Source organism: Pseudomonas sp. LF020, from assembly GCF_053456425.1.
The window spans coordinates 54,657-111,628 of sequence record NZ_JBRFIX010000011.1; the positions used below are offsets into that span (position 1 = coordinate 54,657).

At 61.2% G+C, this 56,972-nt stretch carries 54 protein-coding genes (2 of these 54 cut by a window edge); 28 read left to right on the forward strand and 26 right to left on the reverse strand.

The features are described from left to right. Positions 1–932: the 5' portion of a homoserine kinase gene (locus ACU680_RS23215; RefSeq protein WP_448180606.1), read on the reverse strand. It extends 22 nt beyond the left edge of the window; the window shows 932 of its 954 coding nt (coding positions 1–932); the start codon lies at positions 930–932; the stop codon falls past the left edge of the window. A gap of 61 nt (positions 933–993) precedes the next feature. Then, on the reverse strand, positions 994–1,290 hold the full coding sequence (locus ACU680_RS23220) for a DUF2782 domain-containing protein (RefSeq protein ID WP_007962757.1): 297 nt from the start codon (positions 1,288–1,290) through the stop codon (positions 994–996). 74 nt (positions 1,291–1,364) lie between these two features. On the opposite strand from ACU680_RS23220, the gene polA reads away from it, so the two are divergent. Next, positions 1,365–4,169 (forward strand): DNA polymerase I, encoded by a 2,805-nt coding sequence (gene polA, locus ACU680_RS23225; RefSeq protein ID WP_448180607.1) that lies wholly within the window; start codon positions 1,365–1,367, stop codon positions 4,167–4,169. Positions 4,170–4,579: 410 nt separating this feature from the next. Here the strand turns inward: polA and yihA are convergent, their stop codons facing one another. Next, complete coding sequence (gene yihA, locus ACU680_RS23230) at positions 4,580–5,230, reverse strand: ribosome biogenesis GTP-binding protein YihA/YsxC (RefSeq protein WP_007962753.1); 651 nt, start codon at positions 5,228–5,230, stop codon at positions 4,580–4,582. 191 nt (positions 5,231–5,421) lie between these two features. On the opposite strand from yihA, the gene ACU680_RS23235 reads away from it, so the two are divergent. From ACU680_RS23235 to ACU680_RS23265, 7 genes are all read left to right on the forward strand, one after another. Then, on the forward strand, positions 5,422–5,727 hold the full coding sequence (locus ACU680_RS23235) for a c-type cytochrome (RefSeq protein WP_329696837.1): 306 nt from the start codon (positions 5,422–5,424) through the stop codon (positions 5,725–5,727). A gap of 32 nt (positions 5,728–5,759) precedes the next feature. Then, complete coding sequence (locus ACU680_RS23240) at positions 5,760–6,377, forward strand: c-type cytochrome (RefSeq protein WP_329696838.1); 618 nt, start codon at positions 5,760–5,762, stop codon at positions 6,375–6,377. A gap of 189 nt (positions 6,378–6,566) precedes the next feature. Continuing rightward, positions 6,567–7,208 (forward strand): thiol:disulfide interchange protein DsbA/DsbL, encoded by a 642-nt coding sequence (locus ACU680_RS23245; protein WP_448180608.1) that lies wholly within the window; start codon positions 6,567–6,569, stop codon positions 7,206–7,208. Between the two features lie 14 nt (positions 7,209–7,222). Continuing rightward, positions 7,223–8,101: an endonuclease/exonuclease/phosphatase family protein gene (locus tag ACU680_RS23250; protein ID WP_448180609.1), complete on the forward strand. Its 879-nt coding sequence runs from the start codon at positions 7,223–7,225 to the stop codon at positions 8,099–8,101. Beyond that, positions 8,098–10,128 carry a diguanylate cyclase gene (locus ACU680_RS23255; RefSeq protein WP_448180610.1) on the forward strand — a complete coding sequence of 677 codons (2,031 nt, stop codon included), beginning with the start codon at positions 8,098–8,100 and terminating at the stop codon, positions 10,126–10,128. Before ACU680_RS23250 ends, ACU680_RS23255 begins: the two co-directional genes overlap by 4 nt. Positions 10,129–10,228: 100 nt before the next feature. Next, the gene (locus ACU680_RS23260; protein ID WP_367082262.1) at positions 10,229–11,008 is read left to right on the forward strand and encodes an N-acetylmuramoyl-L-alanine amidase; all 780 of its coding nucleotides are present in this window, start codon (positions 10,229–10,231) and stop codon (positions 11,006–11,008) included. 76 nt (positions 11,009–11,084) lie between these two features. Further along, complete coding sequence (locus ACU680_RS23265) at positions 11,085–12,698, forward strand: EAL domain-containing protein (RefSeq protein ID WP_448180651.1); 1,614 nt, start codon at positions 11,085–11,087, stop codon at positions 12,696–12,698. Here ACU680_RS23265 and ACU680_RS23270 read toward each other — a convergent pair. Together ACU680_RS23270 and algB are read right to left on the reverse strand one after the other, a co-directional pair. Continuing rightward, a complete protein-coding gene (locus ACU680_RS23270; RefSeq protein WP_448180611.1) occupies positions 12,695–14,485 on the reverse strand; it encodes a KinB sensor domain-containing domain in 1,791 nt (596 codons plus the stop codon). The two genes, ACU680_RS23265 and ACU680_RS23270, sit on opposite strands and share 4 nt — an antisense overlap. Positions 14,486–14,495: 10 nt before the next feature. After that, entirely contained in the window at positions 14,496–15,842 is a 1,347-nt protein-coding gene (gene algB / locus ACU680_RS23275; RefSeq protein WP_003220286.1) for a sigma-54-dependent response regulator transcription factor AlgB, read from the reverse strand. Between the two features lie 426 nt (positions 15,843–16,268). Between algB and ACU680_RS23280 the strand changes: the two genes are divergently transcribed. The 5 genes from ACU680_RS23280 to ACU680_RS23300 all read left to right on the forward strand — a co-directional run bounded on the left by ACU680_RS23280 (position 16,269) and on the right by ACU680_RS23300 (position 20,698). Beyond that, positions 16,269–16,553, forward strand: coding sequence for a hypothetical protein (locus ACU680_RS23280; RefSeq protein WP_258677587.1), 285 nt, complete (start codon positions 16,269–16,271; stop codon positions 16,551–16,553). 72 nt (positions 16,554–16,625) lie between these two features. Beyond that, a complete protein-coding gene (locus ACU680_RS23285; protein ID WP_003177151.1) occupies positions 16,626–16,790 on the forward strand; it encodes a DUF1328 domain-containing protein in 165 nt (54 codons plus the stop codon). A gap of 2 nt (positions 16,791–16,792) precedes the next feature. Further along, a complete protein-coding gene (locus ACU680_RS23290; protein WP_400762600.1) occupies positions 16,793–17,257 on the forward strand; it encodes an inhibitor of vertebrate lysozyme family protein in 465 nt (154 codons plus the stop codon). Between the two features lie 701 nt (positions 17,258–17,958). Beyond that, positions 17,959–19,290, forward strand: a complete 1,332-nt coding sequence (gene gltP / locus ACU680_RS23295) for a glutamate/aspartate:proton symporter GltP (protein ID WP_367082256.1) — start codon at positions 17,959–17,961, stop codon at positions 19,288–19,290. Between the two features lie 178 nt (positions 19,291–19,468). Then, positions 19,469–20,698, forward strand: a complete 1,230-nt coding sequence (locus ACU680_RS23300; protein ID WP_338800435.1) for a nucleoside recognition domain-containing protein — start codon at positions 19,469–19,471, stop codon at positions 20,696–20,698. A gap of 139 nt (positions 20,699–20,837) precedes the next feature. Here the strand turns inward: ACU680_RS23300 and ACU680_RS23305 are convergent, their stop codons facing one another. From ACU680_RS23305 to ACU680_RS23345, 9 genes are all read right to left on the reverse strand, one after another. After that, a complete protein-coding gene (locus ACU680_RS23305) occupies positions 20,838–21,461 on the reverse strand; it encodes an ABC-type transport auxiliary lipoprotein family protein (protein WP_367082254.1) in 624 nt (207 codons plus the stop codon). Next, on the reverse strand, positions 21,458–22,396 hold the full coding sequence (locus ACU680_RS23310) for an MlaD family protein (RefSeq protein ID WP_448180612.1): 939 nt from the start codon (positions 22,394–22,396) through the stop codon (positions 21,458–21,460). The genes ACU680_RS23305 and ACU680_RS23310 overlap by 4 nt, the downstream gene beginning before the upstream one ends. Before the next feature lies 1 nt (position 22,397). Then, positions 22,398–23,201: an ABC transporter ATP-binding protein gene (locus ACU680_RS23315; RefSeq protein WP_440973726.1), complete on the reverse strand. Its 804-nt coding sequence runs from the start codon at positions 23,199–23,201 to the stop codon at positions 22,398–22,400. After that, entirely contained in the window at positions 23,198–24,346 is a 1,149-nt protein-coding gene (locus ACU680_RS23320; RefSeq protein ID WP_329696846.1) for an ABC transporter permease, read from the reverse strand. The genes ACU680_RS23315 and ACU680_RS23320 overlap by 4 nt, the downstream gene beginning before the upstream one ends. Positions 24,347–24,401: 55 nt before the next feature. After that, positions 24,402–25,430 carry a DUF5924 family protein gene (locus ACU680_RS23325; RefSeq protein ID WP_367082248.1) on the reverse strand — a complete coding sequence of 343 codons (1,029 nt, stop codon included), beginning with the start codon at positions 25,428–25,430 and terminating at the stop codon, positions 24,402–24,404. 236 nt (positions 25,431–25,666) lie between these two features. Then, the gene (locus ACU680_RS23330) at positions 25,667–27,061 is read right to left on the reverse strand and encodes a M16 family metallopeptidase (protein ID WP_448180613.1); all 1,395 of its coding nucleotides are present in this window, start codon (positions 27,059–27,061) and stop codon (positions 25,667–25,669) included. Positions 27,062–27,237: 176 nt separating this feature from the next. After that, a complete protein-coding gene (locus ACU680_RS23335) occupies positions 27,238–28,896 on the reverse strand; it encodes a Na/Pi cotransporter family protein (RefSeq protein WP_367082246.1) in 1,659 nt (552 codons plus the stop codon). A 379-nt stretch (positions 28,897–29,275) separates the two neighbouring features. Then, positions 29,276–30,043, reverse strand: a complete 768-nt coding sequence (locus ACU680_RS23340) for a TerC family protein (RefSeq protein WP_448180614.1) — start codon at positions 30,041–30,043, stop codon at positions 29,276–29,278. 70 nt (positions 30,044–30,113) lie between these two features. Next, positions 30,114–31,421, reverse strand: a complete 1,308-nt coding sequence (locus tag ACU680_RS23345; RefSeq protein WP_007954069.1) for a CitMHS family transporter — start codon at positions 31,419–31,421, stop codon at positions 30,114–30,116. 323 nt (positions 31,422–31,744) lie between these two features. Between ACU680_RS23345 and ACU680_RS23350 the strand changes: the two genes are divergently transcribed. Next, positions 31,745–32,146 carry a GFA family protein gene (locus ACU680_RS23350; protein ID WP_448180615.1) on the forward strand — a complete coding sequence of 134 codons (402 nt, stop codon included), beginning with the start codon at positions 31,745–31,747 and terminating at the stop codon, positions 32,144–32,146. On the opposite strand, the gene ACU680_RS23355 is transcribed toward ACU680_RS23350, so the two are convergent. Further along, a complete protein-coding gene (locus ACU680_RS23355) occupies positions 32,147–32,473 on the reverse strand; it encodes a DOPA 4,5-dioxygenase family protein (RefSeq protein ID WP_448180616.1) in 327 nt (108 codons plus the stop codon). 83 nt (positions 32,474–32,556) lie between these two features. Between ACU680_RS23355 and ACU680_RS23360 the strand changes: the two genes are divergently transcribed. Beyond that, the gene (locus tag ACU680_RS23360; protein WP_448180617.1) at positions 32,557–33,222 is read left to right on the forward strand and encodes an NAD(P)-dependent oxidoreductase; all 666 of its coding nucleotides are present in this window, start codon (positions 32,557–32,559) and stop codon (positions 33,220–33,222) included. Between the two features lie 47 nt (positions 33,223–33,269). Here ACU680_RS23360 and ACU680_RS23365 read toward each other — a convergent pair whose 3' ends face one another. Beyond that, the gene (locus ACU680_RS23365) at positions 33,270–34,220 is read right to left on the reverse strand and encodes a choline sulfate utilization transcriptional regulator (protein ID WP_448180618.1); all 951 of its coding nucleotides are present in this window, start codon (positions 34,218–34,220) and stop codon (positions 33,270–33,272) included. A 114-nt stretch (positions 34,221–34,334) separates the two neighbouring features. Here ACU680_RS23365 and betC point away from each other — a divergent pair, with 114 nt between their 5' ends. The 3 genes from betC (at position 34,335) to ACU680_RS23380 (ending at position 38,608) form a co-directional block, all read left to right on the forward strand. Then, positions 34,335–35,849 (forward strand): choline-sulfatase, encoded by a 1,515-nt coding sequence (betC, locus tag ACU680_RS23370; protein ID WP_448180619.1) that lies wholly within the window; start codon positions 34,335–34,337, stop codon positions 35,847–35,849. A gap of 15 nt (positions 35,850–35,864) precedes the next feature. Next, a complete protein-coding gene (choX, locus tag ACU680_RS23375; RefSeq protein ID WP_448180620.1) occupies positions 35,865–36,785 on the forward strand; it encodes a choline ABC transporter substrate-binding protein in 921 nt (306 codons plus the stop codon). Between the two features lie 254 nt (positions 36,786–37,039). Next, on the forward strand, positions 37,040–38,608 hold the full coding sequence (locus ACU680_RS23380) for a SulP family inorganic anion transporter (protein WP_448180621.1): 1,569 nt from the start codon (positions 37,040–37,042) through the stop codon (positions 38,606–38,608). A 125-nt stretch (positions 38,609–38,733) separates the two neighbouring features. On the opposite strand, the gene aroE is transcribed toward ACU680_RS23380, so the two are convergent. Beyond that, a complete protein-coding gene (gene aroE, locus ACU680_RS23385; protein WP_448180622.1) occupies positions 38,734–39,555 on the reverse strand; it encodes a shikimate dehydrogenase in 822 nt (273 codons plus the stop codon). Positions 39,556–39,564: 9 nt separating this feature from the next. After that, the gene (gene hemF / locus ACU680_RS23390) at positions 39,565–40,479 is read right to left on the reverse strand and encodes an oxygen-dependent coproporphyrinogen oxidase (protein ID WP_367082233.1); all 915 of its coding nucleotides are present in this window, start codon (positions 40,477–40,479) and stop codon (positions 39,565–39,567) included. A 163-nt stretch (positions 40,480–40,642) separates the two neighbouring features. Here hemF and ACU680_RS23395 point away from each other — a divergent pair, with 163 nt between their 5' ends. Next, positions 40,643–41,620: a quinone oxidoreductase family protein gene (locus ACU680_RS23395; RefSeq protein ID WP_367082232.1), complete on the forward strand. Its 978-nt coding sequence runs from the start codon at positions 40,643–40,645 to the stop codon at positions 41,618–41,620. A 65-nt stretch (positions 41,621–41,685) separates the two neighbouring features. On the opposite strand, the gene ACU680_RS23400 is transcribed toward ACU680_RS23395, so the two are convergent. The 4 genes from ACU680_RS23400 to ACU680_RS23415 all read right to left on the reverse strand — a co-directional run bounded on the left by ACU680_RS23400 (position 41,686) and on the right by ACU680_RS23415 (position 45,414). Then, on the reverse strand, positions 41,686–42,357 hold the full coding sequence (locus ACU680_RS23400) for a GNAT family N-acetyltransferase (protein ID WP_448180623.1): 672 nt from the start codon (positions 42,355–42,357) through the stop codon (positions 41,686–41,688). Between the two features lie 238 nt (positions 42,358–42,595). Beyond that, positions 42,596–43,153 carry an L-threonylcarbamoyladenylate synthase type 1 TsaC gene (gene tsaC, locus ACU680_RS23405; protein WP_007962683.1) on the reverse strand — a complete coding sequence of 186 codons (558 nt, stop codon included), beginning with the start codon at positions 43,151–43,153 and terminating at the stop codon, positions 42,596–42,598. 55 nt (positions 43,154–43,208) lie between these two features. Continuing rightward, on the reverse strand, positions 43,209–44,306 hold the full coding sequence (gene dprA, locus ACU680_RS23410) for a DNA-processing protein DprA (protein WP_400762630.1): 1,098 nt from the start codon (positions 44,304–44,306) through the stop codon (positions 43,209–43,211). An 82-nt stretch (positions 44,307–44,388) separates the two neighbouring features. Further along, positions 44,389–45,414, reverse strand: coding sequence for a LysM peptidoglycan-binding domain-containing protein (locus ACU680_RS23415; RefSeq protein WP_448180624.1), 1,026 nt, complete (start codon positions 45,412–45,414; stop codon positions 44,389–44,391). A gap of 159 nt (positions 45,415–45,573) precedes the next feature. On the opposite strand from ACU680_RS23415, the gene def reads away from it, so the two are divergent. The 5 genes from def (at position 45,574) to ACU680_RS23440 (ending at position 50,285) form a co-directional block, all read left to right on the forward strand. Then, entirely contained in the window at positions 45,574–46,080 is a 507-nt protein-coding gene (def, locus tag ACU680_RS23420; protein WP_027610272.1) for a peptide deformylase, read from the forward strand. A gap of 57 nt (positions 46,081–46,137) precedes the next feature. Then, a complete protein-coding gene (fmt, locus tag ACU680_RS23425; RefSeq protein ID WP_448180625.1) occupies positions 46,138–47,097 on the forward strand; it encodes a methionyl-tRNA formyltransferase in 960 nt (319 codons plus the stop codon). Next, the gene (gene rsmB / locus ACU680_RS23430; RefSeq protein ID WP_367082224.1) at positions 47,094–48,404 is read left to right on the forward strand and encodes a 16S rRNA (cytosine(967)-C(5))-methyltransferase RsmB; all 1,311 of its coding nucleotides are present in this window, start codon (positions 47,094–47,096) and stop codon (positions 48,402–48,404) included. The genes fmt and rsmB overlap by 4 nt, the downstream gene beginning before the upstream one ends. 22 nt (positions 48,405–48,426) lie before the next feature. Further along, complete coding sequence (trkA, locus tag ACU680_RS23435; RefSeq protein ID WP_367082223.1) at positions 48,427–49,803, forward strand: Trk system potassium transporter TrkA; 1,377 nt, start codon at positions 48,427–48,429, stop codon at positions 49,801–49,803. A 167-nt stretch (positions 49,804–49,970) separates the two neighbouring features. Beyond that, complete coding sequence (locus tag ACU680_RS23440) at positions 49,971–50,285, forward strand: tetratricopeptide repeat protein (protein ID WP_448180626.1); 315 nt, start codon at positions 49,971–49,973, stop codon at positions 50,283–50,285. Between the two features lies 1 nt (position 50,286). Here ACU680_RS23440 and ACU680_RS23445 read toward each other — a convergent pair whose 3' ends face one another. From ACU680_RS23445 to ACU680_RS23455, 3 genes are all read right to left on the reverse strand, one after another. Next, positions 50,287–50,526, reverse strand: coding sequence for a PilZ domain-containing protein (locus ACU680_RS23445; protein WP_367082219.1), 240 nt, complete (start codon positions 50,524–50,526; stop codon positions 50,287–50,289). 110 nt (positions 50,527–50,636) lie between these two features. Further along, on the reverse strand, positions 50,637–51,524 hold the full coding sequence (locus ACU680_RS23450) for a lysophospholipid acyltransferase (protein ID WP_003220227.1): 888 nt from the start codon (positions 51,522–51,524) through the stop codon (positions 50,637–50,639). A gap of 40 nt (positions 51,525–51,564) precedes the next feature. Next, complete coding sequence (locus tag ACU680_RS23455) at positions 51,565–52,122, reverse strand: DNA-3-methyladenine glycosylase I (protein WP_098966431.1); 558 nt, start codon at positions 52,120–52,122, stop codon at positions 51,565–51,567. An 81-nt stretch (positions 52,123–52,203) separates the two neighbouring features. Here ACU680_RS23455 and glyQ point away from each other — a divergent pair, with 81 nt between their 5' ends. The 4 genes from glyQ (at position 52,204) to ACU680_RS23475 (ending at position 56,614) form a co-directional block, all read left to right on the forward strand. Further along, complete coding sequence (glyQ, locus tag ACU680_RS23460) at positions 52,204–53,157, forward strand: glycine--tRNA ligase subunit alpha (RefSeq protein WP_003187265.1); 954 nt, start codon at positions 52,204–52,206, stop codon at positions 53,155–53,157. After that, on the forward strand, positions 53,154–55,208 hold the full coding sequence (glyS, locus tag ACU680_RS23465; protein ID WP_448180627.1) for a glycine--tRNA ligase subunit beta: 2,055 nt from the start codon (positions 53,154–53,156) through the stop codon (positions 55,206–55,208). The genes glyQ and glyS overlap by 4 nt, the downstream gene beginning before the upstream one ends. Positions 55,209–55,212: 4 nt before the next feature. Next, the gene (gene gmhB, locus ACU680_RS23470; RefSeq protein WP_448180628.1) at positions 55,213–55,752 is read left to right on the forward strand and encodes a D-glycero-beta-D-manno-heptose 1,7-bisphosphate 7-phosphatase; all 540 of its coding nucleotides are present in this window, start codon (positions 55,213–55,215) and stop codon (positions 55,750–55,752) included. A gap of 82 nt (positions 55,753–55,834) precedes the next feature. Continuing rightward, complete coding sequence (locus tag ACU680_RS23475) at positions 55,835–56,614, forward strand: lysophospholipid acyltransferase family protein (RefSeq protein ID WP_448180629.1); 780 nt, start codon at positions 55,835–55,837, stop codon at positions 56,612–56,614. A 168-nt stretch (positions 56,615–56,782) separates the two neighbouring features. Here the strand turns inward: ACU680_RS23475 and ACU680_RS23480 are convergent, their stop codons facing one another. Then, a protein-coding gene (locus ACU680_RS23480; protein ID WP_448180630.1) for a sensor histidine kinase crosses the window boundary here: on the reverse strand, positions 56,783–56,972 show its final stretch. Its footprint extends 1,343 nt past the window's final position; only the last 190 of its 1,533 coding nucleotides appear in the window; its start codon lies off the right edge, out of view; it ends in the stop codon at positions 56,783–56,785.

Consider the following 56,972-nt stretch of genomic DNA (forward strand, 5'->3'; position numbering starts at 1 on the left):
GTGCTGACCTGCTGCCGCTGCGCCAAGCGCTGCTCGAATTCCTTCGGATCGTGAATCAGCACGTCCTGCCCGGCAAACTGCTCGGCGGCAATCAACCGCGACAGCCAGAACCGCACACAGGCCACGCGCAGCACGGTCGGCCATAGCTCCGCTTCGGCGGCAGTGAACGGACGCAGCGCCGCATAGGCACCGAGGAAAGCGCGGGCACGCGGCCCGTCAATCAAGCCTTCCTCGTCCGAACACCAATCGTTCAACGCAATCGCCACGTCATAGAGCATCGGCCCCGAGCAGGCGTTGTAGAAGTCGATCAACCCGGTCAGGTGCGTGCCTTCGAACATCGCGTTATCGCGGAACAGATCCGCATGAATGTTGGCCCGTGGCAGCGCGAGGATTCTGTCTTTCTGCGCCGTGATTTCCTCCAGCGCCTTGTGCAGCAGCGCACGCGGCTCGTCCGCCAGATGCGAGAGAAACTCGGTGCCCTCCTCCAGCATCCAGTCCAGACCGCGATCGGTCTTGCGCTTGATCATGCGCTCGCCCTGGGTCGCCAGGTGCAGATGCGCCTGCAGTTCGCCGACCTGCGCACAATGCTGGGCATTGGCAACTTTGATGTGTTTGCCGGACAGACGCGGTTGCAGCAGCGCCGGTTTCCCCTTCAGTTCACGCAGGGCCACGCCGTCGGTGGTGCGCAGCGCGTAAGGCACCGGCAGATCCGCCTCGTGCAGCACGTCGAGCAGGTCGATGAAGAACGGCATTTCCTGCACAGGGCCGCGCTCGACCAGGGTCAGGACGAATTCGCCCTGCTCCAGGCTGATGAAGAAATTGGTGTTTTCGCTGCCGGCGGCGATCCCCTGGAAATCAAGCAGACGGCCGAGCCCGTAAGGGGCGAGAAAGGTTTCCAGCTCGGGCCGAGCCAGGGGGGTGAACACAGACATGGTTAAAAACTGCTCAGTTCGGGCGCCGCTGTCGAGCGGCGCCGATTAAAAGTCGGGAATCTTACTTCCAGGTAAAGATTTCCCACGACGGAATCAGCATATCCGGCTGGTCGGAACGGATGTAGTTCACGTCCGAACCATCGGCACGCACCAGAAAATACGGTTTGCCACCCTTCGGCGTGACCTTGATCGCATAGACGAAGCCGCTGCGGCTGTATTCCTGAATGACCTTGTCGCCTTCGGTGTGCGTGTTGATGGTAACTTCCGGCTCCTTTGACGGCGCATCATCCGCCGCCATCGCGGCCAATGGTGAGGCAGCAATCAAACCGACCAGCAGCAAGCGATTTAACGTACGCATGATAACCTTGTCCCTTTGTCGTCAACGGTCCCGCTATTCTAGCGCCGGGCCCGCCGAAAAGGTTGATTCTGCTCATGAGCCAAGCCCCCCTCGTCCTGGTGGACGGTTCGTCTTACCTGTACCGCGCTTTCCATGCACTGCCACCGCTGACCACCTCCAAAGGCCTGCCGACCGGCGCGGTCAAAGGTGTGCTGAACATGCTCAAGAGTCTGCGCAAGCAGTACCCGGACAGCCCGTTCGCCGTGGTCTTCGACGCCAAGGGCGGGACGTTTCGCGATGAGATGTACGCCGAATACAAGGCCAACCGTCCAAGCATGCCCGACGACATGCGCGTGCAGATCGAGCCACTGCACCAGAGCGTGATCGCCCTCGGCTTCCCGCTGCTGTGCGTGGACGGCGTCGAGGCTGACGACGTGATCGGCACGCTGGCCCGCAGCAGCGCAGCAGCGGATCGGCCAGTGATCATCTCCACCGGTGACAAGGACATGGCGCAACTGGTCGACGGTCACATTACCTTGGTCAACACCATGTCCGGTAGCTCGATGGACGTGGAGGGCGTGAAGGAGAAATTCGGCGTCGCTCCCGAGCAGATCATCGATTATCTAGCCCTGATGGGCGATTCTTCCGACAACATCCCAGGCGTTCCCGGCATCGGTCCCAAGACCGCTTCCGGTTTGCTGGTTGGCGTCAACGGCGGCCTCACCGAGCTTTACGCGAATCTCGACATCGTGCCGACGCTGCCGATCCGCGGGGCCAAAACCCTGCCGGCCAAGCTCGAAGAGCACAAGGAGATGGCCTTCCTCTCCTATCAACTGGCAACGATCAAGGTCGACGTGCCGCTGGACATCGGCCTCGACGACCTGCAAATGGGCGCGGAAGACCCGGCCAAGCTCTACGAGCTCTACACCCTGCTGGAATTCAAGAGCTGGCTGAATGATCTGGATCGCGACGCCAAGCGCCAGGAACTGAGCGCAGCCGCCGAGCCTGCGCCGGCTGGCGATCTGTTCAGCGCACCAGCGGACGAAGCGCCTGCCGCCCCCGCTGAAGCCGCCTACGAAACCATTCTCGACCAGACGCGTTTCGACGCCTGGCTGGAGAAACTGAACGACGCCAAGCTGTTCGCCTTCGACACCGAAACCACCGGCATCGACGCGCAACAGGCGCAACTGGTCGGCCTGTCGTTCGCAGTGCAGGCCAACGAAGCGGCGTACATTCCGCTGACCCACTCCTACATCGGTGTGCCCGAGCAGCTGGATCGCGACACCGTGCTGCGCGCGCTCAAGCCGATCCTGGAAGACCCGAACAAACTCAAGGTCGGCCAGCACGCCAAGTTCGACATGAACATTCTGGCCAACTGCGCCATCGGCGGCGATCAGAGCCAGGGCATCAACGTGCGCGGGATCGCCTTCGACACCATGCTTGAGTCCTACGTGCTCAACTCTACCGCCACCCGCCACGACATGGACAGCCTCGCGCAGAAGTACCTGGATCACACCACCGTGAGCTTCCAGGACATCGCCGGCAAAGGCGCCAAGCAGCTGACCTTCGACCAGATCGCCCTGGAGCAGGCCGGCCCGTACGCCGCCGAAGACGCCGACATTACCCTGCGCCTGCACCAGACCCTGTTCGACAAACTCAGCGCGATCCCGAGCCTGGCCAGCGTCCTGACCGACATCGAGATTCCGCTGGTGCCGGTGCTGGCGCGCATCGAACGCCAAGGCGCGTTTGTCGACGCTGAGCTGCTCGGCATCCAGAGCATCGAGCTGGGCAACAAGATGGTCGCGCTGGAGCGCGAAGCGTTTGAAATCGCCGGCGAAGAATTCAACCTCGGCTCGCCCAAGCAGCTGGGCGTGATCCTCTACGAAAAGCTCGGCCTGCCGGTGCTGAAGAAAACCGCCAAGGGCCAACCATCGACCGCCGAGGAAGTCCTGGCGAAACTGGCTGAGGATGATCACCGTTTGCCGAAAGTGCTGATGGAACACCGTTCCATGAGCAAGCTGAAAAGCACCTACACCGATCGCCTGCCGGAGCAGATCAACCCGCGAACCGGGCGTATCCACACCTCGTACCACCAGGCCGTGGCGTCCACCGGGCGTTTGTCTTCCAGCGATCCGAACCTGCAGAACATCCCGGTGCGTACCGCTGAAGGCCGGCGTATCCGTCAGGCGTTCGTCGCGCCAAAGGGCTACAAACTGCTGGCGGCGGACTATTCGCAGATCGAACTGCGGATCATGGCGCACCTGTCCAAAGACGAAGGCCTGATGAACGCCTTCCGCAACAATCTGGACGTGCACACCGCGACCGCCGCTGAAGTGTTCAAGGTCGAGCTCAATGAAGTGACCTCCGACCAGCGCCGTGGCGCCAAGGCGATCAACTTCGGCCTGATCTACGGCATGGGCGCGCAGAAGCTCGGCAAGGACATCGGCGTCGATACCAAGACTGCCAAGGCTTACATCGACACCTACTTTGCCCGCTACCCGGGTGTGCGCGACTACATGGAGCGCACCCGCAAACAGGCTGCGGATCAAGGTTATGTGGAAACCTTCTTCGGTCGTCGCCTGTACCTGCCGGAAATCAACTCGAACAAGCCGCAGGAACGCGCTGCCGCCGAACGCACGGCGATCAACGCGCCGATGCAAGGCACCGCCGCCGATATCATCAAGAAAGCCATGGTGGCAGTGGATAACTGGCTGGCGTCTTCGGGGCTGGATGCCAAAGTCATCCTGCAGGTGCACGACGAACTGGTGCTGGAGGTTCGTGAGGATCTGGTCGATCAGGTGAGTCAGGAAATCCGCCTGCACATGAGCGAAGCGGCGAAACTGGACGTGCCGTTGCTGGTGGAAGTCGGCGTCGGCAACAACTGGGATGAGGCGCACTGAGGCGTCTGGAACGGGCGTTTGCCGTGACACACTGTCGCGGCAAACGCCCGAAAAGCGCTTATTTCGAAACGCGCTTGCGGTTATTCCAAAGCTTTTTGAAAAAAATCTGAACTAATCTGACAACTCACTACTCAGAGATACTGAATGGCTGGTGAAGCCCTTCGATGCTCCTATGTTGTGTTAAGTGTTGGCAGATATCTGAACCCCGCCCTAGCGGTTCGGAACTTGAACCCCGGAACTTCTCCCTCCCCATATGAAGTCCGGGGCTTTTTTTGCCCAAAAACTGCCTGTGGCGCAGCCAGACTGCGTTAAAAGCGCAGTTAAAAATGCTCATTTAGGTTCCCTAAACTCCGCTTTTTACCAGCGCTTTTGCCTTGCCTGGCAGCACCACAGACAGTTTTGAAATTCCCTTATTCTGCCTCGGTCGCCGCTTCGGCGCCCTTGTCCGCCAATTCCATCCAGCCTGCCAACACAGTGTAGGCCTCTTCCAGGCCCATGCGTTTTGGTGCGGAGAACAGCTGGATCGTCACCAGATCACCCCAACCCTTGCGGATTTCCGCCTGCACCTTGAGCAGCGTGTTCTTGGCGGCGCCGTAGGTCAGTTTGTCGGCCTTGGTCAGCAGGATGTGCATCGGCATGCCGGCGGCAACCGCCCAGTCGAGCATCAGCAGGTCGAAGTCGGTCATTGGATGACGGATGTCCATCATCAGAATCAAACCCTTCAAACTCTCGCGGCCACCGAGGTAAGCCTCGAGGTGACGCTGCCAGTGTTGCTTGAGCGGGATCGGTACTTTTGCATAACCGTAGCCCGGCAGGTCGACCAGACGCCGTTCATCGTCTAGCTTGAAGAAGTTCAACAGCTGTGTGCGACCCGGGGTTTTCGAGGTGCGCGCCAGGCTGGCGTGAGTCAGGGTGTTCAGTGCGCTGGATTTGCCGGCGTTGGAACGACCGGCGAATGCCACTTCGAAGCCTTCGTCGTCAGGGCATTGATCGACTTTGGCGGCACTGAGCATGAACGTGGACTGTTGGCACAGGCCGAGGATGGGATTCTTGAGTTGCATGGGATTTCCGATGTGGGCGGCGCCGGGATTGGGCGCGGAACGCGGTGTCGCTTCCGTTTCAGTGACGCCAGTATATAATGCCGCAGATTTTGTGTGTGCTTTGTCCCAGCGAAGGATGAAGTTCACGAGAGCCAAAGACCTTGATTGCGCATCAGAACGCAGAACGCTCTCAACCCTGAAAAGGTCGTTTTATGACGAAATGGCTGCTGGCTGCCGGAGTCCTGATACCGCTTTGCGGCGCACAGGCTACACAGGAACCGGAAGCCGTGTACAACCGTGTTTGTGGTGCCTGTCATTCCGGCCAACTACCCATGGCGCCCGAAAGAGGCGATCAGGCAGCTTGGACGCCGAGGTTGGCGAAAGGTATGGAGACGCTGGTGCAACACGTGACCCAGGGTTTCAAGGCGATGCCGCCGCGTGGTTTGTGCATGGACTGCAGTGCCGAGGATTACCGAGCCATCATCCTCTGGATGAGCAAGAGTAAGCCCGGTCCATAACTCTTAACCCTTAGCCGTAGTTGGATTAGCTGATGAACAAATTGATCGTGAGTCTGCTGTTGACCGTGGGAATTTCAGGCTTCGCCCATGCTGCCGGCGATGCCGCCGCCGGCCAGGCCAAAGCCGCCGTATGCGGGGCCTGCCATGGTCCGGATGGCAACAGCATGGCGCCAAACTTCCCGAAACTGGCCGGTCAAGGTGAACGCTACCTGACCAAGCAACTGCACGACATCAAGTCGGGCAAGCGCACCGTTCTGGAGATGACGGGCCTGCTGACCAACCTGAGCGATCAGGATCTGGCCGACATCGCCGCCTACTTCGCCAGCCAGAAAGGCAGCGTCGGCGCCGCTGATCCAAAAATCGTCGCCCGTGGTGAAGCCCTGTTCCGTGGCGGCAACCTGGAAAAAGGCCTGCCGGCCTGCACCGGCTGCCACTCGCCGAACGGTGCCGGCAACGCCGCCGCCGGTTTCCCGCACCTGGGTGGCCAGCACGCGCAATACATCGCCAAGCAACTGACCGACTTCCGCAAGGAAGACCCGGCCGCCGGCCGCAGCAACGATGGCGACGCGATGACCATGCGCACCATCGCGCGCAAACTGAGCGATGAAGACATCGCCGCAGTCGCCACCTACATTCAAGGTCTGCACTGAGACCGCACATGGCAGCGATAGAACTCGGGCAACGTTAACGCTCGATTAATCCGTCGCAGCAAGTATAAAAAGGGTGGCTTTGGCCGCCCTTTTTTGTGGCCGCTGCCGTTACACTACAGAACTCATGCCCGCCAGGATCTGTCTGAAAACAGGTCGCGCGAGGCGACCAAAATTGTCCAGGAGTAAAGCATGCGTAATCTGATCATCAGCGCCGCTCTCGTCGCTGCCAGCCTGTTCGGCGTGACCGCCCAGGCTGCCGAAGCACCCGCCGCCCCTTACGTCGAATTGGCCAACCCGGTGCCGGTGGCAGAACCAGGCAAGATCGAAGTGGTGGAGCTGTTCTGGTACGGCTGCCCGCACTGCTACGCGTTCGAGCCGGTGATCAATCCATGGGTTGAGAAATTACCATCGGACGTCAACTTCGTGCGTATTCCTGCAATGTTCGGCGGCCCGTGGGATGCTCACGGCCAGATGTTCCTGACCCTGGAAGCGATGGGTGTCGAGCACAAGGTTCACGCTGCCGTGTTTGAAGCCATCCAGAAGCAACACAAGCGCCTGACCGACCCACAGGAAATGGCCGAATTCCTGGCTACCCAAGGCGTCGACAAAGACAAGTTTCTCGCAACTTTCAACTCGTTCGCCATCAAAGGCCAGATCGTAAAAGCCAAAGAGTTGGCCAAGAAGTATGAGATCAGTGGCGTTCCGACCATGATCGTCAACGGCAAGTACCGCTTCGACATCGGCTCTGCCGGTGGTGCCGAAGAAGCCCTGAAGCTGGCTGACCAACTGGTCGCCAAAGAGCGAGCGGCCAACAAGGCAGCTGCCAACTAAGCGCGGTTACCGCCATGCGCCGCTGGGGTACCGAACAGATCGTTGGCCTGCATGATCCGCAGGTCAACGAGCATCACCTGGAGTCCACGGGCCTGCCCGCAGACCATCGTCTGCGCCTGCTCAGTTTCAATATCCAGGTCGGCATCAGCACCGAGCGCTATCGGCATTACCTGACCCGCAGCTGGCAGCACCTGCTGCCGCACACCGGGCGCTCTGGCAATCTGCAAAAGATCGGCGACCTGCTTGGCGACTTCGACCTGGTCGCGCTGCAGGAGGCCGATGGCGGCAGCCTGCGTTCAGGCTACGTCAATCAAGTCGAACACCTGGCCCATCTCGGCGCCTTCCCCTACTGGTATCAACAACTCAATCGCAACCTCGGCCGACTGGCCCAGCACAGCAATGGCGTGCTCAGTCGCCTGAAGCCGTGGGCGATCGAAGATCATCCGCTGCCCGGCCCGAAAGGTCGCGGCGCGATCCTGCTGCGTTTCGGCGAAGGTCCGGAGGCGCTCGTGGTGGTGATGATGCATCTGGCGCTTGGCGCACGGGTACGCAGCCTGCAACTGGCCTATATTCGTGACCTGATCAGTGGCTACAAGCACCAGATATTGATGGGCGACATGAACACCCATGCCAGTGATCTGCTACAACAGTCACCGTTACGCGATCTCGGCCTGCTGGCCCCGCAGATGCAAGCCACGTTTCCCAGCTGGCGGCCGCAGCGATGCCTTGATCATATTTTGCTCAGCCCGACCCTGACCCTGGAAAAGGTCGAAGTGCTGGCCCAACCCATTTCCGATCACCTGCCGGTCGCGGTAGAGATTCGTCTGCCGGGTTCGCTCACGGCCGATGCATTGCCCGCGTTGAGTCCTGCCCCTCGCGGAACCCCTGAATGAGCGATGACGCCCAGCGCTGGAAAGAGAAGTACCTCAAAAGCATCGAACAACAGGACAAGCTCGAACGCCGCTGGGCCGCCCGGCTGGACTTGCTGCGTCGTGGCCTGGTGCGCAGCACGTTGGCCGCTGAAGGCACCGACAAGGTCGTTGATCAGTGCATGAAAGAGATGCGCGAGGTGGTGCGCACCGACGACATGGACGCCGGTCTTGCCGCCTTGCTGCCGCGTCTGGAAAAAGCCGTGCTCGATTCCGAGCAGCGCCGCGAAACCCGAATCGATCAGGTCAGCACCGCACTGACCGCGCTGGTCACCCAGCTGCAAGCCTTGCCGCTGCCGCGAGAGGTCGCCCAACCGCTGAAGAAATTCGCCAAGCAACTCGACAGTCGGGTCGGCCAGGCGCGGGAAATGCCGCTGCTGCTGAGCGAACTCAGTGGTTTGCAGGGCAAGGCATTGAGCCAGCTGGAAACGCCGCCCGAGCCCGACCGGCCGGGCTTTTTGCAGCGCCTGTTTGGCAGCCGTGACAGTGAAGGGACGCCAGAGGCCACGGATCAACCTCAGGCGCCAGCGCCGAGCCATGCTGAACCTGCGTTGGAGCCGGTACCCGCGCCAACCGCAGCGGCCATCGCGCAACCACCAGAGGCCGAGCATAAGCAAACGCCAGCAGTGCAACCCCAAGCCGAATCACCTGTGTTCGCGTTCGTGCCTCCGGTCATTGCTGCCGAGCCGATCAGCGAACCCGTTGCTGCGACTGCACTGCCAGCGGCTGAACCTGAAGCCGAATGGCCGATCACCCCGATCACAGCGTCAGCGCCTGCTGCCGAGTTCAACCCCGACGAGTTGATCCACCCGGGCGACATCCCGGCGCCGTTGCTCCTCGACAGCCTGCCCCTGCCCGAACCGATTGCCCAGGCCTTGGCCGCCATCGATCCGGAGCAACCCGAGCAGGACATTCTGTATGCCCTGCCCGACTCGCCGGAGCCGTCTTACAGCTCGGTGGCCAAACACATCGAAGATACGCTGATCGGGCTACTCGATGACCTGACCCTGCCCGAACGCCATCGCCCGCAGGCCGAGGCCATGCGCGATCGCTTGAAAAATGGCCTGAACTGGTATGAATTGCTGCCGATTCTCGATGATCTTGCGACATTGATGCTGGCAATCACCGACAGCGGCCAGCACGAATTCGAAGCTTATCTGCAGCAACTCAACGAACGTCTCGAAGCCTTCCAGAGCAACCTGCAGGCCGCCAGCGAGGGCCACGCCGACAACAGCTCGGCGGCGCGGGCGATGGACACGCAAATCCGCGAACAGGTCGATGGCTTGCAGACCAGCGTGCAGGAAGCAGCCGATCTGGATGATCTCAAGCAAGTGCTGGAGAACCACCTCGAAGGCCTGCTCGGCACCATGGACCAGCACCAGAAACAACGCGATGCCCGCGAGCAGGAAGTGGCAGCGCGCCTCAAAGGCCTGGCCGAGCGTGTGGCGCACATGGAGCAGGAAGCCCTGGGTTTCCGCGAACACCTGGAAGAACAACGGCAGAAAGCCCTGATCGACCCACTCACCGGCCTGCCCAACCGCGCCGCCTGGAGCGAACGGCTGGAACACGAGATCAAACAGTGGCAGCAACACGGCAATACCTTGAGCCTGGCGATGCTCGACCTCGATCATTTCAAGCGCATCAACGACAACTACGGCCATCTGGCCGGTGACAAAGTGCTGAAGATCATCGCCACGGTGCTGCGCAAACGCCTGCGCGCTGCGGATTTCATTGCTCGCTTTGGTGGCGAGGAGTTCGTGCTGTTGTTGCCGGCCACCACGCCGGCCGTGGGCGCCAAACTGCTGGAATCCCTGCGTGCGGCCATCGAAGCCTGTCCGTTTCACTTCAAGGGTGGACGGGTGACGATCACCATTTCCATGGGCCTGGCGTCGTTCAAAACGGGAGAACACAGCGATCTGGTGCTCAAAAGAGCCGATCAGGCGCTGTACCGGGCGAAAAATGCCGGACGTAACCGGGTCGAGCTGGGCTGAGCAATTGTTCCATTTTGTTTAATTCAGCCCGCCGGCCGTCGAGATCCGAGGCAGTACGTTACACTGTTGCATTACTGTCTTGCGTGTACTGTCTCCTGCCATGAAATTTTTTAGCCTTCTCGCGTCGCTGCTCGTTCTGGCCGGTTGTGCCAGCGGCCCGCGTTACGACACCAGCCATCCTTCGGCCAATCACGACAGCCGCGTGCAGTTCGTGATCGTGCATTACACCTCGGCGTCGCTCGCGCGTTCGCTGCAACTGCTGACCCACGGCGAAGTCAGCAGCCACTACCTGATCGGCGACGACAAGAGCGCCACCATCTACAAACTGATGGATGAAAACCAGCGCGCCTGGCACGCCGGGGAAAGCCAATGGCAGGGCCGTACCTGGCTCAACTCCAGTTCGATCGGCATCGAAATCGTCAATCCAGGCTTCAAGGACACGCCGACCGGGCGCCTCTGGTACCCGTACAGCGAAGCGCAAATTCAATCGCTTATCGTCCTGCTCAAGGACATCAGCCAGCGTCAGGGCATCAGCCCCCGCCATATCATCGGCCACAGCGACATCGCGCCCCTGCGCAAACTCGACCCCGGCCCACTGTTCCCATGGAAGCGTCTGGCCGCCGAGGGTCTCGGCGTATGGCCCAACGAACAAGCGGTAGCCCGGCAACAAGTGCAATTCAACGCCGAACTGCCGAGCATTAGCTGGTTCCAGGAACAACTGGCGCGTGTCGGTTATGACACCGCGCAAACCGGCGAGCTGGATGTAGCGACGCGCCATGTGCTCGCAGCGTTCCAGATGCACTTCCGCCCTTCCCGTTTCGACGGTTTGCCGGACGCGCAAACAGCCGCGTTGTTGCTGGTACTCAATCAGACAAAATAATGACGCCCGCCCGACGGTCAGGGCGAAATCGAAATCAGCAGCTATAACTCATTGGTAATTCTTCGGATATTCCATGATGGTTGCTACCCGAGCGACGCTGCGTAGCTGGTTTTATCGCCCGTGGTTTTTGGCGATGATCGCGGCTGTCCTCAGTGCAAGCCTGCTGATCGCCGGCGGAATGTTCGTCGCCATGCGCCAGATCGAACAGAACGAGAGTCAGGAGATGAACGCTCAGGGCGAGCGTTTTCTGGCCCGCCTCGAGCAACTGTTCGGGCAATTGCGCGAAAGTCTCGATGACCTCCAGGCACAGCCGTTGCGCAGTTGCGATGAGGAAATGATCGCCACCCTGCAACAGGTCACTTTCAACTATCGCTTCGTCTATGAAGCGGCCTACATGGACGGCTCGCGGATCTGCTCCAACCGCCCCCGGCAGGAAGGGCTGTCGGTCGTCCGCGCGCCGGACATCAAGGGCCCGACTTACAGCTACTGGCTCAATACCACCACCGAACCCGATGAAAACCGCGCGGCGCTGATGCTCGGGCGCGGCAACTTCCGTGTCGCAACCTCCCGCGGACATTTGACCGACATGGTCGACCTGCCACCGGACAGCAGCCTGCTGGTGGTACTGGATCACGGCAAGCGAGCGATTCCGGTACTCGGCACCGCGCAGACCTGGCCACCGAGCGAAACCTGGCCACCCAAGAGCCGCGAAGCCCTGCAAGTCACCCAGTCACGGCTGATCTACCGCATGCCGACCAACAATCCGGAATACCAGTTGGTGCTGATCACCCCGCGCAGCGGCATGCACATTCCCACCGTCTGGTGGTGGATGGTGCCAGCCTGCCTGCTGCTGGGGGCGTTTGCCGGATTCTTCGTGTTTCTGCTGGTGCGCCAGCGCCAGTCACTGGACGCCGAGCTGCAGGGTGCGATTCGGCGTGGCGAGCTGCAAGTGCTGTATCAACCAATCTTCGACCTCGACAGCCGCAATTGCGTGGGCGCCGAAGCCCTGCTGCGCTGGCGCCGCCCGGATGGCACGCTGACCAGCCCCGACCTGTTCATTCCGTTGGCGGAAAACACCGGGCAGATTCGGCAGATGACCGATTTCGTCCTGCAACGGCTGCTGGAACAATTGGGGCCGGTGCTGCGCGCCAATCCGCAGCTGTACATCTCGGTCAACCTCGCGGCGTGCGACGTGATGGTGCCGCGCATCGGCCAGGTCATGGCCAGGCTGTTGACCCTGCACCGGGTCGCAGCGCGGCAGATTGCCTTCGAAGTCACCGAGCGCGGGCTGATCGACGTGGTGGTGGCGCGGGAGAACCTGCAAGCCTTGCGCGATGTCGGGCATCAGGTGTTGATCGACGATTTCGGCACCGGTTATTGCAGCCTCGCCTACCTGCAGACGTTGCCGGTGGATTGCCTGAAGATCGACAAGGCCTTCATCGACGCACTCGGTCACGACGCGGCCAGCAGCGGCGTTGCTCCGCACATCATTCACATGGCGCAGGCACTGGATCTGAAGGTGATTGCCGAAGGCATCGAGCACGAAGCGCAAGCCGTGTTTCTGAGCAGTGAGGGGGTCAAGTTCGGTCAGGGCTGGCTGTTCGCCCAGGCCTTGAGTGCGGTGCAGTTCATCGAACTGATCACCCGCGGACGGCGCCTCGCCGGACGCCGGCTGGATGACGAAGCCTAGACCGCCAGCGCCATGTAGAACTGCGTGCCCTGCCCCGGCCGCGAATAGACGCCCATGCGTCCGCCATGTAACTGGACGATTTCCTTGCACAGCGCCAAGCCAAGGCCGGCGCCGCCCTTCTTGCGCCCGACCTGCACGAAAGGTTCGAAAATCCTCCCTTGCTGCCCATAGGCAATGCCTTCGCCGTTGTCCTCGACGCTGATGATCACCCGCTCGCCATGCCGGCGCGCCTGCAGGCGAATCTGCCCGTCACGAGCGGTGTGGCGCAGGGCATTGTCGATCAGGTTGTCGAGCACCCGGTCGAGTTGCGCCTGATCGGCCTGCAGGCGCGGCAACGGCCCCTGCACTTCGACGTTCAAGGCAATGCCCTTGGCCGCCGCCGAATCAGCGAAGCGCGACTGCGCCTGTTCCAGCAAATCTTCAATGGAGCACGGCGCCAGGGTGAGTTTCTGCAGGCCGTTCTGATAGCGCGAGAAGTTAAGCAAGTCGTTGATCAACTGCATCAGGCGCTGCATTTCTTCATTGACCGTGTCGAGCAGGTCCGCCTCACGTGACTCCGGGGGAAACTTCGCCCGCTCGCGAAACAGCCCGAACGCCATGTGCATGCCGGTGACCGGTGTGCGCAGCTCATGGGAGGCACGCAGCACGAACTCGCTGCGTACGCGTTCGAAGGCGCGCTGCTCGGTGACGTCGTGCAGCACCATCACCGCACCAAGAATATGCCCCTGAGTGTGGCTGACCGGCGTCAGGCTGTAGGTCAGCAAGCGTGATTCGCCATCGACCTCGATGCTCAAATCTTCCGGAGCGCGCTCAAGGGTGCCGCCGCGCAGCACCAGTTGCAGCTGTGCGTCGAGCTCCGGGCGCTCAAGCGCGCTGCCGAGACCCTGGCCAAGACGGTCACTGTCCCAGCCCAACTGACGCTGGGCCACAGGATTAAGGTGCTCCAGATGCCCTTCGCGGTCGATCATCAGCAAGCCATCGTCGATGCTGTCGAGCACCGCCTGCAAGCGCTGCTGACCGGCCAGCAGTTCGTCGACGTTGGTCGCCTGATGCTCGCGCAGCGCCTCGGCCATCAGCCCGAAGCGCTTGGTCAACTGGTTCATTTCCATCGCCGAGGAAATCGGCAGCGTCACCTCGAAATTGCCCTGGCCGATGTTGTCCGCCGCTTGCGCCAGCGCCTCGATCGGCGCGCCGAAACGCCGGGCAATCGCATGCGCGGTGACAAAGCCGATGATCAACACCGCCAGCCCTACCAGTCCCAGCAGGCCGGCGACCAGCAGCGCTCGCTCCCGGGCGTGATGCTGGACCGCGTTGATGTTGTCCAGCGCATGCTTGTGCTCGGCAATCAAACCATTGCGCAAAATGTTGAAGCGTTCTCTGAGGTCACTGTTGCCGCTGAGCACATTGCCCGGATCACGCGACAGCTCGAACGCCTGGAGAAAACTCAGGTAGTCGGCCTTGGCCTGAGTAAACCCATACTGGTGACCATCGTCGTCTGCCTCCTGCGAAATGCCTTCATCGAGCAATTGCAGGTAATGCTGCTTTGACGCTTCGAACGCGGCGGGATCGGGTTTCTCGGCCAGCATCAGCACCAACTGGTCGCCGAGGGTCTGGCGCAATTTGAGCCCCAGGTCGAGGGTCACGAAGTTGCTGCGGATCGTCGCTTCCTGAGTACCGGCCATCTGCATCACGCTGACCAGCCCGAGCAACAACCCGAGCAAGGCGACCGTGATCAGCGCAGAAATGCTCAGAAACAAGCGCGTGCGCAACTTCATCGCCAGCTTCATCGTCGGGCGCTCACAGGTTGTACTGCTTGCGCTTGCGATACAGGGTCGACGCGTCGATGCCCAGGGTTTTCGCTGCCTGATCCAGAGTGCCCGCCGTCGCCAGCACCGCGCCAATGTGGGCTTTTTCCAGTTCATCGAGGCTCAGCGCGGCGCCGACTCGAGGGGCGTTGTTCGCCGGTTGCTCGGCCATGCCGAGGTGGCTGATTTCCACGCGTTCCTGCGGGCAGATGATGCTCGCCCGCTCCACCACGTTACGCAGCTCGCGAATATTGCCCGGCCAGCGATAACCCAGCAGCGCCTCTCGCGCTTCGTCACTGAAGCCTCGGGCCGGGCGCGCGTACTCTTTGACGAAGCGCGCAAGGAAGCGGTCGGCCAAGGTCAGGATGTCCTCGGCACGTTCGCGCAATGGCGGCAGATGCAGGGTGATCACGTTGAGGCGATACAGCAGGTCTTCACGGAAGCGCCCGTCGCGCACCATGTCTTCGAGATTAAGGTTGGTCGCGGCGAGAATCCGCACATCGGCACGACGGGTCACTGGGTCCCCTACCCGCTCGTATTCCTTGTCCTGAATAAAACGCAGCAACTTCGGTTGTAAAGTCAGCGGAAAATCGCCGATTTCGTCGAGAAACAGCGTGCCACCGTCCGCCTGATTGACTCGACCAAGCGTACTTTCGCTGGCGCCGGTAAACGCACCGCGACTGTGACCGAACAGCTCGCTTTCCATCAACTCTGCGGTCAACGACGGGCAGTTGATGGTCACGCAGGATTTCTTCTCGCGCTTGCTCCAACCATGAATGGCCCGGGCCAGTTCCCCTTTACCCGTGCCGGATTCGCCGAGGATGAGGATGTTGGCGTCGGTACCGGCAACCTGCCGCGCAGTTTCCAGCACCACTTTCATCGCCGGGCTGTGAGAGTCGAGGCCGTCCTTGGGTTTGCGGATCTCGCCTTCGAGGGCTTCCAGACGCGCCGAGAGCTGGCGCACTTCCAGCTGCTTGGCGGTAGCCAGACGCAACTGGTCGGGGCTGCACGGTTTGACCAGATAGTCGGCGGCGCCCGCCTGGATCGCGTCCACCGCGGTATCGACCGCCGAATGCGCGGTGACGATCACCACCCGCATCCATGGCGCCTGAACGCGCATTTGCGCCAGCACATCTAGACCGTTGTCTTCACCCAGACGTAAATCGAGGAAGCACAGGTCGAACACCTGGCGCTGCAACAATGCCTCGGCCTGAGCCGCGCTGTTGGCGGTGGCCACCGTATAACCTTCGTCTTCGAGGCAATAACGAAAGGTTCGCAGGATGGCGGACTCGTCGTCCACCAGCAGAATGCGGCCTTGATGCTCAGTGGCAGATTCCATTTTTCCTACGCTCCATAGTGATTGATCTTCGGTTAGTCCCGGAAAAATCGGGCAAGTTGCATGGTTGATTCTGAACGATGCGAGCCATAGGAGGGTAGCTCTCTCCTGCCTTGACGGCCAATCCATTGATTTTGTTGAGTTTTTAAACAATCACCGATTTGCAGAGGGTTCCCTGCGTACTTTTCTGACATCCGCGACGTGCTCTCAATTCCATAAGAATGAAATCTCCTACGAAATAATCATGCATTTCGCACGACCGTAGATGACCCATCGTGCAGGATGCTTCTATCGCTTAATTTCCATCACTTATAACTCATTGATTTTATTGATTATTTTTTAAATAAAAAACTGGCATGCAGCCTGCAATACCTCATTCAGCCCGGGCAGATTCCACTGCCCCAACCGAATAAGAGTGAGGAACCCAGGATGACTCGCCAACGTGCCGCCCAAGTGCGTATCTCGCCACTGCATATCCAGCAAGGCCTGTTTGGCGTACTTGCACTGCTCATCACCCTGATCGCCTGCCAGCAATACCTGAGCTGGGAAAACAGCCGCAAGCCTGAGCCACTGATCTCGATGCAGCACAGCACGCAGACGCACTTCAGCGCCGTCAGCAGCAGTCAGGCCGAAAGCGCCTCGATGCGCATGATGGATGTCGATCAGCCGCAGCCGCTGGATCAACTGCCACGTGAAGAGCGCTGGGTTTTCTGACGAACCGAAGAATTCAGGCGCATCGCGCCGGAACACGCAATATCCCTAAATAGAGAAGTAAGGAGAATCACCATGTTGAGCTGGGCAATTACATTCTTGATCATTGCCATCATCGCCGCCGTACTGGGCTTCGGTGGTATCGCGGGCACCGCCACGGGTATCGCCAAGATTCTCTTTGTCGTGTTCCTGGTGATGTTCATCGCTTCCTTCTTCTTTGGCCGTCGCGGCCGAGGTTAACGATGATTGCTTTAAAGACACTGGCAGCCGCCCTGCTTCTGGGCGGTAGTGCCATGGCGATGGCGGCCAATGATGGCCAGGCGCGGGTCAACGAGCTGCTCAGCTCCGACCCGCAATACCGGGAAACCTGGCAAGGCGTTGTGAAGCACGAAGAGCGCCTGCCGGAATGGGTACTGAACCTGTCCGGCACGCCAGACCAGCAGATGAATGCCGTGACTGAAGATGGCGACAAGTATCTGGTCGGCCCGCTCTGCGAATCCGCAGACAAGTGCCTGAACCACCGCTTGATCGTGGCTTTCAGCTTCGACAAGAAAGACGCATACGCCATGCTCGTCGATGTGCCCGAAGGACTGCCGGCCGACAAGTCGCCAACGCGACATGCCACCTACCGCTTCCTCGGCAAACCGGATGAGGGTATGCAGAATCTGCTGATGGAAACGCTGAAGAAAGATCCGAACTGGTATTGATTCGAACATGAGGGCAGCGCCCCGCTGCCCTTTATTGCGCCTACCCGAGGAAGGCTGGCGCATGACCAGGGGGCCGGGACGTTCTGACTGTTGCAGGGTCGGAGTGACCTACGGGTACAGGGAGTGCCTGCGTGAGGGCCGGGTCAGGGTAAAAGCTGCGACGCAGGTTCGCCGACCCTCAGTGGCTCGACGGACTTGCGCTGAGCTTTATCCAATGCAAAAACATTGATCCAGAGCGTCCTGCTCGTCTTTGAATGCCTCACACTGCGCGCGAAAACATTTCGCGGTGTTTCATGGCGACCGTATATCGAGAAAGAATCCCTTTGAACAGTGGGACATCTAGTCTGCAAACGTAGGCTTTTTCTTAAAATTTCCGTCGAAATTTCTCGTTAAAAAAACCACCCATCTACGCTGTGATGGCCGGTTCACGGCACTTATGCCGGCTGAAATGTCGTAATCGAACCGGTTGGGACGCCAGTTTCAATTAAAAAAGTTCATGCCGATTCGGCATAGGGTAGGCGTTTACGGCATTAGACGGCGCAACCTTGCATCGGAATAGTTGCGCCTTTTTTCGCCTGCCGAAGAGCCGTAAACACGCGCTTCGGGGCACCTTATACGGAGGCAGATGCACAGACTTTTCCGCTAAAGAGCGTTCCAGTTGCTGCATGTGCCTGAGTCAAACGCAAGTAAGGGTAAAGATAATGAAGAAGGCAAAACTCAGCCTCGCCTGGCAGATCCTCATCGGTCTGGTTTTAGGGATTGCAATTGGCGCGTTGCTCAACCACTTCAGTGCCGAGAAGGCCTGGTGGATCAGCAACGTCCTGCAACCGGCAGGCGATATCTTTATCCGTCTGATCAAGATGATCGTGATCCCGATCGTCATCTCCTCGCTGATCGTCGGTATTGCCGGCGTGGGCGACGCCAAGAAGCTCGGGCGTATCGGCCTGAAGACCATCATCTACTTCGAAGTCGTCACCACCATCGCGATCATCGTCGGCCTGCTGCTGGCCAACCTGTTCCATCCGGGCGCTGGCATCGACATGAGCACCCTGGGCACGGTGGATATCTCCAAGTACCAGGCGACCGCCGCCGAAGTACAGCATGAACACGCGTTCATCGAGACCATCCTCAACCTGATCCCGTCGAACATCTTCGCGGCCATGGCCCGCGGCGAAATGCTGCCGATCATCTTCTTCTCCGTGCTGTTCGGCCTCGGTCTGTCGAGCCTGCAGTCGGACCTGCGCGAGCCGCTGGTGAAGATGTTCCAGGGCGTCTCGGAAAGCATGTTCAAAGTCACCCACATGATCATGAACTACGCGCCGATCGGTGTGTTCGCCCTGATCGCGGTGACCGTGGCCAACTTCGGCTTCGCCTCGCTGCTGCCGCTGGCCAAGCTGGTGATCCTGGTTTACGTCGCCATCGCCTTCTTCGCCTTCGTGGTGCTGGGCCTGATCGCCAAGCTGTTCGGCTTCTCGGTGATCAAGCTGATGCGCATCTTCAAGGATGAGCTGGTGCTGGCTTACTCCACCGCCTCCTCGGAAACCGTGCTGCCGCGCGTGATCGAGAAGATGGAAGCCTACGGCGCACCGAAAGCCATCTGCAGCTTCGTGGTCCCGACCGGTTACTCGTTCAACCTCGACGGTTCGACCCTGTACCAGTCGATCGCCGCGATCTTCATTGCCCAGCTGTACGGCATCGACCTGTCGATCAGCCAGCAACTGCTGCTGGTGCTGACCCTGATGGTCACCTCCAAAGGCATCGCCGGCGTACCGGGCGTGTCCTTCGTGGTGCTGCTGGCGACCCTGGGCAGTGTGGGCATCCCGCTGGAAGGCCTGGCGTTCATCGCCGGTGTCGACCGCATCATGGACATGGCGCGTACCGCGCTGAACGTGATCGGCAACGCCTTGGCGGTGCTGGTGATCGCGCGTTGGGAAGGCATGTACGACGACGCCAAGGGCGAGCGCTACTGGAACTCCCTGCCGCACTGGCGCAGCAAGGAAAAACTGCCGGCTGGCGAGATTTCCAAGAACTGATAGCTGAACCTCTGTAGGAGCTGCCGCAGGCTGCGATCTTTTGATCTTGCTTTTAAAGATCGCAGCCTGCGGCAGCTCCTACAGGTGATTGAGGCCAGACAAACCCCGGAGCAATCCGGGGTTTGTCGTTTCTGGCGACCCCGCTATCATTCGCCGCATCTTCCGGGGGATTTGACTGATGCTTAATGGCCTGTGGCTTGGCTTCTTCGTCGTGGCAGCAATATCTGCGCTGGTGCAGTGGCTGGTCGGCGGCAACGCCGGGATTTTCGCGGCGATGGTGGAAAGCATTTTCGCCATGGCCAAACTCTCGGTCGAGGTCATGGTGCTGCTGTTCGGCACGCTGACTCTGTGGCTGGGCTTTCTGCGCATCGCCGAGAAGGCCGGGATCGTCGAATGGCTGGCCAAAGTCCTCGGACCGCTGTTCCTGCGGCTGATGCCGGAAGTCCCGGCCGGGCACCCGGCGCTGGGCCTGATCACCCTGAACTTCGCCGCCAACGGTCTGGGCCTGGACAACGCCGCCACACCGATCGGCCTCAAGGCCATGAAAGCGCTGCAGGAGCTCAACCCCAGCGCGACCATCGCCAGCAATGCGCAGATCCTGTTTCTGGTGCTCAACGCCTCTTCCCTGACCCTGCTGCCGGTGACGATCTTCATGTACCGCGCCCAGCAAGGCGCGCCGGACCCGACCCTGGTGTTTTTGCCGATTCTGTTGGCGACCAGTTGCTCGACCATCGTCGGTTTTCTCTCGGTTGCGTTCATGCAACGCCTGCGCATCTGGGACCCGGTGGTGCTGGCCTATCTGATTCCCGGCGCGCTGATCCTCGGCGGCTTCATGGCGCTGCTGGCAACGATGTCGGCCACGGCACTGGCCGGGCTGTCGTCGATCCTTGGCAACCTGACGCTGTTCGGCCTGATCATGCTGTTCCTGGTGATCGGCGCGTTACGCAAGGTCAAGGTCTACGAAGCGTTCGTCGAGGGCGCGAAGGAGGGCTTCGACGTCGCCAAGAACCTGCTGCCGTATCTGGTGGCGATGCTCTGCGCAATCGGCGTGCTGCGTGCTTCGGGGGCACTGGACTTTGGTCTGGACGGCATTCGGCACCTGGTGCAGTGGGCCGGTTGGGATACGCGTTTTGTCGATGCGTTGCCGACGGCGATGGTCAAACCGTTTTCCGGCAGCGCCGCACGGGCGATGCTGATCGAAACCATGAAGACTTCCGGCGTCGACAGCTTCCCGGCGCTGGTGGCGGCGACGATTCAGGGCAGTACCGAGACCACGTTCTATGTGCTGGCGGTGTATTTCGGCGCGGTGGGGATTCAGCGGGCAAGGCATGCGGTGGGCTGTGCGCTGCTGGCAGAACTGGCCGGGGTGCTCGGCGCGATTGGCGTGTGCTACTGGTTCTTTGGTTAACCACAAGAGCTTCGGGCAACCACTTTCTCTGTGGCGAGGGAGCTTGCTCCCGCTGGGGCGCGAAGCGGCCCTGAAAGAGGGGGCTGCTACGCAGCCCAGCGGGAGCAAGCTCCCTCGCCACAAAAGCAATTTTGATCGATCAGGGTCTCTGAGGGGCGAGTTTCTGGCCTTGGTCGACGGCCCAAGCAACAACCTTGGCCGTCAGCCGATCACTGGCCTGTCCAAACCCTGCCACCACTGCTGGCACCTGCACATCATTCAGAGGCTGACGCTCTTCAAAGCGGCGGCTGGCGAGGATCTTCTGGTCATAGCCGCGCACCAGCAGCGCATCGACGCGCACCACGACGCTGGCCTGATTGCCCTGATACTCGGTCTGAAACGCCTGCAAACTGCCGCCCAGTTCCAGATCCGCAGCGAAGTTACTGTCATCGGTGCTGAGCAGCGTCACCCGACCATCCCGGGCGAAACCATCCAGCAGCCGATTACGCACCAGCACCGGCGCCGGATCGCTCCAGCGCGAGGCCTTGTAGCTGCTGATCACATCACCCTGGGGAATCACTGCGATGTTCGGCCGGTTCAGCGCTTCGCTGGCTTGCAACTTGTTCAGGCGCAGCGACCAGTGCTGGGTCGCCGCCGAACTGGACGAGGCGGGCGCCTGTGCGGCGGGCAGGCGATAGACGTCCGAAGGCTCGGCCTTGGGCAGAATCGAGCAGGCACTGGTCAAGGCGAGGCTGGCGAGGAGGGCGAAGTGAGTCAGCTTCATGGGGTGAACTCCTTGTTCTTGTCACTGCCCAGCAGGTAGCCGCTGGGGTTGGCCTCAAGCCGTTGGGAAATGCCGCGCAGTGAGGTCAGCGTCTCGCGCAGTTCGCGGATCGCCGGGGCCAGGCCATTTAGGCCCTGCATACCGTTGTCGAGGGAGTTCTGGTTCTTGCTCAGCAGGCCGTTGATGGTGGCGCTGCTCTGTTCCAGCGATTTCATTGCCTGCTCGGCACTGCCCAGCGCCTGCTTGCCCTGATCGTTGAGCAGGCCGTTGGCGTTGCGCATCAGCGCCGAGGTCTGCTCGAGCATGCTGCCGGCCTGTTTGCCGACGCTCGCCAGTTGCTGCATGGCCTGACGCAGGTCGCCGCGCTGATCGTTGATCGAACCGGTGGTCTGCTCCAGATGCGCCAGCGTGTTGCTGACGCGCTCGACGTTCTCCGGGGAGAACATCTGGTTGGCGTTGTTCATCAGGGCGGTGATGCCGGTCATCAAGTCGTTACTGTCGTTGAGCAGGCGGGAAATGGGCGAGGGCGCCGCGACGATGGTCGGCAGTTCGCCGTCATGCCCGCGCAGCTTCGGACTTTCTGGAGTGCCACCGCTGAGCTGGATGATCGAGGTGCCGGTGATCCCGGCCAGTGCCAATTTGGCCTGGGTGTCTTCCTTGACCGGCGTATCGCCGCCCAGGCGAATCCGCGCCAGCACCCGGCGCGGGTCTTTCGGGTCGAGACGCAGGTTGACCACATCGCCGACCTTGATCCCGCTGTACTGCACCGGGCTGCCCTTGGACAGGCCGCTGACCGCCTCGTTGAACACTACTTCGTAATCCTTGAACTCGGAATCGACGCTGGACTTGGCCAGCCACAGGCCGAAGAGCAGGGCGCCTGCCACCACTATCACCGAGAACAGGCCGATCAACACATGATGGGCTCGGGTTTCCATGTCAGACCTCGTTAAGCAATTTGGCGGCGTCCAGCGCCGAGCGGCCACGCGGGCCGTGGAAATATTCGTGAATCCACGCGTCGTTGGTTTCCGAGACTACGTCGATCGGGCCGGCAACCAGCACCTTCTTCTGCGCCAGCACCGCCACCCGGTCGGTGATGGTGTAGAGCGTGTCGAGGTCGTGGGTCACCAGAAACACGCTCAGGCCCAGCGCATCGCGCAGGGTCAGGATCAATTGATCGAACGCCGCTGCGCCAATCGGATCGAGGCCGGCAGTGGGTTCGTCGAGAAACAGGATGTCCGGATCCAGCGCAAGGGCCCGCGCCAGCGCAGCGCGCTTGATCATCCCGCCGGACAGTGAGGCCGGGTATTTGTCCGCCGCCGACAGCGGCAGCCCGGCCAGCGCCAGCTTCACCGCCGCCAGGTGCTCGGCGTCGTTACGGCTCAGACCGGCGTGCTCGATCAGCGGCAGGGCGACGTTTTCGGTCACCGTCAGCGAAGAGAACAACGCGCCTTTCTGGAACAACACGCCAAAGCGCCGCTCGACCAGCGAGCGCTCATGCTCGGACAGGCTCGGCAGGTTCTGCCCGAACACTTTCACGCTGCCTTCGCTGGGCCGCCGCAAACCGACAATGCTGCGCAGCAGCACCGATTTACCGCTGCCGGAACCGCCGACCACGGCGAGGATTTCGCCCTTGTACAAATCCAGATCAAGGTTCTCGTGCACGCTCTGGCTGCCAAAGCGATTGCACAGGCCACGGACTTCGATCACCGCCTCCGAGGGCGCGCGGGGTAGACGACTCACCAGCCCATCTCCATGAAGAACAGCGCAGCCACCGCATCGAGCACGATCACCACGAAAATCGACTGCACCACGGCAGAGGTGGTGTGCGCGCCGACCGATTCGGCGCTGCCGCTGACCTTGAAACCTTCCAGGCAACCGATCGTGGCAATCAGGAAGGCAAAGACCGGCGCCTTCACCAGGCCGACCAGAAAATGCTGAATGCCGATGTCGCTCTGTAGCAGCGAGAGGAACATTGCCGGCGAGATCCCCAGCGACACCGCGCACACCACACCGCCGCCAATGATTCCGCAGAGCATCGCCAGAAACGTCAGCATCGGCAGCGCCACCAGCATCGCCAACACGCGCGGCACCACCAGCAGCTCCATCGGGTCGAGGCCGAGGGTGCGGATCGCGTCGATCTCCTCGTTGGCCTTCATCGAACCGATCTGCGCGGTGAACGCACTGGCGGTGCGCCCGGCCATCAGGATTGCCGTGAGCAACACGCCGAACTCGCGCAGAAAGGAGAAGCCCACCAGATCGACGGTGAAGATCGTTGCACCAAAACTGGCCAGCACCGTGGCGCCGAGAAACGCCACCACCGCACCGACCAGAAAGGTCAGCAGCGCCACGATCGGCGCGGCGTCGAGGCCAGTCTGTTCGATGTGGGCGACGACGGGGGTGATGCGCCAGCGCTTGGGGCGCAACAGGTTGCGGGCGATGGTTTCGAGGATCAGGCCGATGAAACCCAGCACTTGCAGGGTGTCTTGCCAGACCGTTTCCACGGCGCGCCCGATGCGGGTCAGCAGTTGCACGCTGACACTGACTTCCGGCTCCTTGATCGGCACACAGAAGTCGGTCAGCGAGCGATACACCGTTTGCAACAGCGCGCGGTCAGCCTGGGAAATCGTGCAGTCGGGGTGTTCGGCGGATTTGCCCAAGCGCTCGGAACCGAGCAGCTCCACCAGCAGGGAAGCGCCAGCGGTGTCGAGGGCGCCGAGGCTGTTGAGGTCAACCACGGTATTGGCGTCGTACTGGCCGTGGAGCTTTTCGGTCAGGTGCTTGAGGTCGGCGTAATGGGCAAGCGTCCAGTCCCCGGACACCCGCAGGCGGGCAGGGCTGATCGAGGTGTCCAGCTGGGCATTACCGCTCGTTGAGCTGCTGATCATAAGCTCCGTGCTTGTTCGGCTGATGACGCTGGCATACGTAATAGCACGAACCGGATTACTTTTCTTTGATCGCTGTGCTGTCCGTCACTTCGAAACGCAGGACGCCGATCACCTGACCATCTTCAGTCAGCACCCGCACCTGCCACTTGCCCGCCGGATTGCCGGGGAAGTTCTGCTTGTGCGTCCACGCCCGGTAACCTTCCTTGCGCCCGCCATGGATATCGAGGGCGATACGGTCGACCTCTTTGCCGTCGAACTGCCACACATGGTAGATCCGCTCATCCAACCCGCGCGGCGCATTGATCGCGGTGTAGGCGTAGAGACCGCCGTTGCGGATCTGCTCGGCGCTGACCTGTTCAAGGCTGTCGCCCGGGGTGCGATCCTGCAACTGGGTGCTGATCGCCACGTCGGTCATCCACAACGTCGCCGGCGGCACCCACGAGCGCAGGGTCCAGCCGACCGCGCCGATGCCGAAGGTGATGCACAGAATGGCCAGCGCGTTGCGCACGGTGCGAATCGGAAAGATCGACGCCAGACTGGGGAACGACAACACCACCGCCGTACCCAGCGCCCATTTGAAACTTTGCGCGGTGGTCAGGTGCATGATCACCGGCAGCGCGGTGAGCAGGGCGGCGAACAGGGTCAGGGTGTGCAACGCGAGAAACGCCCAGCGCCGTGGCGCCAGCCATTTGTAATAGAGCGGATCGACAATCGAGATCAGCGCGGCGATGCACAGCAGGCCGGTGAAGATCAGTTGGCCGCTGTTCCAGGTGGTGGTGATGAAGAAGAACGGCAGGACGAAAAACAGGCTTTCCTGGTGGATCATCTGCGTCGCGTAACGCAGCAGCGGCTGGGGAATTTCGCGCTTGAAGATGCGCGTGAACAGCCCGGTCAGGGTGTTTTCCAGCATCAGCCAGATCCAGCTGAGCAGCATGATGACGGTGATCCAGCTCGCCAGCCCCTGCTGGCGATCGACCAGAATGAAACTGCCGACCCCGGAGATGAAACCGCCAAGCGCAATCACCCCGGGGTAGCGCTTCATCAGTTCGAGAATGCGCTGGATCAGCTGGGGTATTTTCGGCATGTGGGCGGTTCACGACTGAATGGGAAAAAACCTCGACAGAGTACCGCCCGCCGGGCGACGTGGCGAGGCTCCCGGTCAGCAAAGCCTTTTATTTCTGTGGCGAGGGAGCTTACTCCCGCTCGACTGCGCAGCAGTCGCAAAACCTGGGTGCACGGTGTTCCTGAATTAACTCAGCCGTCGGTTTTGGGGCTGCTTCGCAGCCCAGCGGGAGCAAGCTCCCTCGCCACAGGATTTCCTCATCCTTTGGCTTTGTGTTTTTCCCGGCGATGCAAGCGCCAGCCAATCAGCACCAGCAACACCACGCCCAGGCCACCGGCAATCAGCCACAACACCTCATCATCACTGAGCAGCGGTTTCTCGATCCGCAGATACCCCGGCTGCAACAGCAACTCGCGCATGGCCTTGTTTGCCGTTTCCAGGGTCACGCCTTGCAGCTCGCGGGCCGGGTTGGCAAAGCGCCCGTCCTCGTAATCGCCCAGCGCGCTCCAGTAGTAGTCGGCCATCGCGCTGTTGCCCTGTACCGCCCAGGCCTGGTGGGCGATGGCGGCCTGTTTGATCCGGGCGAAGGTGTCGGGGTCTAGGCCGTTTTTCAGCAAGTCAGCCTTGAGGTCTTCCAGCACCTGTTTGGCTTCGGCGAGGTCGTCGCGATCCACGTCAGCGTTGAGGCTCATGAAACCCACTCCGCCAAACACTTCACGCTCGGCCCACGGCCCGTAGGACAAACCGTGGTTCAGACGAATCTGCCGGTACAGCGCCCAGTCGAGGTAGTCCTTGAGGATGTCGAAGGTCTCGTCGTACTGATCGTCGAGCATCGGCTCCGGCACCAGCCAGTGCAACTTGGCGCTGTCGCCGATGAAGCCGCGGGTGAGGGTGCGCTCATGGGCGGCGCTGGTGCGGATGTCCGGCAGCTCACGGTGCTCGGCCGGGTCCACCGCTTCGAGCGCGCCCCAGGTGCGCTCCAGATAGGCCGGCAGCAGTTTGTCGAGCTCGCCGACGACGATCAGGGTCATGTTGTTCGGCGCGTACCAGGTCTTGCGCACCTGCTCCAGTTGCTTCTGGGTCAGGTGACCGACCTCGGCCCGTTGCGGGCACTTCAGGCCCAGCTCTACCGCCAGTTGATTGCTCGCGGTGTGGCCCAGATCCTGGCGGTCAAGAAAGCGTTGCAGGCGCGTGTAATGGCCGCCGTCCTCACGCTCGACCACGCGTTTGGCGGCGTTGATCGCGTTGTCGTCGATGCGGGTCTGGGTCAGCAGGCCCAGCAGCAGGTCGAGGACCTTGCGCTGGTTCTTCGCCGGGGCTTCGATAACGAACGTGGTGTCGGCGTTGCTGGTGAAGGCATTCCACTCGCCGCCCAATGCCTGCATGCGCTCCTCGAGGCCGCCTTCGCCAGTGGCGTCGACGCCGCTGAACAGCAGGTGCTCGAGCAGGTGCGGCAGCTCTTTTTCATCGCAATCGAAATCGTCGAGACCGACGCCCACCACCAGACGAATCGCCACATGCCCACGCTCGGTGCCGGGCTTGAGCAACAGCTGCAAACCGTTGGGCAGCGCATAGCCTTCGACCTGAAAGCGATCAACGGCAAAGGCGGGCAGGGAACCGAGCAACAGACAGGCGAACAACAGGCAACGCATAACAGGCTTCCATACGGCTGATTTGGAGATCCGTGTCGTCAGTCAGGCCCTCATCGCTGGCAAGCCAGCTCCCACAAGGATTGGCGGCATTCACAAAACCCTGTGGGAGCTGGCTTGCCAGCGATGGGGCCCTGAGGCTGAACTCTGAGTTACTGACTGACCCCAGCCTCAGACGTTCAAGGCGAATGCGTAATGTCGGCAATATCATCCGCTTCCAGCGCCCCGGTATCCGCCGTTTCCAGCACCACATAAGCACTGCTGCAGAACAGCGAATTCAAGCGTTTCATATCGGCAATCAGCTCCAGATGCAGCGAACTGGTTTCCAGACTCTGCACGATCTTACGTTGCAAACGGCTGACATGGGCATGGGCCAGACGCCGTTCCTGTGCGCGGAAGCGACGTTTTTCGCGCAACAACTGACGGGCGCTTTCCTTGTCGCCGCTGAGGAATACCGACAGGCCCAGGCGCAGGTTGGCGATCAGTTGCTGATGCAGCCCGGCCAGCTCCTCCAGACCATCCTCGGAGAACGAGCGCCGTTGCGAAGTTTTCTGCTGCTGCACCTTGCGCAGCATGCGTTCGATCAGGTCGCTGGCCAGTTTCAGGTTGATCGCCAGTTCGATGGTCTCCGCCCAGCGCCGACTGTCCTGTTCGCCGAGATCTTCGCGGGGCATTTGCGCCAGATACAGCTTGATCGCGCTGTACAGCGCTTCGACGTCATCGGTGAGTCGGCGCATTTCCTGGGTAATGGCGGTCTGCTTGCCGCGCAGCACATCGAGCATCGCGTCGAGCATGTTGTCGATCAGGTCGCCCATGCGCAGGGTCTCGCGGGCGGCGTTGGCCAACGCCAGGCTCGGGGTGACCAGCGCCGTCGCATCGAGATGCCGCGGTTTGGCGGTGCCGTTGACCTCCGGGCGCTCCGGCAGCAGCCAGGCGCACAGGCGTGCCATCGGCGAGACGCTGGGCAGCAGAATCAGGCAGCGCGCGGTGTTGTAGAGCAGGTGGAAACCGATGACCATTTCCTGCGGGCTGAAATCCAGACCGTCCATCCAGTGCACCAGCGGATCGAGCACCGGGATGATCAGCAGCAGGCCGATCAGCTTGTACAGCAGGCTGCCCAGCGCCACTTGCCGCCCGGCGGCGTTCTGCATGCTGGTGCTCATGAACGCCAGCACGCCACTGCCGATGTTGGCACCGATCACCAGACCGATCGCCACCGGCAGGCTGATCACGCTGGCGCCGGCCAGCGTCGCGGTCAGGAGCACGGCGGCGAGGCTGGAGTAGGAAATCATCGCGAACAACGCGCCGACCAGGGCGTCGAGCAGAATGTCGCCGGTCAGCGAAGCGAAGATCACCTTCACCCCTTGGGCGTGGGTGATCGGCGCGGCAGCTTCGACGATCAGTTGCAGCGCGAGAATGATCAGCCCCAGCCCGATCGACACCCGGCCCATCTGCCCGAGCCGCGTCTGTTTGCGCGACAGAAAGAAAATCACCCCGAGAAAAATCAGCAGCGGCGACAGCCACGACAGGTCGAACGTCAGCACCCGCGCCATCAGCGCCGTACCGACGTCGGCGCCGAGCATGGTCGCCAGCGCCGGGGTCAGTGCCATCAGGCCCTGGCCGACGAAGGAGGTCACGAGCATGGCCGTGGCGTTGCTGCTCTGCACCATCGCGGTCACGACGATGCCGGCGACGAACGCGAGCCAGCGCCTGGACATGTTCTGGCCGATCACATGGCGCAGATTGGTGCCGTACACCCGCAGGATGCCGGTTCGGACGATGTGCGTGCCCCAGATCAACAGGGCCACGGCAGAAAGCAGATTGAGCAGGGTGAGCATGCAGACCCCCTGTAGTAGCAGCGCCCCAGAGGGGCAAGTTGACGGTACCGCGCGGTTTCTACGTTTTTGATACTTAAGCTGTAGTTGGCTAACGGACTGGACGCCAGCATTGCACAGCTAAAGTGCGGATTGAAACAAAAGTGTCATGAAAACAGGTTCATCCACCCCCCGCGCAATCACCCCAAATCCATGTGGGAGCTGGCTCGCCAGCGATGACGGCAGCACTGGCGACATTGATGTTGCCTGACACGCGTCTATCGCTGGCAAGCCAGCTCCCACAGGGTTTGTGTACGAGCTCAAAATCCGCTTGAACAAAAAAACCTGTGGGAGTCTGGCAAGCCAGCTCCCACAGGTTTTGTATTGCTATCGGATCAGCGGGTCACTGGCCCGGCACGTCCTTGCGCAGCTTCACCGGGTCCTGCTGTTTTTTCTTCCTGGCGATCGCGGTGCGCATCTTGATGTTGATCGCTTCCACCGCCAGCGAGAACGCCATGGCGAAGTACACGTAGCCTTTTGGCACATGCACATCGAACGCTTCGGCGATCAGCACGGTGCCGACCACCAGCAGGAACGACAGCGCCAGCATCTTCAGCGACGGGTGCTTGTCGATGAACTCGCTGATCTTGCCCGAGGCCGCCATCATCACCAGTACCGCGACGACAATCGCCGCGACCATCACCGGTACATGGGAGACCATGCCGACGGCGGTGATCACCGAGTCCAGCGAGAACACGATGTCGATGATCGCGATCTGGATGATGGTGTAGAGGAAGTTGCCGCCCTTGCCCGAGGGCTCGTCGCCTGTTTCGTCTTCGCCTTCCAGCGCGTGGTACATCTCCTGCGAGCTCTTCCACAGCAGGAACAGGCCACCGAAGAACAGGATCAGGTCGCGACCGGAAATGCCCTGGCCGAACACCACGAACAGGTCGGCGGTGAGGCGCATGACCCAGGTGATCGACAGCAGCAACAGGATCCGCGTGATCATCGCCAGGCCCAGGCCGAAGATCCGCGTGCGTTGCTGCATGTGCTTGGGCATGCGGCTGACCAGGATCGAAATCATGATGATGTTATCGATGCCCAGAACGATTTCCAGGGCGGTCAGGGTAAAGAAGGCAACCCAGATTTCGGGGTTGGTCAGCCAATCCATGTGTATTCCTTTGAGTGAGTGTTAAACCATGACGCCAGCAAGCAGCTGGCGTCATGGTGAGTGAGTGCCGTTACAACGTGCTGAACAGCGGGAACGTCCCCAGCAGCAAGGCGGCCACCAGTATGCACAGGCAGACCAGCACTGCCCACTTCAGGGTGAAACGCTGGTGATCACCGAATTCGATACCGGCCAGCGCCACCAGCAGGTACGTCGATGGAACCAGCGGGCTGAGCAAGTGGACGGGCTGACCGACGATCGAGGCACGGGCCATTTCCACCGCGGTGATGCCGTAATGGCTGGCCGCTTCGGAGAGCACCGGCAATACGCCGTAGTAGAACGCGTCGTTCGACATGAAGAAGGTGAACGGCATGCTCACCAGCGCCGTGATCACCGCCAGGTACGGGCCGAGGAAGTCCGGAATCACTGCCAGCAGACTTTTCGACATGGCGTCGACCATGCCGGTTCCGGACAGGATACCGGTGAAGATACCCGCAGCGAAAATCAGACTGACCACCGACAGCACGCTGCCGGCGTGGGCCGCAACGCGGTCCTTCTGCATTTGCAGGCACGGGTAGTTGACGATCATCGCGATACTGAACGCCACCATGAACAACACCGGCAGCGGCAGCAGGCCGGCGATCAGGGTGCACATCAGCGCCAGGGTCAGCAGGCCGTTGAACCAGATCAGCTTCGGACGGCGGGCATCGGGGAACTGCGAGACGCTGATTTCGCTGTGATCGATCTCGTCGCCGATCAGGTGCAGCTCGCCCAGACGCGCACGTTCACGTTTGCCGTAGAAGTAGGCAATGATCAGGATCGCCACCACACCGGCGGCCATCGCCGGGATCATCGGTACGAAGATGTCCGACGGGTCCACATGCAGCGCACTGGCGGCACGGGCGGTCGGGCCACCCCACGGGGTCATGTTCATCACGCCACCGGCGAGGATGATCAGACCGGCCATGATCCGCGGGCTCATGCCGATGCGGCTGTACAGCGGCAGCATGGCGGCCACGCAGATCATGTAAGTGGTCGCGCCGTCACCATCGAGGGAGACGACGAGCGCCAGCACGGCGGTACCGACCGAAACTTTCAACGGGTCGCCCTTGACCAGTTTGAGGATCTTGCGCACGGCCGGGTCGAACAGGCCGGAGTCGATCATCAGGGCGAAGTACAGAATGGCGAACATCAGCATCACGCCGGTCGGCGCAAGCTTGGTGATGCCTTCGAGCATCATCGGGCCGATCTTCGGCGCGAAACCACCGAACAGGGCGAACAGGATCGGGATGATGATCAGGGCGATCAGCGCAGACAGGCGCTTGGTCATGATCAGGAACATGAACGTGATGACCATGGCGAAGCCAAGGAAAGTCAGCATGGGAGTACTCCAGGCGTAGCGCGGCTAATTGAGTGAGCGGATCGGAAGGGATCAGCGCAGAACGGGAAGCACGAGACGTACGGGCGGAGTTTCAGCGAGGAGGCGGGCTACAGAGGACATCAGAATCACCATTGTTGTTGTTAATTGGGCCTGGCGTGCGAGCGATCACACGCATCGGCCAACCGGTCTGTTGCCGGTAGTGGCGGCGATCCTAATCGGGCAACCTTTCAGCTACCTTTCGCTGACGAAAGCTTCAGGCGAATGGCCAACCGGCTGTCGGATGCGACTAGAGTCAATCATTTCGGGGACGGGAGGGCAGGGAAATGGAAGAAGTGCACAGCGGTGGCTGCCACTGCGGACACATCCGCTATCAGTTCAGCGGGCGATTGCAGGACATCGCCCACTGCCACTGCTCGATCTGCCGCAAGGTCAGCGGTGGGATTGTCACCACGTGGATCACGGTTCCGGCGGCCAGCTTTCAGTGGCTGGCCGGAAAACCGTCGCGCTATGACTCGTCGAGCAGTTGCGCGCGGTATTTCTGTCCGCGTTGTGGCGCGCAGTTGGCGCTGGTGACATTGCTCAGCCCCGAAAGCATCGATGTGACCATTGCCACGCTGGATCACCCGGAGCGGGCGCCGGCCGAGCGGCATATCTGGACCGACAGCCAATTGCCCTGGCTGCATCTGGACGAGCATCTGCCGGGCGAACCGCAAGAAACGCTCTGATCAAAAAACAGACAGATCCAGCGGCCGCATCGCGCCCATCCAGATGGCGTGCTCGGTGTGATCGAGCAAGTCATCGCCGGTATCCGGGTGCAGGAACACCACCAGCCCCTTGCGATTGAGCGCCAGCCACGGCAGCACTTCACCGATCAGTTCAGGGCCGAAAGCCAACTGGCAGCTCCAGTCCGGATGCGGGCCGACCGGGCGCTCATGGACGCGCCCCATCTTCAGGGGAAACAACTGCGCCGCCTGCTCACACAAGGCGCGCGCCTGATCAATGGTGTCGGCGTCGAAATAGACGTGGGCGTGATAGCCATTGATTGCTTGCATCGGAAAGCCTCTGAATCGGTTCGAACCCTCGGCGCAGACTGCATGTCACACGCCATACAAGGGACAACAAAAAGGAATCAGCCATGAAAAATGCCGAAACCCCAATGGTCAAAGTGGTGCTCTATGGTGCCATGGCCAGCCTCGGCGGTGCATTGATGGCTGAATTGCTGCGCCGTCAGCACGAAGTCATCGCGATTCTCGACGATCTGAATGTACTCGCGCCGCGTCCGGGACTGCGCACCAAAAGCGGCGATCTGTTCGATGCTGAGCGGGTCAAGCAAAGCGTAGCGGGCAGCTCGGCGGTGATCTGTCTGCTCGATGCGCCGGGTTTGCCGTTCAGCAGCGACCATGTGGAAAGGTCCGTGGTGCTCGGCCCGGTGGAACAGGTTTTGGCGGTCGATGCGTTAGTCGACGGCTTGCAGGCAGCCAACGTTTCACGGCTGTTTCTGGTGGGCAATTTTGCCGTGCTCGACGAGCCGGAACTGGACGACGCACTGCAACGCCACGCCGCCGAAGAAATCCGCGAAGCTCTGCAAAGCAGCCCGCTGCAGTGGACGCTGGTCAATGCGCCGCATGGGGTGGCGGGGCTGACCATCGAGCATTTCAGTCAGGTCGGCGGCAATCTGGAGCCGGGGCTGGCGGAGCCGCTGGAACGGCTGAACCGGGTGGCGGTGGGGATTGCCGATGAGCTGCGGTTGAATCTGCATGTGGGGCAGCATGTGAATTTTGTGGCGACGTCGGGTACGTAAAAAGATCGCAGCCTGCGGCAGCTCCTACAGGGAGTTGCTTTTGATGTTCAAACCGCAATCGATGGCAATGCCACTCCGGCGAGGGACTCTGCGCTGCTGGCCTGTTCGGCCATCAACCAGTCGACAAACTGCTGAATCAACGCGCCCCGACGTTTGCGTTGCGGCAGCACCACGTAATAACCAAGGCGCGACAACGTGGTCTCGGCGACAGGCCGACAGAGCAAGCCTTGGGTCAGCAAGTTATCCACAAGGTGCCGCCAGCCGATGGCTACACCCTGACCGCCAATCGCCGCTTGGATGAGCAGCGTGTAATTGTCGAAACGCAATTGCCCCGGCGCCGGCGGGGTCGTAATGCCCAGTTCGCGAAACAGACCGCTCCAGTCAAACCAGTTGCTGCTGTTCTCCCCGCGCAAGTGCAGCAATGGAAACTCCAGCAACGCCTGAGCAGGCAAGGGCACGGTGCGGCCCTTGAGCAGTTGCGGGCTGCACACTGGAAAAACTTCTTCGCTGAACAGCCAATGACTCTCGCCCTGTTTGAATCGGCCGTCACCAAACAGCACCGCCACGTCGATGTCGGTGCGCAGCATGTTGTGGTTGCGCTCGCTGGTGACCAGGCTGACATCGACGTTCGGATTGGCTTCGTGGAAGCGGTGCAGGCGTGGCATCAGCCAGTAAGCGGCAAAGGCGAAATCGGTGGCGACCTGCAATACCTCATGTTGCTGCTGTGTACTGATCGCGCTCAATCCTGCGTCGATATTCTGCAATCCGAGCTGAACCTGCTCGAACAGGATCGCGCCGCCCTCGGTCAGTTCGATGCCCCGATAGATCCGGTCAAACAACCGCGCGCCCAGCTGTTCTTCCAGTCGCTTGATCTGCTGGCTGATCGCCGGCTGCGTAGTGCCCAGCTCCACCGCGGCGGCGGTAAAACTGCGATGGCGTGCAGCCGCTTCGAAGGCGCGTAACAGGTCGAGAGATAAGTTGCCGAGGGCGTCATACATAAGCTGTGCTTATCCTAGTCATTGTCCGGCGCGGGCTTTACCGGAAAGGGCATGGACTCCATGCTCGATCGCAGCAATGTCGCATAAATTTTCACTATGGAATGCCGCGATCACATGAAGCGCAAGAACATTCTTTTCATCATGGCCGATCAAATGGCCGCGCCAATGTTGCCAATTTACGGCCCGTCGCCAATCAAACTGCCGAATCTTTCGCGCCTCGCCGCCCAAGGCGTGGTGTTCGATGCCGCTTACTGCAACAGCCCGCTGTGCGCGCCGTCGCGTTTCACTCTGGTCAGCGGCCAGTTACCGAGCAAGATCGGCGCCTACGACAACGCCGCCGATTTTCCTGCCGATATTCCGACCTACGCCCACTACCTGCGTCGCCTCGGTTACCGCACCGCGCTGTCGGGCAAGATGCATTTCTGCGGCCCGGATCAATTGCACGGTTATGAAGAACGCCTGACCAGCGACATCTACCCAGCCGACTACGGCTGGGCGGTGAACTGGGACGAGCCGGACGTACGCCCGAGCTGGTATCACAACATGTCGTCGGTGCTGCAGGCGGGTCCGTGCGTGCGCACCAATCAGCTCGACTTCGACGAAGAGGTGGTGTTCAAGGCTCAGCAATACCTGTTCGACCACATTCGCGAGGACGGCGACCAACCGTTCTGCCTGACCGTGTCGATGACCCACCCACACGATCCGTACACCATCCCCAAGGCGTTCTGGGATTTGTACGACGACGGTAACATCCCGCTGCCGACCACCCCGGAGCAACATTCCCTCGATCCACACTCGCAGCGCCTGCTCAAGGTCTACGATCTGTGGGACAAGCCGCTGCCTGTGGATAAGATCCGCGATGCACGGCGTGCCTACTTCGGCGCGTGCAGCTATATCGACGCCAACGTCGGCAAACTCCTGCAAACCCTCGAAGATACCGGGTTGATCGACGACACCATCATTGTCTTCTCCGGCGACCACGGCGACATGCTCGGCGAGAAAGGCCTCTGGTACAAAATGCACTGGTTCGAGATGGCTGCGCGGGTGCCGCTGTTGATCAGTGCGCCGGGGCAGTTCGCTGCCGGCCGTGTCAGCGCTGCGGTGTCCACTGCGGACCTGTTGCCGACCTTCGTCGAGCTGGCTGGCGGTGCACTGGAACCGGGCTTGCCGCTGGATGGCCGCTCGCTGCTGGCACATCTGCAAGGGCAGGGCGGGCATGATGAAGTGTTCGGCGAATACATGGCCGAAGGCACGGTCAGCCCGCTGATGATGATCCGGCGCGGCGCGTACAAATTTATCTACAGTGAAAGCGACCCGTGCCTACTCTTCGATGTGCGCAACGATCCGCGTGAGCTCGAAGAACTCAGCCAGTCGCCGCAACATCGCCAGCTGTTCGACGATTTTCTCGCCGAAGCGCGGGCCAAGTGGGACATTCCGGCGATCCACCGCGAGGTGCTCGCCAGCCAGCGCCGTCGCCGATTTGTTGCCGATGCCCTGACCATCGGCAAGCTGAAGAGCTGGGATCACCAGCCGCTGGTGGACGCCAGTCAGCAGTACATGCGCAACCACATCGACCTCGACGATCTGGAACGCAAGGCCCGTTATCCACAACCCTGCCAAAACCAATAATGTAAGGGGAAGTCCATGCGCAAGTTATCCACAGCACTGACGATTGGCCTGCTGGCCCTGGGCAGCGCTTCGGCATTTGCCGAGCAAAGCTGCGAAACGGTGAAGATGGCTGATCCTGGCTGGAGCGACATTGCCGCGACCAACGCCATCACCGGGTTTCTGCTGGACGGCATGGGCTACAAGGCCAAGGTCGACACCCTCGCGGTGCCGATCACCTTCGGCGGTTTGAAGGACGGTCAGGTGGATGTGTTCCTTGGTAACTGGATGCCGGCGCAGCAGGGTTTTTACGACAAGTTCGTCGCCACCGGTGACGTCACGCAACTGGCGAAGAACCTCGACGGCACCGAATTCACCCTGGCCGTGCCGGATTACGTGTGGGACGCGGGCGTGCATGACTTTGCCGACCTGAACAAATACGCCGACAAATTCGAGAACAAGATTTACGGCATCGGTTCCGGTGCACCCGCGAACATTTCGCTGCAGGAAATCATCAAGAAGAACGACTTCGACCTCGGCCAGTGGAAGCTGATCGAATCCAGCGAACAAGCGATGCTCGCCGAAGTGTCGCGGGCGGTGAAAAAGCAGAAATTCGTCACCTTCCTCGGCTGGACCCCGCACCCGATGAACGTGCAGCTGAAGATGCATTACCTCAAAGGCGGCGAGAAATACTTCGGCGACACCGGCAGCGTCTACACCCTGACCCGTAAAGGCTACGCCGAGGCCTGCCCGAATGTGGGCAAGTTGCTGACCAACCTGGCGTTCACCCAGGACATGGAAAACAGCATCATGGCCGAGGTGGTGAACAAGAAGGTCAGCAATGCCGATGCGGTGAAGGCATGGATCAAAGCCAATCCGGCGGTGCTGGATAAATGGCTGGAGGGGGTGAAGACCGTGGATGGCAAGGATGGTTTGGCGGCTGTAAAGGCAAAGCTTTGACAGTGGGGTGGCTTTGAATTTTGCTCGGCTTGAGATTTTTGCCCCCTCACCCCAGCCCTCTCCCCCAGAGGGGGTGAGGGGGAAGGGAGCCGATCTTTATGTTGTTCAGAACCTGAGTTCGACTGGATATCTCAGGTCGGCGTACTTCCCTCTTTCACCTCGATCAGTCCCCTCTCCCTCCGGGAGAGGGTTAGGGTGAGGGCCTTTACCCTGGCACCCTGATAACCTTGAACAAAACCCGCCCGCGAGGACCCATGGCCCTGCCCAGTCGCCACTCACTTTTCCCCTTCCTGACCTGGCTACCGCGGCAAACCCGCGCCAGCGTCGGCCGGGATCTGGTCGTTGGCCTCAGCGGCGCCATTCTCGCGCTACCGCAGTCGATCGCTTACGCGCTGATCGCCGGCCTGCCGCCGGAATACGGCCTCTATGCGGCGATCATCCCGGTGCTGATCGCCTGCCTGTGGGGGTCGTCGTGGCATCTGATCTGCGGCCCGACTGCAGCAATTTCGATTGTGCTGTATGCCAGCATCAGTCCCTTGGCCGTGCCGGCGTCACAGGACTACATCACGCTGATCCTGCTGCTCACCTTCCTCGCGGGGATTTTCCAGTGGCTGCTCGGCCTGCTGCGCTTCGGCGCTTTGGTGAATTTCGTCTCGCATTCGGTGGTGCTCGGTTTCACCCTCGGCGCGGCGGTGGTGATCGCCATTGGGCAATTGCCGAACCTGCTGGGGCTGGAGTTGCCGGCCAAAGCCACGGCGCTGGCGAGTCTGATGGACCTGCTGCAACACCTCAGGGCTGTGGATAAACCGTCGTTAGTTCTGGGCGTAGCCACGGTGGTGGTCGGCGTGGTGCTGAAACAACTGCTGCCGCGCTGGCCAACGCTGTTGATCACGTTGGTGCTGGCCAGCCTGTTGGCGTGGCTGTGGCCGGCGATGTTCGGCCATGTGCACCTGGTCAGTGCGTTTGTCGGTCGCCTGCCGCCGTTCAGTGGCTTGCCGCTGGATCTGGACTTGATCCTGCGTCTGCTGCCCAGTGCCGTGGCGGTAGGCATGCTCGGGCTGGTCACCAGCCTGTCGATCGCGCGCTCGATTTCGGCGCGCTCGCAGCAGTTGCTCGATGCCAATCAGGAAGTCCGCGCGCAGGGTTTATCCAATATCGTCGGGGCGTTCTTTTCCGGGTCGCTATCCGCCGGCTCGTTCACCCGTTCCGGCCTGAGTTACGAGGCGGGCGCCTGTTCGCCGCTGGCCGGGGTGTTTTCGGCGATCTGGGTCGCGCTGTTCGCGATTTTCGGCGCCGGGCTGATTTCACACATTCCGATTCCGGCGATGGCCGGGAGCATTCTGCTGATCGCCTGGGGCCTGGTGGATCATCGCGGGATACGCTCGTTGCTGCGAGTCAGCCGCGCCGAGTTCGTGGTCATGGCGCTGACCTGCCTCGCCACGTTACTGCTGGAATTGCAGACGGCAATCTACGCCGGGGTGCTGGCGTCGCTGTTCTTCTACCTCAAGCGCACCTCGCAACCGCGAGTGCAGCATTGGCGCGACGGCGAGGAGGACGTGCTGCGGGTCGGCGGCTCGATCTTCTTCGGCGCCAGCCATTACCTGCAAGTGCGCCTGCAACGGCTGCACGGCGCGCGCGTGGTGATCGAGGCGCAGCAGATCAATTTCATCGACTACTCGGGAGTGGAGATGCTGCATCAGGAGGCGCGGCGCCTGCTGCGTCAGGATCGCAGCCTGACCCTGCGCCGGGCGCGACCGCAGGTGGTGGAGGAATTGAGGAAGCTGGAAGGGGCGGAGAAATGCCCGATCCGGTTTGAGGACTGACCTGCTGGCCATTCTAGACTTCTGTGGCGAGGGAGCTTGCTCCCGCTGGCTGCGCAGCAGCCCAAACCCAACTGCGGGCGCTTCGCACCCGAGCGGGAGCAAGCTCCCTCGCCACAAAGGCTCTTTTATTGCGCCAGTTGGCGGCGCAGTTCGGCCAGCACCGGCGCCGTATCCGGACGCACCCCGCGCCACAGGAAAAACGCCTCGGCCGCCTGCTCGGCCAGCATCCCCAGACCATCCATCGACACTGCCGCGCCATGCTCATTGGCCCAACGGCAGAACGCGGTCGGTTCCTTGCCGTACATCATGTCGTAGCACAGGGTCTGGCCCGGCTCGATCAGGCTCGGCGCAATCGGCGGCACGTCGCCGGTGAGGCTGGCGGAGGTGGCGTTGATGATCACGTCCACCGGCTCCTGCAACCAGTCGAAACCGCTGGCCGACACCGGCCCCAGATCACAGAACAGCTCGGCCAGCAGCTCGGCCTTGTCCACCGTGCGGTTGGCGATGATCACCGACGCCGGTTTTTCCGCGAGCAACGGCTCCAGTGCGCCACGCACCGCGCCGCCGGCGCCGAGCAACAAAATGCGTTTGCCAGTCAGGCTGAACCCGGCATTCACCGTCAGGTCACGCACCAGCCCGGCGCCGTCGGTGTTGTCGCCGAGCAATGAGCCGTCGGCCAGTTTGCTCAAGGTGTTCACCGCACCGGCCCGCTGTGCCCGGGCGGTCAGGCTGTTCGCCAGGCGATAGGCCTCTTCCTTGAACGGCACCGTGACGTTGGCGCCGCAACCGTCCTGGAAAAACGCCGTGGCGTAGCCAGTAAAATCGTCAAGCGGCGCCAGCAGGGTGCTGTAGTCGAGGCGCTGACCGGTCTGCTCGGCGAACAGTTTGTGAATCATCGGCGACTTGCTGTGGCCGATCGGGTTACCGAAAACGACGTAACGATCCATCAGCAGTCCTCAGGCCTGGGCCAGCCAGTCGCGGTCTTGCAGGAAGTAGTCGGTCAGGCGCGCTTCTTCGCTGCCGGGCTCGGCCTTGAAGTCATAGGCCCAGCGCACTTGCGGCGGCAACGACATGAGGATCGACTCGGTACGCCCGCCCGATTGCAGGCCGAACAGGGTGCCACGGTCGTAGACCAGGTTGAACTCGACGTAGCGGCCACGGCGGAACTCCTGAAATTCACGCTGTTTGGCGGTGAACGCCTCGTGCTTGCGGCGTTGCACGATCGGCAGGTAAGCGTCGATGTAGGCGTCGCCGATGGCACGCATGAAGGCGAAACTGGTGTCGAAGTCCCACTCGTTCAGGTCATCGAAAAACAGCCCGCCAATACCGCGCGGTTCGTGGCGATGCTTGATGTGGAAATAGGTGTCGCACCAGGCCTTGTAACGCGGGTAGACGTCCGCACCGAACGGCGCGCAGGCCTGCTCGGCGACGCGGTGCCAGTGGATGCAGTCTTCTTCGTTGCCGTAATACGGGGTCAGGTCGAAGCCACCGCCGAACCACCAGACCGGCTCTTCACCTTCCTTTTCGGCGATGAAAAAGCGCACGTTGGCGTGGGACGTCGGCACATGCGGGTTGTGCGGATGAATCACCAGCGACACGCCGAGGGCTTCAAAGCCACGACCGGCCAGTTCCGGACGGTGGGCACTGGCCGACGGCGGCAGACCACTGCCGAATACGTGGGAAAAGTTGACGCCGCCCTTTTCGATCACCGTACCGTTCTCGATTACGCGGGTACGACCGCCACCACCGGCAGGCCGGCTCCAGGCGTCTTCGACGAAGCGCGTGCCGCCATCCTCGGTTTCCAGCGCGGCGCAGATGCGGTCTTGCAAGTCGAGCAGATAGGCCTTTACGGCATCGGTGCGGGTCGTCATGGCTTCACCTTGAATCGGGCATAACTACGCGGGCGCCCCGCAGGCAGGGGGCGGCGCAAATGGGCGCGTAGCATAACACCGCAAACCTGCGCGCCGCAGTTGACGAAGATCAAGCAGGGGAGTTGGATAGGGGGCTTACAAACGACCCAAGGAGAGCAGGCAGATGGCAAAGCGTATCCAGTTCCGCGCCCACGGCGGTCCCGAAGTACTCGAGTTTGTTGACTACGAACCCGCCGCGCCCGGCCCGAATCAGGTGCGGGTGGCGAACAAGGCGATCGGCCTGAACTTCATCGACACCTATTTCCGCAGCGGTCTGTATGCCCCGCCAGCCTTGCCGTCCGGCCTCGGCGCGGAAGGCGCCGGTATCGTCGATGCGGTGGGCAGCGACGTTACCCGGTTCAAGGTTGGTGATCGCGTGGCATATGGCAGCGGCCCGCTGGGTGCCTACAGCCAGTTGCACGTGCTGCCCGAAGCCAATCTGGTAAAACTGCCGGACGAGATCAGTTTCGAGACCGCAGCCGGGGTCATGCTCAAGGGCCTCACTGTGCAGTACCTGCTGCGCCAGACTTATGAACTCAAGGGTGGCGAAACCATTCTGTTCCACGCCGCTGCAGGGGGTGTCGGTTCGCTGGCCTGCCAATGGGCCAAGGCGCTGGACGTCAAGCTGATCGGCACGGTCAGTTCGAAGGAGAAAGCCGAACTGGCCAAGGCCAACGGCGCCTGGGCAACCATCGATTACAGCCACGAAAACGTGGCAGAGCGGGTGCTGGAGCTGACCGACGGCAAGAAAGTCCCGGTGGTGTATGACGGCGTCGGCAAGGACACCTGGCTGACCTCGCTCGATAGCGTTTCGCCGCGTGGGCTGGTGGTGAGTTTCGGCAACGCCTCCGGTGCGGTGGACGGGGTGAATCTGGGAATCCTCTCAGCCAAGGGCTCGCTGTACGTGACTCGACCAACCCTGGCGACCTACGCCAACAACGCCGAGAACCTGCAGCGCATGGCTGACGAGCTGTTCGAGATGATCATCAGCGGCAAGCTCAAGGTAGACATCAGCCAGCGCTATCCACTGGCTGATGCGGCGAAGGCGCAGACCGAATTGTCAGCCCGGCGTACCACCGGCTCGACCATTCTTTTGCCCTGACAAACCTTCGACGTCTTGCCAGTCAGGGTTGCAAACCCACGGCTGGCAAGGCAGTTCGAACGCGTTCAGCACCTCGGCAGATGACACTCCAACGGTTTTTGCACCACGTGGCCAACCGCCGGATCAGGCTGCTGGACCGCCGCGAGGATTTGTCGCCACTCGGCTGACAACACCCAGTAATCGCCACGTGCGCGCTGGTCGATATGCAGCGCATTGGAGGCGATCGGCATCAGGCCGAAACGCTGGTAGAAGCGCAGCTGTTGCGATCTGCACAACGCGGTTACCCCGTTATAACCGCGTTTAATGGCCCACTCGGTAGCGGCCGCCAGCAGACCGTTGACCGCGATGGGCAACTGATTGGGCGTGTACGACATCAATCGACTGAATTCGACATGGCGCGACAGCGCTACTGTGGGAGAAACGTGTTGCTGCGCCAGCGATACCCACTCGAACGGTGCCGGAGTCGCTCTCAATACCGCCAACAGTTGATCGTGCCGATACAGCAGGAAATGGGTACTGCGCGACTTTATCGCCAGTCTGGTTTCGAGCATCCGCGCCCGTGAAGTCAGCATGTAATGCTGCAACCGAAGCCGAAATTGCCGATCGATAAACCGGTCGAACTCCTGAGTATCCGCCCCTGCCTCAAGCATCACGATGCGACAACCCTCATGGTGACTCTTCAACGTCACCTGAAGCGCCTGCAGGTAATCCGTGAGTTGCAAATTGGTAGTGTCCATTCTTTCTCCGCAGACCTTAACTTATCGAAGTGTTTCGAGTGCAGGGAAAGGATGGTTGCTTTTGCCGATTCCGCCACGCCAGAAAGTCTGATAATCAAGTGGGAAAAGCCAATAAATCCGGGGACTTGGCGACTTTTCCGACAAAGAGACTGGCGTCATTGCAGGATAAATCGCTGGCGCGCGTAGTCCTCCTCACCATCAAGGCGAGGAAGACTCGGTAAAGGTTTTCGACGCAGGATCAGTCGGGACGAATGACCTTGCCGGTTGCCAGATCGCGGATCACGCTGGGGTTCTTGCGCCCGCCCAGTTGCCCGCCAAGGATCAGGTCGATCTGCCCACGGAAATACTGCTCGACACGCAACCGCGTGCGCGCCGCCGGCCGCCCCTGCGGGTTGGCCGAGGTCGAGATCAGCGGCCCGACCATCGAGCACAGATCCCGCACCTGCGGGTGATCGCTGACCCGCAGCGCCACCGTGTCATGTACGCCCGTCACCCATTCCGGCAACAGGTTCTGATGCGGCACCAGCCAGGTATTCGGCCCCGGCCACGTGCTGGCCATGCGGTCGATCCACTCTTGCGGGAAGTCTTCGAACAGGAAATCGAACTGGCGGATGTTGTCGGCGACCAGGATCAGGCCCTTGTCTACCGAACGGTTCTTGATCGCCAGCAGCCGATCCACTGCCTCTTCGTTCCACGGGTCGCAACCCAGCCCCCAGACGGCTTCGGTTGGATAGGCAATCACCGCCCCGGCGCGAATCTCTCGTGCGGCTTGTTGCACACGCCAACTGTTGACCATGAAAAAACTCTCCGCAAACAGGTTTTGCGCAGTTTACCGATCTTCCCTGTAAAACCTAGCGTGTCCTCGCCAGCCAGCGACCGTTTTCGCACACTGCGCGGCCGTCCATTTCCAGTTCGGTGAGCGCGACCAGCACTTTGGGCAACGCCCAGCCGCTGCTCTCGACCAAGGCTTCGCTGGTGTGCGGTGCGGCGTGCAGCAGATCAAGCAAGGGATGCGCGGCATCCGGCGGGTCTGTGGCTAACGGTAAATGCTGCCAGCCGCGCAGGGCTTCGAGAATGTGTTCGATGGTTTCCACCAGCACCGCACCGTCGCGGATCAACTGATGGCAGCCACGTGCGCCGGGGTGATGGATCGAACCGGGAATCGCATACACCTCGCGACCCTGTTCCGCCGCCAGCCGGGCGGTGATCAGTGAACCGCTGGCGACACTCGCCTCGACCACCAGCACGCCAAGGGACAAACCGCTGATGATCCGGTTGCGTCGCGGGAAGTTGCTGGCCGTCGGCCCGGCGTCCAGTGGAAACTCCGAAAGCACCGCACTGCCGGAGGCGATCATGGCATCGGCCAAGCGCCGATTGCGCTGTGGATAAAAATTTTCCAGGCCAGTGCCGAGTACGCCAACGGTTTGCCCGCCGACGTCCAGCGCTGCTTGATGGGCCGCCGCATCGATGCCTAGCGCCAAGCCACTGGTGATGACAAAACCGGCCCCGGCGAGGCTGCGGGAAAACGCTGCGGCGGTGTCCATTCCCGGACGCGAAGCACGGCGACTGCCGACCATCGCCAACTGTGGTTTTTCCAGAATCATCGGGTCGCCGGCCACGAACAACAGCGGTGGCGGGTCGGGAATCTGCGCCAGCAGCGCGGGGTAATCCGCTTGATCCCACATCAGCAAATGCTGCTGCGGGTGCTCTAGCCAGCGCATCGCATGGCTGGCGCCATCGCGCACTTCGGGGCTGCGCCGCGCCTCGGCCGATGCCGCCGGCAATCCCAGCGCACGCCAGGCACTGGCCGGGGCACTGATGGCTTTTGACGCCGAGCCGAAGGCTTCGAGCAATTTGGCAAAACGTTTCGGGCCGATTTCCGGCAAGCGGTGCAGGCGCAACCGCGCTTCCAGTTCCGCAGGGGAAACCGGCGTACAGGCAGACAGCATTGTGGATCATCCTTGATCGTTACAAGTCCCGAACCATTCGGAACAAGCTGTGGATAACTCTGTTGGTAACTTGTTAAGCCTGCTAAGGATTTCGCACCTTGTCGAGCACCGCCAGCGAGCGCGATGCGTTGAGGACGAGGCCGTAACTGAGTTTGTCGTAGGTGCGGAACACCATCAGCAACCCGGCCCGTTCGTCAGGAATTTTCAGCGGCTGCCCGGTGATCCGGTCGCGCACGGTTTCCCCGGTCTTCATCACCACCAGCACGTTGCCTTCAGCGAGGCCGTCGCGCTTGCCTTTGTTCAGGGTGACCACGTCCATTACGCCGATCTGCGTGACGCCGCGCGGCACGTCGATGATCAGGCCGTTGATGGTGCTGGCCGGGGCGCTGGGCATGAAGGTCGAGTTGATCGAACGCTCTTCGCCGCTGAACAAACGATCGCCGAGGCGTACTTCCTGGGTGGTGCGTTGCAGGGCGAGGGTGGCGACGTCGCCTTCGGTGGCGACGATTTCACCGCCGCCGATGTCGTCGGCGTTGATCCCCAGGAATTCCTTGGTCTGCGGGTCGGTGTAGACCTTGCCCTGGCGGAAGATGCCGTACACCGGTTGATTCGGGTCGAAGTGGCCGCGAGCGAAGATCCGGTCGCCGGTGCCGCTGAGCACACGCTCGGCATCGCCGGCGACGATGTACGGCGCCTTGTCGAAGTCCTCGACCTTGTCGACGATGCGATTGCTCAGCAGGAAACTGTTGATCGACTTCAGCGGAATGCTCGGAATCGCCTCGGCCACGGGGCTGGTACGGATGCGTGGCGACAGCTTGATGGTGCCCCGTGACTCGCCGCGATTGAGGGTCAGTTGCGGCTGGCCGTTGACGTAACGGAGCGTCAGCGTGTCACCGGGGTAGATCAGGTTGGGGTTTTCAATTTGCGGATTGGCCCGCCACAGCTGTGGCCATTGCCAGGGCTCGCGCAGGTATTTGCCGGAAATGTCCCAGAGTGTGTCCCCTGAAACCACCGTGTATTGCTGTGGAAAACCATCCCTGAGTTGCACTTGCCCTTGCGCAGCCGTGGCCGAAGCCAGAAGCAGCAGGGCGAGTAGTGTTTTCCTCATGCAGCGAATCCCTTTATCATGTGCGTTCGCGTGAACCGTCAGAGCCCCCGTGGCTCGCTGGTGCAAATTGCATTGGCTACGCTTCACAACGGTAGCCTGCATCTTCGGACCTGCCAGGCCATCGACCCGACTTTACTCAATACGTGCAGCAATCAGCCTATGGCCATTTTAAACATCCTCGAATTCCCGGACCCGCGTCTGCGTACTATCGCCAAGCCTGTGGCTGTAGTGGACGACGAAGTGCGTCAGTTGGTCGATGACATGTTTGAAACAATGTATGAAGCGCCGGGCATCGGCCTTGCCGCGACCCAGGTCAACGTGCACAAACGTATCGTCGTGATGGACCTTTCCGAAGACCGCACCGAACCCCGGGTGTTCATCAACCCCGAGTTCGAATCGCTGACCGACGAGATGGATCAGTATCAGGAAGGCTGCCTGTCGGTGCCGGGTTTCTACGAAAACGTCGACCGCCCGCAGAAGGTCAAGATCAAGGCGCTGGACCGCGATGGCCAGCCTTACGAACTGATCGCCGAAGGCCTGCTCGCGGTGTGCATCCAGCACGAATGCGATCACCTCAACGGCAAGTTGTTCGTCGATTACCTGTCCACGCTCAAACGCGACCGGATCAAGAAGAAACTGGAAAAGCTCCACCGCCAGAACGCTTGATGCCCCTCTTCAAAGGCTTGCTGCGGCAAGCCTTTTTCTTTTTATGAGATTCCCTTCATGACTGAGCCACTGCGCATCGTTTTTGCCGGCACCCCCGAGTTCGCCGCCGAACACCTCAAGGCCCTGCTGAACAGCCCTTACGAGATCGTTGCGGTCTACACCCAACCGGATCGTCCGGCCGGTCGCGGGCAAAAACTGATGCCGAGCCCGGTCAAACAGTTGGCCCTGGAAAATAATATCCAGGTGTTGCAGCCGCCGACCCTGCGCAACGCTGATGCTCAGGCTGAACTCGCCGCATTGAAGCCGGATTTGATGGTGGTGGTCGCCTACGGCCTGATTCTGCCGCAAGCGGTGCTGGATATTCCGCGTCTGGGCTGCATCAACAGTCACGCCTCCTTGCTGCCACGCTGGCGCGGTGCGGCGCCGATCCAGCGCGCCGTGGAACACGGTGACGCCGAAAGCGGCGTGACCGTGATGCGCATGGAAGCCGGCCTCGATACCGGGCCGATGCTGCTCAAGGTCGTGACCCCGATCAGTGCCGACGACACCGGTGGCACGCTGCACGACCGCCTCGCCGAAATGGGCCCACCCGCCGTGGTTCAGGCAATTGCCGGCCTGGCCGCTGGAACCCTCGAAGGCGAAGTGCAGAACGACGAGCTCGCCACCTACGCCCACAAACTTAACAAGGACGAAGCGCGCCTCGACTGGAGCCGTCCGGCGGTTGAGCTGGAGCGCCTGGTGCGTGCCTTCAACCCATGGCCGATTACCCACAGCACCCTCAGCGGTGAAGCGCTGAAGGTATTGGCCGCGACGCTGGCTGACGGCAAAGGCGCACCGGGTGAAATCCTCAGCGCCAGCAAGGACGGCCTGATCGTCGCCTGCGGTGAGCAGGCACTGTGCCTGACCCGCCTGCAACTGCCCGGCGGCAAGGCGCTGAACTTCAGCGACCTGTTCAACAGCCGCCGCGAGAAATTCGCCGTCGGCACCGTGCTCGGCGCCGTGGTGGACGCGCAATGAACCCGCGTCTGGCCGCCGCCAAGGCACTCGCCGCCGTGCTCAGCGGCAAGGCTTCGCTCAACAGTTCCCTGCCGACGCAACTGGACAAGGTCGAAGACCGCGATCGCGGCTTCACCCAGGATCTGGCGTTCGGCACCGCGCGCTGGCAGCCACGGCTGTCGGCATTGGCGGAAAAGCTGTTGCAGAAACCGTTCAAGGCTGCCGACGCCGATGTCGAGGCGCTGCTGCTGGTCGGTCTCTATCAACTGCTCTACACCCGCGTACCGCCGCACGCGGCCATCGGCGAAACCGTCGGTTGCGCCGATAAGCTGAAAAAGCCCTGGGCCAAAGGTTTGCTCAACGCCGTGCTGCGCAACGCCCAGCGTGAAAGCGAGACGATTTTCGCCGAGCTTGAGCGCGATCCGGTGGTGCGCACCGCCCACCCGCGCTGGCTGCAAAAATCCCTGAAAGCTTTCTGGCCGGAACAATGGGAAGCGATCTGCGCCGCGAATAACGCCCATCCGCCGATGATCCTGCGGGTCAACCGCCGTCATCACAGCCGCGACGCCTACCTCGGTTTGCTTAGCAACGCCGGCATCGCTGCCACGCCGTGTGTTTACAGCCGCGACGGCATCGTCCTCGAAGCCGCCACCGACGTGCGCAGCCTGCCGGGTTTTGCCGAAGGCTGGATCAGCGTGCAGGACGAAGCGGCGCAACTGGCCGCCGACCTGCTCGATCTGGCTCCGGGTCAGCGAGTGCTCGACGCCTGCTGCGCCCCTGGCGGCAAGACCTGCCACATCCTTGAAGCCGAACCGGCGCTGGCCGGCGTGGTGGCGGTGGATCTGGAAGCCAAGCGTCTGGTGCGGGTAAAGGAGAACCTTGCGCGGCTGGGCCTGAGCGCCGAACTGATCGCCGCCGACGGCCGCGATACCGCCGCGTGGTGGGACGGCAAGCCGTTCCAGCGCATCCTGCTCGACGCGCCATGCTCGGCAACCGGGGTGATCCGCCGCCACCCGGACATCAAGCTGACCCGTCAGGCCGACGACATCGCCGCCCTCGCGCAACTGCAAGGCGAACTGCTTGACGCCCTGTGGAAAACCCTCGAAGTCGGCGGCATCCTGCTCTACGCCACCTGCTCGACGCTGCCGACCGAGAACACCGAAGTCATCGCCGCGTTTCTCGAGCGCACGCCCGGTGCCCGCGAACTGGATCTGGCAACAACGGCCGGGATCAAACAGCCCCATGGTCGCCAATTGCTGGCCCAGCAGGGCGGGCATGACGGGTTCTACTACGCCAAGCTGATCAAGATCGCTGCCGCGCGCGGCTAAACGGATTCAATGGAGTGACTGGATGAAAATCATCATCCTCGGTGCGGGGCAGGTCGGCGGTTCGCTGGCCGAACATTTGGCGAGCGAAGCCAACGACATCACCGTGGTCGACACCGACGGCGACCGCCTGCGCGACCTCGGCGACCGTCTCGACATCCGCACCATCCAGGGCCGGGGTTCGCTGCCGTCAGTGCTGCGTCAGGCCGGCGCCGACGATGCCGACATGCTGGTGGCGGTGACCAACAGCGACGAGACCAACATGGTCGCCTGTCAGGTCGCGCACACCTTGTTCCACACCCCGACCAAGATCGCCCGGGTGCGCGAAGCGTCCTACCTCAATCGCGAAGAACAGCTGTTCCAGAACGAAGCGATTCCGGTCGACGTGCTGATCAGCCCCGAGCAGGTGGTGACCAACTACATCAAGCGTTTGATCCAGCATCCGGGCGCACTGCAAGTGATCGACTTCGCCGAAGGACAGGCGCAGCTTGTCGCGGTGCGCGCGTATTACGGCGGGCCGCTGGTGGGTCAACAGCTGCGCCAGTTGCGCGAACACATGCCGAATGTCGAAACCCGCGTGGCCGCGATTTTCCGCCGCGACCGGCCGATCCTGCCCCAGGGCGATACGGTGATCGAGGCTGACGACGAAGTCTTCTTCATCGCCGCCCGTGAGAATATTCGCGCAGTGATGAGCGAAATGCGCCGTCTCGACGAAACCTACAAACGTATCGTGATTGCCGGTGGCGGACAGATCGGTGAGCGTCTGGCCGAGGCCATCGAAAGCCGCTACCAGGTGAAGATCATCGAGATGAGCCCGGCGCGCTGCCGCTATCTCTCCGACACCCTCGACAGCACCGTGGTGCTGCAGGGCAGTGCGTCGGACCGTGATCTGCTGCTGGAGGAAAACATCGCCGACGCCGACATCTTCCTTGCGCTGACCAACGATGACGAAGCCAACATCATGTCGTCCCTGCTGGCCAAGCGCCTGGGCGCGAAGAAGGTAATGACGATCATCAACAACCCGGCTTACGTCGACCTGATCCAGGGTGGCGACATCGACATCGCCATCAGCCCGCAACTGGCGACCATCGGCACCTTGCTCGCTCACGTGCGGCGTGGCGATATCGTCAGCGTACACTCACTGCGCCGGGGTGCGGCAGAGGCCATCGAGGCGATTGCCCACGGTGATGCAAAGTCGAGCAAGGTCATCGGCCGGCCGATCGAGAAAATCGGCCTGCCACCGGGCAGCACGATTGGCGCGATCATCCGTAACGAAGAAGTGATCATCGCCCACGACGATACGGTGATCGAAACCGGCGACCACGTGATTCTGTTCCTTGTGGATAAAAAGCATATTCGCGATGTGGAGAAGCTGTTTCATGTGGGTCTCAGCTTTTTCTGATCCTGAATGAGCGGTGCCTTCATTGGCCCCATCGCTGGCAAGCCAGCTCCCACAGGTTTTTCGGTTGTTCACAAATGTGATGTGCACCCGAGATCCTTGTGGGAGCTGGCTTGCCAGCGATGGCGGCACCGCAGATCTTTCTGACGCACTAGAAAAGGACTCCACCAATGCTCGAATCCCTGGAAAAAATGCTCGCCAAGGGTGTGGATAACTCATTGCTGCGCTTTGGCCTGGGCAAGGGTTATCTGGATTTGGGAGAGAACGCCAAGGCCGCCGAGCATTTACAGCGCTGTGTCGGCTTTGACCCGAAGTACTCGGCAGCGTGGAAGCTATTGGGCAAGGCGCAACTGGCATTGGGCGAGCATGCCGCCGCCCGGCAAGCGTGGGAGCAAGGTCTGGAAGCCGCCCGCGCGCATGGCGACAAGCAGGCTGAAAAGGAAATGACGGTGTTTCTGAAGAAGCTCGACCGTCAGGCGCAATAAGCTAGAGATAACGCAGGCCGATGCCCTCGGCATCCACCGTCACCACTTCCATTCGCACCCGTGGCGCGCCGGTGGGTAAATCCTGCACCTGGCCATAAACCACCGCGCCTTTGGGCAGTGAAGCCAGGCCTGGATGCTGGACATACACCCCGGTGGCCGACAGATTGCGCGTCTGACCCAGGCATTCGCCGAAGCTGTCGTGGGTGATCTTGATGCGGAAGGATTTGCGTTGTTCGGACATCTTTATGCGCCCTTGAATGAACGGGGTTGTGGATAAGCCGCAGAAGCAAGATCAAAAGATCGCAGCCTGCGGCAGCTCCTACGGGTTATCCACAGAGTGTGCCAACTTGCTCAGTACCAGCGCGCTTCGCCCGGTGGGCGTTTCTTGAAGCGCTTCATGCTCCACATGTATTGGCTTGGATAGGCGGCAACGTAGCGTTCGACCACTTTGCTCATGGCCGCGCAGGATTCCTCAGTGTCGGTGCTGTACATGGCTTCTGGCGCTGCTTCGAGGATCACTTTGTAGCCGGAACCGTCCGGCAGGCGCAGGGCATGCAGGAACACCCCGACCGCTTTGCCGCCGGCAAGCATGTTCGGCACGAATTTGCTGGTCAGTGCCTGAGTGGCGAAGAACGGCACGAAGATCCCCGCGGATTCGGCCGGTTCCGGGTCAGCCGGAATGCCCACTGCACCACCTTTGCGCACTTCCTTGATGACGCTGAGAATGCCTTCCTTGGTGGAAGCGGCGACCTTGTTGCCCAGTTGCACGCGCTGTTTGCGCAGCAACTCATCCACCGCCTTGAGCTTCGGCGGACGGTAGAAAATGATCGGTTTGCACTGGCTGCAATAGAAGTGGTTGAGCACTTCCCAGTTGCCCAGGTGACTGGTGATGCCGACCACGCCTTTGCCCGAGGCCAGCGCCTCCTTGAGGATGTCCAGGCCTTCGACTTCGCGCACCAGATCGATCGAGCGCTGCGCCGGCCAGATCCACGCGCAGGCGCTTTCGGTCAGGGATTTGCCGATGTCTTTCAGGCTCTGGCCAACCAGGCGCTCGCGCTCGGCCGGGTCCATCTGTGGAAAACATTTGGCGAGGTTGATCCGCACCACATCGCGGGAGCGGTTGGGGGTTTTCCACATGATCCAGCCGATCGCCGAACCCACGGCCTGCACGGCCCGCCATGGCAGCAGGGCAAACAGCCGCAGAGCGCCTACCAGCAAGGCGCCTTTAAACTTTTCCACAGGTCACTCCTGATTTTGTGCTGTGCGCGAGGCGGCCATTCTAACCGCCGTTGACCAGCTGCGCGTAGCGGTCACAGTCCTGAGTGTGATCCATGACCATGCCCGAAGCCTGCATCAGTGCGTAGCAAATGGTCGGGCCGACGAACGTGAAGCCGGCCTTTTTCAGGGCTTTGCTCATCGCCAGCGCTTCGGGGGTGATCGCCGGGACTTCGCTGCGATCCTTGAAATGATTGATGATTGGTCGGCCGCCGACGAACGACCAGAGGAACGCTACCGGGTCCTCCAGCGCCAGCCAGGCCTGGGCATTGCGTCGGGCGGCATTGAGTTTGAGGCGGTTGCGGATGATCCCCGGATCGAGCATCAGTTCATCGATCTCGGCGTCGCTCATCTGCGCCACGCGCTGCACGTCGAAGCCGTACAACACCTCGCGGTAGCGCTCGCGTTTGCGCAGCACGGTGATCCACGACAGCCCGGCCTGGAACCCTTCGAGCAAAAGCAACTCGAACAAACCCTGCGCATCGCGTAGCGGCGTGCCCCACTCCTGATCGTGATAAGCCATGTACAGCGGATCTTCGGTACACCAAAAGCAGCGTGGCATAAGGCTCCAGGGGGCGTGCGCAGCAACGAATCGGGTATACTCCCGCTCTTTAAATCGCAGCCCAAGAAACAGGTGAATTTCGTGAGCCAGCCTACGCCAGCCGTGCGTACCTTCCAAGACTTGATCCTCGCGCTCCAGCAATACTGGGCCGAGCAAGGTTGTGTGGTACTTCAGCCCTACGATATGGAAGTAGGCGCCGGCACTTTCCACACCGCGACCTTCCTGCGTGCCATCGGCCCGGAAACCTGGAACGCCGCGTACGTGCAGCCAAGCCGCCGTCCGACTGACGGCCGTTACGGCGAAAACCCGAACCGTCTGCAGCACTACTATCAGTTCCAGGTCGTCCTGAAGCCGAACCCGGACAACTTCCAGGAACTGTACCTGGGCTCGCTCAAGCATGTCGGTCTGGACCCGCTGGTCCACGACATCCGCTTCGTCGAAGACAACTGGGAATCGCCGACCCTCGGCGCCTGGGGTCTGGGCTGGGAAGTCTGGCTGAACGGCATGGAAGTGACCCAGTTCACCTACTTCCAGCAGGCCGGCGGCATCGAGTGCTACCCGGTGACCGGCGAGATCACTTACGGTCTCGAGCGTCTGGCCATGTACCTGCAGGGCGTGGACTCGGTCTACGACCTGGTCTGGGCTGACGGTCCGTTCGGCAAGGTGACCTACGGCGACGTGTTCCACCAGAACGAAGTGGAGCAGTCCACCTACAACTTCGAACACGCCAACGTCGACAAGCTGTTCGAACTGTTCGACTTCTACGAAAGTGAAGCCAAGCGCCTGATCGAACTCGACCAGCCGCTGCCGTTGCCAAGCTACGAAATGGTCCTGAAGGCCTCGCACACCTTCAACCTGCTGGATGCGCGCCGAGCGATCTCGGTGACCGCGCGTCAGCAATACATCCTGCGCGTACGCACCCTGGCGCGTTCCGTTGCGCAAGCCTATCTGCTGGCCCGCGCCAAGCTGGGCTTCCCGATGGCAACCCCGGACCTGCGTGACGAAGTACTGGCCAAGCTGGAGGCTGCACAATGAGTGCTCAAGATTTTCTGGTTGAACTGGGCACCGAAGAACTGCCGCCAAAAGCCCTGAACACCCTGGCTGAAGCGTTCCTCGCCGGTATCGACAAGGGCCTGCAAGCTGCCGGCCTGAACTACGAAAGCAAAACCGTCTACGCCGCACCGCGGCGTCTGGCCGTACTGATCACTGCACTGGCCACCCAGCAGCCGGATCGCAGCATCAACCTCGACGGCCCGCCACGTCAGGCTGCCTTCGATGCCGAAGGCAACCCGACTCAGGCAGCCCTGGGCTTTGCCAAGAAGTGCGGCGTCGAGCTGAGCGAAATCGACCAGAGTGGTCCAAAACTGCGTTACAGCCAGAACATCGCCGGCAAGCCGACCGCAAGCCTGCTGCCGACCATCGTCGAAGATTCGCTGAACGACCTGCCGATCCCGAAACGCATGCGTTGGGGTGCGCGCAAGGAAGAGTTCGTGCGTCCGACCCAATGGCTGGTGATGCTGCTCGGTGACCAGGTCATCGACTGCACCATCCTCGCGCAGAAGGCTGGCCGCGAATCCCGTGGTCACCGCTTCCACCACCCGGAAAGCGTGCGCATCGGTTCGCCGTCGAGCTACCTGGCTGACCTGCGTGCCGCCTACGTGCTGGCCGACGCCAACGAGCGTCGCGAGATCATCAGCAAACGCACCGAAGAACTGGCGACCCGTCAGGAAGGCACCGCGATCGTGCCGCCGGCGCTGCTCGATGAAGTGACCGCGCTGGTCGAATGGCCGGTGCCGCTGGTGTGCTCGTTCGAGGAACGCTTCCTCGACGTGCCGCAGGAAGCGCTGATCACTACCATGCAGGACAACCAGAAGTACTTCTGCCTGCTGGATGCCGACGGCAAGTTGCTGCCGCGTTTCATCACCGTCGCCAACATCGAATCCAAAGACCCGCAGCAGATCATCGCCGGTAACGAGAAAGTGGTTCGCCCACGCCTGACCGACGCCGAGTTCTTCTTCAAGCAAGACAAGAAGCAGAAACTCGAAGACTTCAACCTGCGTCTGCAGAACGTGGTGTTCCAGGAAAAACTCGGCAGCGTCTACGACAAGGCCGAGCGCGTTTCGAAACTCGCGGCCTACATTGCCGCGCGGATCGGCGGCAACGCTTCGTGGGCGGCCCGTGCCGGCCTGCTGTCGAAGTGCGACCTGGCCACCGAAATGGTCGGCGAGTTCCCGGAGATGCAAGGTGTCGCCGGTTACTACTACGCCCTCAATGACGGCGAGCCGGAAGACGTCGCGCTGGCGCTGAACGAGCAATACATGCCACGCGGTGCCGGTGCTGAACTGCCGGCGACCCTGACCGGTGCAGCCGTTGCAATCGCCGACAAGCTCGACACCCTGGTCGGCATCTTCGGTATCGGCATGCTGCCAACCGGCAGCAAGGACCCGTATGCCCTGCGCCGTGCGGCCCTCGGCGTGCTGCGGATCCTGATCGAGAAACAACTGGATCTGGACCTGAATGACGCCGTGGCGTTCGCCGTGAGTGCGTTCGGCGCCAAGGTCAAGGCTGCCGGTCTGAACGACGCGGTGCTGGAATTCATCTTCGACCGTCTGCGTGCACGCTACGAAGACGAAGGCGTCGATGTCGCCACCTACCTGTCGGTACGTGCGCTGAAGCCGGGTTCGGCGCTGGACTTCGACCAGCGCGTACAAGCGGTGCAAGCCTTCCGCAAACTGCCGGAAGCGGCAGCGCTGGCGGCAGTCAACAAGCGTGTATCGAACCTGCTGAGCAAGGTGGAAGGCTCGGTGCCGACCGACGTCCAGGCCAAATACTTCGACAACGCCAACGAGTTCTCGCTGTACTCGGCGATCCAGCAAGCGGATCAAGCGGTGCAGCCAATGGCCGCAGCGCGTCAGTACAACGAATCGCTGGCGCGTCTGGCGGCATTGCGTGAGCCGGTCGACGCGTTCTTCGACGCGGTGATGGTCAATGCCGAAGACGCCAACGTGCGGGCCAACCGCTATGCGCTGCTGGCGCGTCTGCGTGGCCTGTTCCTCGGGGTTGCCGACATTTCGCTGCTGGGTTGAGGGATTGCTGTTGAAACTGCTGATTCTCGATCGGGACGGAGTGATCAATTACGACTCCGACGCTTACATCAAGTCGGTGGAGGAGTGGATTCCGTTGCCCGGCTCGATCGAAGCGATTGCGCAGTTGAGCAAGGCCGGCTGGAAGGTGGCGGTTGCCACCAACCAGTCGGGCATTGCTCGCGGCTATTACGACCTCGCCACCCTCGACGCCATGCACGCGCGCTTGCGCACGCTGGTGGCAGAGCAGGGCGGTGAAGTCGGGCTGATCGTGTATTGCCCGCATGGGCCTGACGAGGGTTGCGATTGCCGCAAGCCGAAGCCGGGGATGTTGCAAACCATCGCGGCGCATTACAACGTGGCGCTGACGAATGTCTGGTTCGTCGGCGACAGCCTTGGTGACCTGGAGGCCGCCAAAGCCGTCGATTCACAGCCCGTTTTGGTAAAGACCGGGAAAGGCGAAAAGACTCTGGGCAAGACCCTTCCGGTCGGCACCCTGATTTTTGACGATCTGGCGGCGATTGCCGCAGAACTTATCCACAACTAGAGTACTTCTGAAGTTCCTGACCAGGGATTGATCGGGAGTGCGCTTGAACAGTCGGGCATTGCCCGTAACGGTAAACGTCGCCATGTCGATACTGCAGGCCATCAGAATTTTTCTCTTTTACCTGCTGCTGGGCACTACTGCCTTGCTGTGGTGCAGCCTGAGCTTTTTTATCGCGCCCTTTTTGCCGTTCAAGGCGCGTTATCGTTTCATCAATGTGTACTGGTGCCGTTGTGCCTTGTGGTTGACCAAGGTGTTTCTCGGCATTCGTTACGAGATCAAAGGCGCGGAAAACGTGCCGGACCGGCCCTGCGTGATTCAGTCGAACCACCAGAGCACCTGGGAGACGTTCTTTCTCTCCGCTTATTTCTCGCCCTTGAGCCAGGTGCTCAAGCGCGAATTGCTGTACGTGCCGTTCTTCGGCTGGGCCATGGCCATGCTGCGGCCGATCGCGATTGACCGCGACAACCCGAAAGCCGCGCTCAAGCAAGTGGCGGCCAAGGGCGATGAGCTGCTCAAGGACAACGTCTGGGTATTGATCTTCCCGGAAGGCACCCGCGTTCCCCACGGCACTATTGGCAAGTTCTCGCGCAGTGGCAGCGCATTGGCAGTCAATGCGGCGCTTCCGGTGCTGCCGATTGCACACAATGCCGGCAAATTCTGGCCAAAAATCGGCTGGGGCAAGAGGCAGGGTGTGATCACCGTGGTCATCGGCAAGCCGATGTATGCCGAAGGGAGTGGCCCGCGCGCCATCGCCGAGTTGAACGACCGGGTACAAGCCTGGAACGAACAGACTCAGCGCGAAATGGGTTCGCTGCCACCAGCACCGCAGGCACCTGCCGCGAATGATCAGGTGGCTGTCTGAGATTTTGTGGATAACCTGTGTACGGTTTTGTTGAAAAAGCCTGAATATTGAAAGTAACCGATTGATTTACTTATATATTTCTCAAGCTCATAAAACACCGTAAAAGGTGCATAAGTTTTTTTCGGAAGTAAAAGAACCGGCTGATATAGCCGGTTTTTTTGTGCCTGTTCACTCGCAGATCAGCGGTAACTGCAGCCGGAACGTGGTGCCTTGATCGACAATACTGCGGCACTCGATATTACCGCCATGATGGTCGACCACTGCCTTGACCATCGACAGCCCCAACCCGACGCCATCAATCCCCTGCGCCGACGAAAAGCGCCGGTACTGGGTGAACAGATCCGGCAGCTCATCGGCG

Bases quoted from the DNA above. Each gene is read 5' to 3' on its own strand.
- ACU680_RS23220 (WP_007962757.1), bottom strand. From the start codon at position 1,290: ATGCGTACGTTAAATCGCTTGCTGCTGGTCGGTTTGATTGCTGCCTCA.
- polA (WP_448180607.1), top strand. From the start codon at position 1,365: ATGAGCCAAGCCCCCCTCGTCCTGGTGGACGGTTCGTCTTACCTGTAC.
- yihA (WP_007962753.1), bottom strand. From the start codon at position 5,230: ATGCAACTCAAGAATCCCATCCTCGGCCTGTGCCAACAGTCCACGTTC.
- ACU680_RS23235 (WP_329696837.1), top strand. From the start codon at position 5,422: ATGACGAAATGGCTGCTGGCTGCCGGAGTCCTGATACCGCTTTGCGGC.
- ACU680_RS23240 (WP_329696838.1), top strand. From the start codon at position 5,760: ATGAACAAATTGATCGTGAGTCTGCTGTTGACCGTGGGAATTTCAGGC.
- ACU680_RS23245 (WP_448180608.1), top strand. From the start codon at position 6,567: ATGCGTAATCTGATCATCAGCGCCGCTCTCGTCGCTGCCAGCCTGTTC.
- ACU680_RS23250 (WP_448180609.1), top strand. From the start codon at position 7,223: ATGCGCCGCTGGGGTACCGAACAGATCGTTGGCCTGCATGATCCGCAG.
- ACU680_RS23255 (WP_448180610.1), top strand. From the start codon at position 8,098: ATGAGCGATGACGCCCAGCGCTGGAAAGAGAAGTACCTCAAAAGCATC.
- ACU680_RS23260 (WP_367082262.1), top strand. From the start codon at position 10,229: ATGAAATTTTTTAGCCTTCTCGCGTCGCTGCTCGTTCTGGCCGGTTGT.
- ACU680_RS23265 (WP_448180651.1), top strand. From the start codon at position 11,085: ATGGTTGCTACCCGAGCGACGCTGCGTAGCTGGTTTTATCGCCCGTGG.
- ACU680_RS23270 (WP_448180611.1), bottom strand. From the start codon at position 14,485: ATGAAGCTGGCGATGAAGTTGCGCACGCGCTTGTTTCTGAGCATTTCT.
- algB (WP_003220286.1), bottom strand. From the start codon at position 15,842: ATGGAATCTGCCACTGAGCATCAAGGCCGCATTCTGCTGGTGGACGAC.
- ACU680_RS23280 (WP_258677587.1), top strand. From the start codon at position 16,269: ATGACTCGCCAACGTGCCGCCCAAGTGCGTATCTCGCCACTGCATATC.
- ACU680_RS23285 (WP_003177151.1), top strand. From the start codon at position 16,626: ATGTTGAGCTGGGCAATTACATTCTTGATCATTGCCATCATCGCCGCC.
- ACU680_RS23290 (WP_400762600.1), top strand. From the start codon at position 16,793: ATGATTGCTTTAAAGACACTGGCAGCCGCCCTGCTTCTGGGCGGTAGT.
- gltP (WP_367082256.1), top strand. From the start codon at position 17,959: ATGAAGAAGGCAAAACTCAGCCTCGCCTGGCAGATCCTCATCGGTCTG.
- ACU680_RS23300 (WP_338800435.1), top strand. From the start codon at position 19,469: ATGCTTAATGGCCTGTGGCTTGGCTTCTTCGTCGTGGCAGCAATATCT.
- ACU680_RS23305 (WP_367082254.1), bottom strand. From the start codon at position 21,461: ATGAAGCTGACTCACTTCGCCCTCCTCGCCAGCCTCGCCTTGACCAGT.
- ACU680_RS23310 (WP_448180612.1), bottom strand. From the start codon at position 22,396: ATGGAAACCCGAGCCCATCATGTGTTGATCGGCCTGTTCTCGGTGATA.
- ACU680_RS23320 (WP_329696846.1), bottom strand. From the start codon at position 24,346: ATGATCAGCAGCTCAACGAGCGGTAATGCCCAGCTGGACACCTCGATC.
- ACU680_RS23325 (WP_367082248.1), bottom strand. From the start codon at position 25,430: ATGCCGAAAATACCCCAGCTGATCCAGCGCATTCTCGAACTGATGAAG.
- ACU680_RS23330 (WP_448180613.1), bottom strand. From the start codon at position 27,061: ATGCGTTGCCTGTTGTTCGCCTGTCTGTTGCTCGGTTCCCTGCCCGCC.
- ACU680_RS23335 (WP_367082246.1), bottom strand. From the start codon at position 28,896: ATGCTCACCCTGCTCAATCTGCTTTCTGCCGTGGCCCTGTTGATCTGG.
- ACU680_RS23340 (WP_448180614.1), bottom strand. From the start codon at position 30,043: ATGGATTGGCTGACCAACCCCGAAATCTGGGTTGCCTTCTTTACCCTG.
- ACU680_RS23345 (WP_007954069.1), bottom strand. From the start codon at position 31,421: ATGCTGACTTTCCTTGGCTTCGCCATGGTCATCACGTTCATGTTCCTG.
- ACU680_RS23350 (WP_448180615.1), top strand. From the start codon at position 31,745: ATGGAAGAAGTGCACAGCGGTGGCTGCCACTGCGGACACATCCGCTAT.
- ACU680_RS23355 (WP_448180616.1), bottom strand. From the start codon at position 32,473: ATGCAAGCAATCAATGGCTATCACGCCCACGTCTATTTCGACGCCGAC.
- ACU680_RS23360 (WP_448180617.1), top strand. From the start codon at position 32,557: ATGAAAAATGCCGAAACCCCAATGGTCAAAGTGGTGCTCTATGGTGCC.
- ACU680_RS23365 (WP_448180618.1), bottom strand. From the start codon at position 34,220: ATGTATGACGCCCTCGGCAACTTATCTCTCGACCTGTTACGCGCCTTC.
- betC (WP_448180619.1), top strand. From the start codon at position 34,335: ATGAAGCGCAAGAACATTCTTTTCATCATGGCCGATCAAATGGCCGCG.
- choX (WP_448180620.1), top strand. From the start codon at position 35,865: ATGCGCAAGTTATCCACAGCACTGACGATTGGCCTGCTGGCCCTGGGC.
- ACU680_RS23380 (WP_448180621.1), top strand. From the start codon at position 37,040: ATGGCCCTGCCCAGTCGCCACTCACTTTTCCCCTTCCTGACCTGGCTA.
- aroE (WP_448180622.1), bottom strand. From the start codon at position 39,555: ATGGATCGTTACGTCGTTTTCGGTAACCCGATCGGCCACAGCAAGTCG.
- hemF (WP_367082233.1), bottom strand. From the start codon at position 40,479: ATGACGACCCGCACCGATGCCGTAAAGGCCTATCTGCTCGACTTGCAA.
- ACU680_RS23395 (WP_367082232.1), top strand. From the start codon at position 40,643: ATGGCAAAGCGTATCCAGTTCCGCGCCCACGGCGGTCCCGAAGTACTC.
- ACU680_RS23400 (WP_448180623.1), bottom strand. From the start codon at position 42,357: ATGGACACTACCAATTTGCAACTCACGGATTACCTGCAGGCGCTTCAG.
- tsaC (WP_007962683.1), bottom strand. From the start codon at position 43,153: ATGGTCAACAGTTGGCGTGTGCAACAAGCCGCACGAGAGATTCGCGCC.
- dprA (WP_400762630.1), bottom strand. From the start codon at position 44,306: ATGCTGTCTGCCTGTACGCCGGTTTCCCCTGCGGAACTGGAAGCGCGG.
- ACU680_RS23415 (WP_448180624.1), bottom strand. From the start codon at position 45,414: ATGAGGAAAACACTACTCGCCCTGCTGCTTCTGGCTTCGGCCACGGCT.
- def (WP_027610272.1), top strand. From the start codon at position 45,574: ATGGCCATTTTAAACATCCTCGAATTCCCGGACCCGCGTCTGCGTACT.
- fmt (WP_448180625.1), top strand. From the start codon at position 46,138: ATGACTGAGCCACTGCGCATCGTTTTTGCCGGCACCCCCGAGTTCGCC.
- rsmB (WP_367082224.1), top strand. From the start codon at position 47,094: ATGAACCCGCGTCTGGCCGCCGCCAAGGCACTCGCCGCCGTGCTCAGC.
- trkA (WP_367082223.1), top strand. From the start codon at position 48,427: ATGAAAATCATCATCCTCGGTGCGGGGCAGGTCGGCGGTTCGCTGGCC.
- ACU680_RS23440 (WP_448180626.1), top strand. From the start codon at position 49,971: ATGCTCGAATCCCTGGAAAAAATGCTCGCCAAGGGTGTGGATAACTCA.
- ACU680_RS23445 (WP_367082219.1), bottom strand. From the start codon at position 50,526: ATGTCCGAACAACGCAAATCCTTCCGCATCAAGATCACCCACGACAGC.
- ACU680_RS23455 (WP_098966431.1), bottom strand. From the start codon at position 52,122: ATGCCACGCTGCTTTTGGTGTACCGAAGATCCGCTGTACATGGCTTAT.
- glyS (WP_448180627.1), top strand. From the start codon at position 53,154: ATGAGTGCTCAAGATTTTCTGGTTGAACTGGGCACCGAAGAACTGCCG.
- ACU680_RS23475 (WP_448180629.1), top strand. From the start codon at position 55,835: ATGTCGATACTGCAGGCCATCAGAATTTTTCTCTTTTACCTGCTGCTG.